The organism is Pseudomonas sp. NBRC 111119, from assembly GCF_001320125.1.
GTDB classification, from domain to species: domain Bacteria; phylum Pseudomonadota; class Gammaproteobacteria; order Pseudomonadales; family Pseudomonadaceae; genus Aquipseudomonas; species Aquipseudomonas parafulva.
The window spans coordinates 1-53,700 of record NZ_BCAV01000058.1; the positions used below are offsets into that span (position 1 = coordinate 1).

Annotated in this window: 52 protein-coding genes; 17 read left to right on the top strand and 35 right to left on the bottom strand. The window is 63.1% G+C overall.

Annotated features, from left to right (window positions below; all coding sequences use genetic code 11):
* Window positions 1–221 (bottom strand): hypothetical protein (locus APH25_RS25810; RefSeq protein WP_218186312.1); only part of this gene is annotated, 221 nt, incomplete at its 3' end.
* Window positions 222–248: 27 nt separating this feature from the next.
* Between APH25_RS25810 and APH25_RS20095 the strand changes: the two genes are divergently transcribed.
* Together APH25_RS20095 and APH25_RS20100 are read left to right on the top strand one after the other, a co-directional pair.
* Window positions 249–1,463 carry an aldose 1-epimerase family protein gene (locus APH25_RS20095; RefSeq protein ID WP_060483121.1) on the top strand — a complete coding sequence of 405 codons (1,215 nt, stop codon included), beginning with the start codon at window positions 249–251 and terminating at the stop codon, window positions 1,461–1,463.
* 91 nt (window positions 1,464–1,554) lie between these two features.
* Complete coding sequence (locus APH25_RS20100) at window positions 1,555–2,064, top strand: ProQ/FinO family protein (protein ID WP_060483122.1); 510 nt, start codon at window positions 1,555–1,557, stop codon at window positions 2,062–2,064.
* 122 nt (window positions 2,065–2,186) lie between these two features.
* Here the strand turns inward: APH25_RS20100 and APH25_RS20105 are convergent, their stop codons facing one another.
* From APH25_RS20105 to APH25_RS20120, 4 genes are read right to left on the bottom strand one after another with little or no spacing between them, the layout of a single operon-like run.
* Entirely contained in the window at window positions 2,187–3,866 is a 1,680-nt protein-coding gene (locus APH25_RS20105) for an FAD-dependent oxidoreductase (protein ID WP_060483123.1), read from the bottom strand.
* A 36-nt stretch (window positions 3,867–3,902) separates the two neighbouring features.
* Entirely contained in the window at window positions 3,903–4,223 is a 321-nt protein-coding gene (locus APH25_RS20110) for an NIPSNAP family protein (RefSeq protein ID WP_060483124.1), read from the bottom strand.
* Window positions 4,208–5,941, bottom strand: coding sequence for an FAD-dependent oxidoreductase (locus APH25_RS20115; protein WP_060483125.1), 1,734 nt, complete (start codon window positions 5,939–5,941; stop codon window positions 4,208–4,210). The genes APH25_RS20110 and APH25_RS20115 overlap by 16 nt, the downstream gene beginning before the upstream one ends.
* A 4-nt stretch (window positions 5,942–5,945) precedes the next feature.
* The gene (locus APH25_RS20120) at window positions 5,946–6,755 is read right to left on the bottom strand and encodes a shikimate dehydrogenase (protein ID WP_060483126.1); all 810 of its coding nucleotides are present in this window, start codon (window positions 6,753–6,755) and stop codon (window positions 5,946–5,948) included.
* Window positions 6,756–6,907: 152 nt separating this feature from the next.
* Here APH25_RS20120 and APH25_RS20125 point away from each other — a divergent pair, with 152 nt between their 5' ends.
* Window positions 6,908–7,678, top strand: coding sequence for an IclR family transcriptional regulator C-terminal domain-containing protein (locus tag APH25_RS20125; RefSeq protein WP_060483127.1), 771 nt, complete (start codon window positions 6,908–6,910; stop codon window positions 7,676–7,678).
* A 17-nt stretch (window positions 7,679–7,695) separates the two neighbouring features.
* On the opposite strand, the gene APH25_RS20130 is transcribed toward APH25_RS20125, so the two are convergent.
* Window positions 7,696–9,549 (bottom strand): ABC transporter ATP-binding protein, encoded by a 1,854-nt coding sequence (locus APH25_RS20130; protein WP_060483128.1) that lies wholly within the window; start codon window positions 9,547–9,549, stop codon window positions 7,696–7,698.
* A gap of 120 nt (window positions 9,550–9,669) precedes the next feature.
* A complete protein-coding gene (locus APH25_RS20135; RefSeq protein ID WP_060483129.1) occupies window positions 9,670–10,119 on the bottom strand; it encodes a GNAT family N-acetyltransferase in 450 nt (149 codons plus the stop codon).
* Between the two features lie 404 nt (window positions 10,120–10,523).
* On the opposite strand from APH25_RS20135, the gene APH25_RS20140 reads away from it, so the two are divergent.
* From APH25_RS20140 to APH25_RS20150, 3 genes are all read left to right on the top strand, one after another.
* Window positions 10,524–11,429 carry a LysR substrate-binding domain-containing protein gene (locus APH25_RS20140; RefSeq protein WP_060483130.1) on the top strand — a complete coding sequence of 302 codons (906 nt, stop codon included), beginning with the start codon at window positions 10,524–10,526 and terminating at the stop codon, window positions 11,427–11,429.
* 80 nt (window positions 11,430–11,509) lie between these two features.
* Complete coding sequence (locus APH25_RS20145; RefSeq protein WP_060483131.1) at window positions 11,510–12,214, top strand: SDR family oxidoreductase; 705 nt, start codon at window positions 11,510–11,512, stop codon at window positions 12,212–12,214.
* A gap of 141 nt (window positions 12,215–12,355) precedes the next feature.
* On the top strand, window positions 12,356–12,577 hold the full coding sequence (locus APH25_RS20150; RefSeq protein ID WP_060483132.1) for a hypothetical protein: 222 nt from the start codon (window positions 12,356–12,358) through the stop codon (window positions 12,575–12,577).
* Between the two features lie 20 nt (window positions 12,578–12,597).
* Here the strand turns inward: APH25_RS20150 and uvsE are convergent, their stop codons facing one another.
* The 6 genes from uvsE to APH25_RS20180 all read right to left on the bottom strand — a co-directional run bounded on the left by uvsE (window position 12,598) and on the right by APH25_RS20180 (window position 20,025).
* Window positions 12,598–13,611, bottom strand: coding sequence for a UV DNA damage repair endonuclease UvsE (gene uvsE / locus APH25_RS20155; protein ID WP_060483133.1), 1,014 nt, complete (start codon window positions 13,609–13,611; stop codon window positions 12,598–12,600).
* 27 nt (window positions 13,612–13,638) lie between these two features.
* A complete protein-coding gene (locus APH25_RS20160) occupies window positions 13,639–15,831 on the bottom strand; it encodes a xanthine dehydrogenase family protein molybdopterin-binding subunit (protein WP_060483134.1) in 2,193 nt (730 codons plus the stop codon).
* Complete coding sequence (locus APH25_RS20165; protein ID WP_060483135.1) at window positions 15,828–16,829, bottom strand: xanthine dehydrogenase family protein subunit M; 1,002 nt, start codon at window positions 16,827–16,829, stop codon at window positions 15,828–15,830. Before APH25_RS20165 ends, APH25_RS20160 begins: the two co-directional genes overlap by 4 nt.
* Window positions 16,826–17,332, bottom strand: a complete 507-nt coding sequence (locus tag APH25_RS20170; protein WP_028633764.1) for a (2Fe-2S)-binding protein — start codon at window positions 17,330–17,332, stop codon at window positions 16,826–16,828. The genes APH25_RS20165 and APH25_RS20170 overlap by 4 nt, the downstream gene beginning before the upstream one ends.
* Before the next feature lie 154 nt (window positions 17,333–17,486).
* A complete protein-coding gene (gene ppnN / locus APH25_RS20175) occupies window positions 17,487–18,860 on the bottom strand; it encodes a nucleotide 5'-monophosphate nucleosidase PpnN (RefSeq protein WP_028633765.1) in 1,374 nt (457 codons plus the stop codon).
* A gap of 103 nt (window positions 18,861–18,963) precedes the next feature.
* Window positions 18,964–20,025, bottom strand: a complete 1,062-nt coding sequence (locus tag APH25_RS20180) for a YeiH family protein (RefSeq protein ID WP_060483136.1) — start codon at window positions 20,023–20,025, stop codon at window positions 18,964–18,966.
* A gap of 109 nt (window positions 20,026–20,134) precedes the next feature.
* Here APH25_RS20180 and APH25_RS20185 point away from each other — a divergent pair, with 109 nt between their 5' ends.
* Entirely contained in the window at window positions 20,135–21,028 is an 894-nt protein-coding gene (locus APH25_RS20185; RefSeq protein WP_060483137.1) for a LysR family transcriptional regulator, read from the top strand.
* Window positions 21,029–21,065: 37 nt separating this feature from the next.
* Here the strand turns inward: APH25_RS20185 and APH25_RS25160 are convergent, their stop codons facing one another.
* From APH25_RS25160 to APH25_RS20205, 5 genes are all read right to left on the bottom strand, one after another.
* A complete protein-coding gene (locus tag APH25_RS25160) occupies window positions 21,066–21,464 on the bottom strand; it encodes a GFA family protein (RefSeq protein ID WP_080667859.1) in 399 nt (132 codons plus the stop codon).
* A gap of 83 nt (window positions 21,465–21,547) precedes the next feature.
* Window positions 21,548–22,834: an FAD-binding oxidoreductase gene (locus tag APH25_RS20190; protein WP_060483138.1), complete on the bottom strand. Its 1,287-nt coding sequence runs from the start codon at window positions 22,832–22,834 to the stop codon at window positions 21,548–21,550.
* Entirely contained in the window at window positions 22,831–23,574 is a 744-nt protein-coding gene (locus APH25_RS20195) for an amino acid ABC transporter ATP-binding protein (RefSeq protein ID WP_060483139.1), read from the bottom strand. Before APH25_RS20195 ends, APH25_RS20190 begins: the two co-directional genes overlap by 4 nt.
* The gene (gene ehuD, locus APH25_RS20200; protein WP_028633770.1) at window positions 23,571–24,227 is read right to left on the bottom strand and encodes an ectoine/hydroxyectoine ABC transporter permease subunit EhuD; all 657 of its coding nucleotides are present in this window, start codon (window positions 24,225–24,227) and stop codon (window positions 23,571–23,573) included. Before ehuD ends, APH25_RS20195 begins: the two co-directional genes overlap by 4 nt.
* A 45-nt stretch (window positions 24,228–24,272) precedes the next feature.
* On the bottom strand, window positions 24,273–25,031 hold the full coding sequence (locus APH25_RS20205; protein WP_028633771.1) for an ABC transporter substrate-binding protein: 759 nt from the start codon (window positions 25,029–25,031) through the stop codon (window positions 24,273–24,275).
* Between the two features lie 151 nt (window positions 25,032–25,182).
* Between APH25_RS20205 and APH25_RS20210 the strand changes: the two genes are divergently transcribed.
* Window positions 25,183–25,965, top strand: coding sequence for an IclR family transcriptional regulator (locus tag APH25_RS20210; RefSeq protein ID WP_028633772.1), 783 nt, complete (start codon window positions 25,183–25,185; stop codon window positions 25,963–25,965).
* Window positions 25,966–25,992: 27 nt separating this feature from the next.
* On the opposite strand, the gene APH25_RS20215 is transcribed toward APH25_RS20210, so the two are convergent.
* From APH25_RS20215 to APH25_RS20225, 3 genes are all read right to left on the bottom strand, one after another.
* Window positions 25,993–26,802: a bifunctional 2-polyprenyl-6-hydroxyphenol methylase/3-demethylubiquinol 3-O-methyltransferase UbiG gene (locus APH25_RS20215; protein ID WP_060483140.1), complete on the bottom strand. Its 810-nt coding sequence runs from the start codon at window positions 26,800–26,802 to the stop codon at window positions 25,993–25,995.
* A 114-nt stretch (window positions 26,803–26,916) separates the two neighbouring features.
* Window positions 26,917–28,116, bottom strand: coding sequence for a nicotinate phosphoribosyltransferase (gene pncB, locus APH25_RS20220; protein ID WP_028633774.1), 1,200 nt, complete (start codon window positions 28,114–28,116; stop codon window positions 26,917–26,919).
* Window positions 28,113–28,763: an isochorismatase family protein gene (locus tag APH25_RS20225; protein WP_060483141.1), complete on the bottom strand. Its 651-nt coding sequence runs from the start codon at window positions 28,761–28,763 to the stop codon at window positions 28,113–28,115. Before APH25_RS20225 ends, pncB begins: the two co-directional genes overlap by 4 nt.
* 138 nt (window positions 28,764–28,901) lie before the next feature.
* On the opposite strand from APH25_RS20225, the gene APH25_RS20230 reads away from it, so the two are divergent.
* Window positions 28,902–29,606: an NUDIX hydrolase gene (locus APH25_RS20230; protein WP_060483142.1), complete on the top strand. Its 705-nt coding sequence runs from the start codon at window positions 28,902–28,904 to the stop codon at window positions 29,604–29,606.
* Between the two features lie 9 nt (window positions 29,607–29,615).
* Here APH25_RS20230 and APH25_RS20235 read toward each other — a convergent pair whose 3' ends face one another.
* Entirely contained in the window at window positions 29,616–31,028 is a 1,413-nt protein-coding gene (locus tag APH25_RS20235; protein WP_060483143.1) for a cytosine permease, read from the bottom strand.
* A 379-nt stretch (window positions 31,029–31,407) separates the two neighbouring features.
* On the opposite strand from APH25_RS20235, the gene APH25_RS20240 reads away from it, so the two are divergent.
* Both APH25_RS20240 and APH25_RS20245 read left to right on the top strand, forming a co-directional pair.
* Entirely contained in the window at window positions 31,408–32,040 is a 633-nt protein-coding gene (locus APH25_RS20240; RefSeq protein ID WP_028633778.1) for a LysE family translocator, read from the top strand.
* 85 nt (window positions 32,041–32,125) lie between these two features.
* Window positions 32,126–34,297, top strand: a complete 2,172-nt coding sequence (locus APH25_RS20245; protein ID WP_060483144.1) for a response regulator — start codon at window positions 32,126–32,128, stop codon at window positions 34,295–34,297.
* Here APH25_RS20245 and APH25_RS20250 read toward each other — a convergent pair.
* The 10 genes from APH25_RS20250 to APH25_RS20295 all read right to left on the bottom strand — a co-directional run bounded on the left by APH25_RS20250 (window position 34,294) and on the right by APH25_RS20295 (window position 43,418).
* Window positions 34,294–36,090 (bottom strand): ATP-binding protein, encoded by a 1,797-nt coding sequence (locus tag APH25_RS20250; RefSeq protein WP_028633780.1) that lies wholly within the window; start codon window positions 36,088–36,090, stop codon window positions 34,294–34,296. The genes APH25_RS20245 and APH25_RS20250 overlap by 4 nt on opposite strands.
* 73 nt (window positions 36,091–36,163) lie before the next feature.
* Window positions 36,164–36,727 carry an NUDIX hydrolase gene (locus APH25_RS20255; protein ID WP_060483145.1) on the bottom strand — a complete coding sequence of 188 codons (564 nt, stop codon included), beginning with the start codon at window positions 36,725–36,727 and terminating at the stop codon, window positions 36,164–36,166.
* A gap of 2 nt (window positions 36,728–36,729) precedes the next feature.
* Window positions 36,730–37,482 (bottom strand): GntR family transcriptional regulator, encoded by a 753-nt coding sequence (locus tag APH25_RS20260; protein ID WP_060483146.1) that lies wholly within the window; start codon window positions 37,480–37,482, stop codon window positions 36,730–36,732.
* 89 nt (window positions 37,483–37,571) lie between these two features.
* On the bottom strand, window positions 37,572–37,961 hold the full coding sequence (locus APH25_RS20265; protein ID WP_060483147.1) for a carboxymuconolactone decarboxylase family protein: 390 nt from the start codon (window positions 37,959–37,961) through the stop codon (window positions 37,572–37,574).
* A gap of 62 nt (window positions 37,962–38,023) precedes the next feature.
* Entirely contained in the window at window positions 38,024–38,509 is a 486-nt protein-coding gene (locus tag APH25_RS20270; RefSeq protein ID WP_060483148.1) for a flavin reductase family protein, read from the bottom strand.
* A gap of 13 nt (window positions 38,510–38,522) precedes the next feature.
* Window positions 38,523–40,004, bottom strand: coding sequence for an aldehyde dehydrogenase (locus tag APH25_RS20275; protein ID WP_028633785.1), 1,482 nt, complete (start codon window positions 40,002–40,004; stop codon window positions 38,523–38,525).
* On the bottom strand, window positions 40,001–40,834 hold the full coding sequence (locus APH25_RS20280) for an alpha/beta fold hydrolase (protein WP_028633786.1): 834 nt from the start codon (window positions 40,832–40,834) through the stop codon (window positions 40,001–40,003). Before APH25_RS20280 ends, APH25_RS20275 begins: the two co-directional genes overlap by 4 nt.
* A 68-nt stretch (window positions 40,835–40,902) precedes the next feature.
* The gene (locus APH25_RS20285) at window positions 40,903–41,499 is read right to left on the bottom strand and encodes an amino acid synthesis family protein (RefSeq protein WP_003256068.1); all 597 of its coding nucleotides are present in this window, start codon (window positions 41,497–41,499) and stop codon (window positions 40,903–40,905) included.
* 317 nt (window positions 41,500–41,816) lie between these two features.
* On the bottom strand, window positions 41,817–42,857 hold the full coding sequence (locus APH25_RS20290; RefSeq protein ID WP_060483149.1) for an LLM class flavin-dependent oxidoreductase: 1,041 nt from the start codon (window positions 42,855–42,857) through the stop codon (window positions 41,817–41,819).
* A gap of 75 nt (window positions 42,858–42,932) precedes the next feature.
* Window positions 42,933–43,418, bottom strand: coding sequence for a flavin reductase family protein (locus APH25_RS20295; protein ID WP_028633788.1), 486 nt, complete (start codon window positions 43,416–43,418; stop codon window positions 42,933–42,935).
* 314 nt (window positions 43,419–43,732) lie between these two features.
* Here APH25_RS20295 and APH25_RS20300 point away from each other — a divergent pair, with 314 nt between their 5' ends.
* Window positions 43,733–45,133, top strand: a complete 1,401-nt coding sequence (locus APH25_RS20300; RefSeq protein ID WP_060483150.1) for a cytosine permease — start codon at window positions 43,733–43,735, stop codon at window positions 45,131–45,133.
* Between the two features lie 55 nt (window positions 45,134–45,188).
* Here the strand turns inward: APH25_RS20300 and APH25_RS20305 are convergent, their stop codons facing one another.
* Window positions 45,189–46,814, bottom strand: a complete 1,626-nt coding sequence (locus tag APH25_RS20305) for a methyl-accepting chemotaxis protein (RefSeq protein WP_060483151.1) — start codon at window positions 46,812–46,814, stop codon at window positions 45,189–45,191.
* Between the two features lie 202 nt (window positions 46,815–47,016).
* Window positions 47,017–47,928 carry an AraC family transcriptional regulator gene (locus tag APH25_RS20310; RefSeq protein WP_060483152.1) on the bottom strand — a complete coding sequence of 304 codons (912 nt, stop codon included), beginning with the start codon at window positions 47,926–47,928 and terminating at the stop codon, window positions 47,017–47,019.
* Window positions 47,929–48,030: 102 nt separating this feature from the next.
* Between APH25_RS20310 and APH25_RS20315 the strand changes: the two genes are divergently transcribed.
* The 5 genes from APH25_RS20315 (at window position 48,031) to APH25_RS20335 (ending at window position 52,523) form a co-directional block, all read left to right on the top strand.
* Window positions 48,031–48,594, top strand: coding sequence for a carboxymuconolactone decarboxylase family protein (locus APH25_RS20315; protein ID WP_028633792.1), 564 nt, complete (start codon window positions 48,031–48,033; stop codon window positions 48,592–48,594).
* Between the two features lie 99 nt (window positions 48,595–48,693).
* Window positions 48,694–49,758 (top strand): acyl-CoA dehydrogenase family protein, encoded by a 1,065-nt coding sequence (locus tag APH25_RS20320; protein WP_060483153.1) that lies wholly within the window; start codon window positions 48,694–48,696, stop codon window positions 49,756–49,758.
* Complete coding sequence (locus APH25_RS20325) at window positions 49,755–50,576, top strand: ABC transporter ATP-binding protein (protein WP_060483154.1); 822 nt, start codon at window positions 49,755–49,757, stop codon at window positions 50,574–50,576. The genes APH25_RS20320 and APH25_RS20325 overlap by 4 nt, the downstream gene beginning before the upstream one ends.
* On the top strand, window positions 50,563–51,768 hold the full coding sequence (locus tag APH25_RS20330) for an ABC transporter substrate-binding protein (RefSeq protein ID WP_060483155.1): 1,206 nt from the start codon (window positions 50,563–50,565) through the stop codon (window positions 51,766–51,768). Before APH25_RS20325 ends, APH25_RS20330 begins: the two co-directional genes overlap by 14 nt.
* A complete protein-coding gene (locus tag APH25_RS20335; RefSeq protein ID WP_060483156.1) occupies window positions 51,768–52,523 on the top strand; it encodes an ABC transporter permease in 756 nt (251 codons plus the stop codon). Before APH25_RS20330 ends, APH25_RS20335 begins: the two co-directional genes overlap by 1 nt.
* A 33-nt stretch (window positions 52,524–52,556) precedes the next feature.
* On the opposite strand, the gene APH25_RS20340 is transcribed toward APH25_RS20335, so the two are convergent.
* Window positions 52,557–53,243 (bottom strand): GNAT family N-acetyltransferase, encoded by a 687-nt coding sequence (locus tag APH25_RS20340; protein WP_060483157.1) that lies wholly within the window; start codon window positions 53,241–53,243, stop codon window positions 52,557–52,559.
* Window positions 53,244–53,700 lie beyond the last annotated feature (457 nt).

Genomic DNA, 53,700 nt, shown 5'->3' on the forward strand with positions numbered 1-53,700 from the left:
TGTGAGATCGAGCGCCGCCCGCGCGGCGCATCGCGAGCTGCGCTCGCTCCTACGGTTGTTTCGGGCCAGTCACGCTTGTGGCGGGCGCGCGCGACCGCCTTGTTGGTACGGCACGATATTGCGTCATACGCCAAGGCGTTCGCGCGCAGATGGCGCAGGTTTAACTGGCCCGGAACGGCCAATGCAAACTTGCTGAATCGTTTCTTTCGCTCTATAAGCAATCCACAACACCAAGAAAGGCCACCACTATGTCCCCTTTGAAACTGATCGTCGCGCTCACCACCTTGTCTGCCACTTCCCATGCCTTGGCCTGGGACTACGTATTGCTCGACACCGACAAAGCTGCCCAGAACTGGCAGGTCACCAGCCAATCGCTCGGTGTGAAAACCGACAAGCCCTTCAGCGTTACGCTGCGCACCCTGCACGGAGGCCGGCAGGAGGGCGTGAGTATCGTGGATATCGACAATGGCACCCTGAAACTCTCGGTAGTCCCCACCCGTGGCATGAACATCCTCAAGGCCTCGGTCGGCTCGGTGCGCATGGGCTGGGACTCGCCGGTTACCGAGGTGGTGAACCCGTCCTTCATCGAACTCAATGGCCGCAAAGGCCTGGGCTGGCTGGAAGGCTTCAACGAACTGGTCACTCGCTGCGGCTATGAATGGGTGGGCCACCCTGGCGTCGACAACGGTGAGTTGCTAACCCTGCATGGCCGTGCTGCCAACATCCCGGCCAGCAAGGTCACCCTGCACATCGACGAAAAACCGCCGTACGCCATCACCTTGCGGGGCGAACTGAAGGAGCAGGCGTTCAAGAAGGTGGACTTTGCCGTGGCGACCGAGGTAGTCACCGAACCGGGCAGCGTGGCGTTTGCCATCAACGACACCCTCACCAACCAGGGCGATTACCCCAAGGAATACCAGGCGCTGTACCACAGCAACTTCAGCACCCCGTTTCTGGAGCAGGGGGCGCGTTTCGCCGCCCCGGTTAAGCAGGTGTCACCGTTCAACGACAAGGCCAAGGGCGATCTGCCTGACTGGCAAACCTACCGCGCCCCCACCAAGGACTACGATGAAACGGTCTACAACGTGGTGCCGTATGCCGATGCCAAGGGCGATACCCTGACCGTGTTGCACAACAAGGCAGGCAGCCTGGGCGTTGCGGTGGGCTTCAACACCCGCACGCTGCCGGTGTTCTCGCTGTGGAAGAACACTGACACCCAGGGTCAGGGCTATGTCACCGGCCTCGAGCCTGGGACGAGTTTTTCCTATAACCGTCGTTACCAGCGGCCTCTGAATCTGGTCCCGACGATTGGCCCAAAAGAGCAGCGCCAGTTCCACATCCGTTACAGCCTGTTGGCGGACAAAACGGCCGTGGACAAGGCTTTGCAGCAGGTGAGCGAGATCCAGGGCGGGCGCGAAACCGAGGTGCGTCAGGTGCCATTGGTCGACCTGAGCAAAGAGTAGGGCGGGTAAAAGCAACGGTTTGGGGTGCCCCGGAGCCGCGTATGGCATATCCTTGCACACCGAAATCAATTTCTAAGCAGTGAACTGAACTATGGGTTTTGAACAACTAGCGGAGCTCCGTGACCGCCTGCGGGCAGAAAAGGAACAGGCCAAGGCCGAGCGGCCCAAGCCGGCGCCGCGCAAATCGCCCTCCCAGGCGACCCCGCGCCGCCAGGATCCCGCAGTGGAAGCCATATGGCCTTTGCAAAAGCATTTTCCATTGGCTTTCCCGGTCAACCCTGCACCCAAGGTGCCGCTCAAAGAGGGCATCTTCAAGGATGCCGAGCAACACCTGGAGCTGCTCGGCCTGACCCGTGAACAGCTCAAACTGGGTATTGCCACCTGGTGCAAAGGCACGCGCTACTGGGCCTGCATGGTGGAAAACGCCCCGCGTCTGGACTTGAACGGGCAGGCCGCGGGCAGTGTGACCGCCGCCCAGGCGCTGCACGCCAAGCAGCAAGCTGCGCGGCACTTCAACCAGGCTCGCCGCAACCGTGCAAAACCCAAAGCCGCTGCGCCTGAGCCAGCGGCTGCGGTCAGTGCAGAGCAGACGCCGGGCTGAGCAGCCGATGAGCCCGCCAAACCGGGCTCATGGAAAGCGGTCGAAGCAATACCGGCCCAGGCGAAAGCCATTACAGGTCAATGTATTGATGAGCGCGTGCTGGCGTACTCGCCGGCACGCGCTCAGCCATCCCGACCACTTAAAACATTTCCAGCGATGTACCCAAACGTCATCCCGGGCCCCAACGTAATACCCCCGCTGGGGTAATAGCCCCCCATCACACTGCTCATATCATTGCCCACCGCAAACAGCCCCTTAATCGGCTGCCCCTGCAAGTCCAGCACCCGCGCACAATCATCCGTAGCCAGACCAGCGAAAGTCCCAAGGCTACCCGCCACCAATTTCACCGCATAAAACGGTCCCTGCTTCAGCGGCCCCAGTGACGGATTAGGCACTTGCAACGGCTCACCTTGCACACGGTTGTACCTTGACACCCCCCGACCAAACTCAGGGTCCTCACCTTCCACAGCATGCCGGTTGAACGCCGCCACCGTTTGCTGCAATTGCGCCCCATCGATCCCGCATTGGCGGCCTAGTTCCGCCAGCGTTCTCGCACAGTGCAAATACCCCCGCCTGCGATAAAAACCTGTCGAAAACGGAAACGGCTTCGCCCAGCCGATCCCGTAACGCCGTTGCGCGCGGTGATCACAGATCAGCCACGCCTGCGCCGGCTCGCCCACCGGCGTAGCCGCGAACAGTGCGTTCATGAAGTCGTGGTAGCAATCCGCTTCATTGACGAACCGGCGCCCGTCACGGCGTACCGCAATGAACCCCGGTTTGGCACGGTCGACCAGGTGCGGGAAGTGACTGAAGCGCCCGTCGGCCTCCGGCACCCGCGACACCGGCGCCCAAGCGCCGGCATGGGCCAGCCCGGCATCGACTACGCCACCTGCCCGTTCACCCAGGCGCAAACCATCGCCGGTGTTGGTGCTGGGCGCCGCTGAATAGTGCTCGCGACCATCAGGAGCATGGGGCATCAGCTGGGCGATGCGCTCGCTATCGTGAGGGAAACCACCGCAGGCCAGCACCACGCCCCTCCCGGCACGGATCACCTGGCCATCGGCGAACCGAGCACCATCCACACGGCCTTCCCCCAATAGCTTAATAGCCGCCTTGTCCGTCAGTAGCGTCACGCCCAGGTCCAGGGCACTGCGCAGCAGCCGCGCCACCAAGGCATTACCATTGACCAACTGCGTACCCCGGCGATGAATCACCAGGTCGTGTGCGTGGCGCAGCAGGCGTTTGCCCACGTACCAGGCTGCCTTGGGGGAGCGGGTGGCGTTGAAGAACGCAGCCATGTCGGCACCCCCGGCGATGCCCATGCCGGCGAGGCTGACAATGCCCAACGGGGGGCGCAGCTTGGCCAGCCATGGGCCCAGCAGGCGCCCGTCGTAAGGTAGCGCACACAGCGAGCGCCCCCCGGCGGCACTGCCAGGCCCCTCGTGCATATCCGGCACGTGGTTGCCGGACTGGAAGCGCACCGCTGTATGCTGCTGGAAAAACGCCACCATTTGCGGCCCGTGCTGCAGAAAGGCCTGCTGGCGCGGGTCCAGTGTTGCACGGTGGGTCTGTGCGCACAGGTAGCGCTGCGGGTCAGCTTCCGGCTCGACCAGGCCTGCCGCGATGGCCAGCGGGTTGCGCGGTACCCACAGCCAGCCACCCGACCAGGCGCTGGTACCGCCCAGTTGGCTGGCTTTATCCGCCACGATCACCCGCAGGCCGTGATGGGCCGCCGTTACCGCAGCAGCCAGGCCGGCAGCCCCGGAGCCGATCACCAGAACGTCACACTCAAGCGCTTGCATGTCGAATCAGCCCCAAGGTCAAAGAACGTGCGTGTGTTACTGCAAGGGCGAAAAGCCAGTAGGGCGCAGCAGCCGTGACTGCAGGTTCAACACCGCCCCCAGCTCGCGATTGCGCTTGGAAAACGCCGCCCAGCGTGGGTCGGCTACCATGGCCGCACGCCGGGCCATGCGATCGTCCAGGCTGGCGTAACCCCACAGGTGCACAACCTGGTTCACTTCACCGAATTCGCTGGTGAAGAACCCCACCAGGTTGCCCAGGTGCTCACGTTGCACGGCTAGCGCATGGCTTTGATACAGCGCCAGCCAGTCGGCCATTTTCAGGGGGTCGAGGGTGTAGGTTCTCATTTCGTAGTACATGCGGTGTGCTCCTTGGGGATTGACGGCGCTTGCAGGCGCGCTGTGATGTGGTTGGCCGCAAGCCAGCCAAACGTGAGGGCAGGGCCCAGGGTGATACCGGGACCCGGATAGGTGCCCTTCATCATCGAATTCATGTCGTTGCCGACGGCGTAAAGACCGGTGATGGGTTGGCCGCTCTCGTCCAGTACATTGGCGTTGGCGTCCGTCACCAGGCCGCACGCCGAGCCCAGGTCACCGGTGTGCAGCTGTATGGCGTAATAGGGGGCAGTCTGCAGCGGCGCCAGGCAGGGGTTGGGCCGGTGCTGCGGGTCGCCCATGTAGCGGTTGTAGGCATTGGCGCCTTTGCCAAAGACGGGATCGAGGCCGGCCTGGGCGTCGGCATTGAAGGCCTGCAAGGTGTGCGCGAGGCCTTGCACATCGACGCCGATCGCCTGGGCCAGTGCCTCGGGGGTGTCGGCACGGTACAGGTAGCCTGCGTCGATCAGTGCTTGGTTGTTTACCGGTTTTGGCCGCGCCAGCCCCAGGCCATAGCGGTTCATGGCCTGGGCATCACAGATTAGCCAGCAACTGGCGATGCCCTTGGCGAACAGGGTTTCTACGAAGTGGTGGTAGGAGTCTGCTTCGTTGACGAAACGCCGCCCGCTGTTGTCGACGGCAATGACCCCCGGTTTGGCCCGGTCCGTGACCAGGTGCGGGAAGCGCTCGTAATGGCCCTCCCTGTGACGAACCTGAGAAACCGGTGCCCAGAAGAAGTTGGCTGCAAGGTCCCTGCCCACTGCAGCCTGTACCGCACGGCCCAAGCGCAGGGCCGCACCGTCGTTGCTGGCGGGTGACATCGTCAAGTGCGTCCCGGGCAAATCTGGCCGGTAGCTGGCTGCCAGCCGGCCTGCCGCAAAGCCTCCCATCGCGCAGACCACGCCGCCTTTTGCCAGCAACCGATGCCGGTGCCCGCCGCGTCTTACCACCACACCCGTGACTGCACCGTGTTCGACGATCAGTTCCTCTGCTTCGCTGCGCAGCCAAAGTTGCACGCCCTTGGCGAAAGCGCTGGTGGCCAGGCGGGCGATCATCGCATTGCCCGTGGTCAGCCGCGTGCCGCGGGGATGACGCAGGCGGTCTACGCCGTAGCGCGCCAAGAGCCGCAGGCAGTGCCACAGCGACCTGGGCGAGCGGCGCACACTCAGAAAATGCTGGATGTCTACGCGGTTCACCATCATGCCGCCGAACAGCAGCATGCCGGGCGGGGGCATTTGCAGGTCCTTGAGGCGAGCGCCCAGCCGCCTACCGTCATATTCGACCATTTCCAGCGCCCGACCGCACTCGGTGGCCCCAGGGGCGTCCGGGTAGTAGTCCGGGGAATGAGGGCGTAGCGCATAGCGCAGTTCGGTGTGGTGTTCCAGCCAGCGCAGCGCCTGGTGGCCCTGCTCGATAAAGGCATCGACCAATGTCGGGTCGTAACCGTCACCGATCACTTGCTTGAGGTAAGTGCGCATGGCCTCTTCAGAGTCCTTTACCTTGGCTGCTCGCGCCTGGTCAGTGCCATACAGCCACACCGCCCCACCGGAAATGGCCGAGGTGCCACCAAATTGCGCGGCTTTCTCCACCATCACCACGTTCAGGCCCTGGCTGGCAGCCGTTACGGCGCTGGCAAACGCGGCGGCGCCGCTGCCCAGTACGATCACATCAACGGGATGCTGATCGGGTTCGAGCGTGTTCATGGGCTTAGATCTCCAGCGGGGTGACGCCCATGAAGGCGCCCAGGTGGCCGAGTTGGGCGAACGCCATCTGCGCGCCGGTCTGGATACGGCAACCCGCCAACCGCGCACGTGCCAGCCAGGGTGTGATCTCGGGCGAGGTGACCACGTCGGCCACCAGCGTATGAGGTTGCAAGGTGGCCACTAGCGCAGCGGGCAGGGGCAGTTGGGCGTCGTCGCCCATGCCCACGGGTGAGGCATTGACGACCAGGTCAAATGCACCCAGGTCGTCCACCTGGGTGTCGATCTCGAGTTCTGCAAACGTGTGGCCGAGCAGCTCGCACAGTGCCGCGCAGCGTGCGCTGCTGGGGTCGGTAAGGCTGAGCCTGGCGATGCCGGCTTCACCCAAGGCGTAGGCGATGGCGCTGCCGACCCCACCGCAACCGACCACCAGGGCGCGCCGGCCGCTTGCTGTAAAGCCATGCTTGAGGGCAGCGCCAAGGAAGCCCGCGCCATCCACGTTGTCGCCCAGCAGCCGGCCATCAGGCTCACGGCGGATCACATTGACCGAGCCCAGCGCAGCGGCGCGCACGCTCAGGCTGTCCACACAGGTTGCCATGGCCTGCTTGTAAGGGACCGTGACCACGCAGCCACGCAGGTTTTGCCAGCCCCGCAGGGTGGTGGCGAAGCTATCCAGCGCCTGGGCGTGCAAGTCGATGGGCAGCATTGCCACAGCGCGGTTGTTGTTGACGAACCAGGTGTTGAAGTTTTCCGGTGATTTCACCTGGGCAATGGGTGAGCCGACGATGGCAACCAGTTCAAAAGCACCACGGATCATCGCGGCCTCCTTGTTGATGTTGTTGTGGAGGCAAGGGTGTGGCAGGCACCCTCGGCGATCAATGCCGCACGGCTTTTGATTCTGCGATTATCGCAATGTGAGCGCGTTTATCGCATGATTGGGACTATTTCGATCCGTTGAGCGTGATCCCTATGAGCACCCCTGACATCCACCCCCGTGACCTGATTGCCGGCCTGCAGAAGGGCCTGGCCTTGATGCAGTTGTTCAGCGCCGACCATCCTCGCCTCAGCGTCGCCCACGCAGCCCGCTTGTCGGGGCTGACGCCGAGTGCTACGCGACGGTTCCTGTTGACCTTGGTGCATGAAGGGTTCGCTGAAACCGACAACCGTGAGTACTGGCTGACGCCCAAAGCCCTACGCATCGGCCAGGCCTATGTGGACTCCGCCCAGTTACCGCGCATGCTGCGGCCCATCGTCGAGCAGGTCGCCCGGCAGACGCAGGAGCATGTGTCGGTAGGCACCCGCGATGGCGACGAAATCATCCATCTGGTGCGCAGCCGCTACAGCCACGTTGCATCGCTGTCTATTCGTCCCGGCTCGCGGGTGCCCATTCACTGCACGGCAGGCGGGCGTGTCTGGTTGGCCTGGCAGGACGATGCAGCGCGGGACGCCTACTTGCTGCGCAACCCGTTGCAGGCGCTGACGCCCTACACGCAGACCGACCCGGCGCAGTGGCTGGCGCAGTTGCAGCAGGTCAGGCACCAAGGCTTTTGCGTGGTCGATCAGGAATATGAAGTGGGCATGCGGGTAGTGGGCGTGCCGCTGCTGGACAGGGCCGGCCAGTTAAAGGCTACCCTTACCCTCACAACCCATGTGTCACGCTCCAGCGTTGACGAGATTCGCATGCGTTACCTGGCGCCCTTGTTCGAGGCCCAGGCGCTGCTGCGGCCGGTGCTGGGTTAGCGCACCGGCCGTTGCGGTCAGTCCAGTACCTGGGCCACGCCCTGGTCCTCGCCCAGAAACCCGCCACTCTGGTGCTGCCACAAGCGCGCGTAGGTGCCATTTTTGGCCAACAACTGCGCGTGGGTGCCTTGCTCGATGATGCGCCCGTCGTCCATCACGATCAGCCGGTCCATGGCCGCGATGGTCGACAGCCGGTGGGCGATGGCGATCACGGTCTTGCCTTCCATCATTTCGTCCAGGCTCTCCTGGATTGCCACCTCCACCTCCGAGTCCAGCGCGCTGGTGGCCTCGTCGAGCAGCAGAATAGGCGCGTTCTTCAACATGACCCGGGCAATGGCGATGCGTTGGCGCTGGCCACCGGACAGCTTGATGCCGCGTTCGCCCACCAGGGTGTCGTAGCCGCTGTGCCCCTGGCGGTCGCTGAGCTGGCTGATGAAACCGTCGGCCTGGGCGTTCGCGGCGGCAGCGCGGATCTGCGCATCAGTGGCGTCCGGGCGGCCATAGGCGATGTTGTCACGGATGGAGCGGTGCAGCAGCGAGGTGTCCTGGGTGACCATGCCGATGGCGCTGCGCAGGCTGTCCTGGGTGACCTTCGCCACATTCTGCCCATCGATGCGGATCTCACCGCTGTCCACATCGTAGAAGCGCAGCAGCAAGTTGATGAGCGTGGACTTGCCGGCCCCGGAACGGCCCACCAGGCCGACCTTTTCGCCAGGCTTGATCTGCAGGCTGAGGTCGGTGAGCACCTGGCGCTCGCCGTTGTAGTTGAAGCTGACCTTGTCGAACGTGACGGCGCCACCGCGGGTGACCAGTTCGCCTGCGCCGGGTGCGTCCTGCACCTTGGGGCCGCGGGTGAGGGTAGCCATGCCATCCTGCACCGTGCCGATGTTCTCGAACAGCGAGGTCATCTGCCACATGATCCAGTGAGACATGCCGTTGATTCGCAACGCCATGGCGGTAATGGCCGCGACGGCGCCAGTGCCTACCTGGCCCTGGTGCCACAGCCACAATGCGTAGCCGCCGGCGCCAAAAATCAGCCCCACCACCAGTGCCTGGTTGACGATCTCGAACTGGCTCACCAGGCGCATCTGGCGGAAACCGGTCTGTTTAAAATCCTCCATGGCAGCACGGGCGAAATGCGCCTCGCGCTTGGAGTGGGAGAACAGCTTGACGGTGGTGATGTTGGTGTAGGCGTCCGATACCCGCCCGGTCATGGACGAGCGGGCGTTTGCCTGTTCTTGGCCGACCTTGCCCAGGCGTGGCACGAAATACAGCATCGCCAGCCCGAACAAGGCCACCCAGGCGATGAAGGGCAGCATCAGCTTCAGATCAAAGCCCCCGGCCAGGGCGATGATGGCGATGAAGTACACGCCGATGCCAGGCAGAATCTCGATTACGGTAAACAGCACTTCGCGCACGGCCAGTGCGGTCTGCATCACCTTGGTGGTGACCCGCCCCGAGAACTCGTCAGAAAAGAACGACAGGCTCTGGCGCAGCATCAGCCGGTGGAAGTCCCAGCGCAGGCGTAGCGGCAGGTTGATAGCCAACACCTGGTGCTGGACCATGGTGCGCAGGGCCACCAGCACGATGCTGATCACCAGCACGCTGCCAATGCCCCACAGCACCTGGCTTTCCTGCGGGCCCGTGGTATCACCGGCCTTCCAGGCCGACAACAGGTCGACCACCTGGCCCAGGAACGAGAACAACCAGGCTTCGTAAATCGACACGCCAGCGCTCAATAGCGCCAGTGCCAGGATGTAGCCGCGGGCGCCGCGGGTGCAGGCCCACATGAAGCGCAACAAGCCCATCGGTGGTGGCGGTGCTTCGTCGGGAGGGAAAGGATCGAGCCGGCGCTCAAACATACGCAGCATGCAGTGTCTCCGGAAATCAGGGTTCGCTTGGCGGGCCACCATACAGCAGTTGGGCCGGTTCGCCTTCAGGTAGACAGGCGCGAGGGCGATCCGTTCCAATCTTCGTCTATCGGGCGTACTTCAGGCGTGCCGGCGCCGCTCCATCGGTTGGTAGACCAGGCCGGCAAACTCGCCAGTATTGCCTGCCAACGCAAAGCCGAACCGTTGGTACGCCGCTACGGCATTCAGCGAAGCCTTGACGGTGACCACATCAGTTCTGGCGTGGGTTAGCGCAGCGTTGATCAGGCGCGCGCCCACCCCCCGCCGTTGCCAAGCCGGGGCGACAAACAACATGGCAATGTGGCGGCCCTCCTTGAGTTCCACCAGGCCTACCAGTTCGTCCTCTGCCACGCAGGCCAGCATCACGTTGTCGCCCCGCAGGCGTTCCCTGAAAGCTTGGGCAGTAGCCAGCCCGCTGAACGTGGTCACACCCTCTGCCGATAGCGTGGGCGCAACAGCCTGGGTGAATGCTGACAGGCACAAGGCGCTGGCGTGGGGCAGGTCGTCTGGGCAGAGCGGGCGTATTTGCATGGGGGAGGTCCTTTTCGGCAAATGGTCAGCAGGGCGGTTCACGGTCACTAGGGGGGGCGAGTGTGGGGGCATTCTAGAAGTAGCCTTGTCGTCACGCCAAATACCCGTAGGCAATTGGTGCTAGTGCAGGCTGCGTTGCACACAGCCGTTACTGGCCCGAAACAAATGTAGGAGCGAGCGCAGCTCGCGATGCGCCGCGCGGGCGGCGCTCGATCTCACAGCCGAAAAAACCCTCAAGGCGGGCACCTGTAAGCCTACACACTCTTCTACCTGCAAACCGGTCGGCGTGGTGGCGCCGGCCATAGAAAATCCGAAACCCTGCGCTGCAATCCCAGGCTAAGATCGACTTCCCGCCGCATTGCCGCTAGCCTGCAAACCCTCATCCAGCCCCAGATACCCAACCCATGCCTGTCGGTTTCCTTGAACTGCCATCGCTCAACGCACTGCGGGTGTTTGAAGTGGTGGCCCGTCACCTCAACTTTCGCCTCGCGGCCGAAGAAATAGGCGTAACCCAGGCGGCCGTTGCCCAGCAGGTGCGTGGGCTGGAGGCCACCCTGCAGGTACGCCTGTTCGAGCGGTTGCCACGCGGGCTCGGGCTGACCGATGCAGGGCGTGCCTATAGCAACAGCGTGCGCAGCGCCCTGGCCATGATCGACGATGCAACACGGTCGCTGCGGCCGGCGGCCTTGCACCTTACGGTCAGCGTGACCCCTACGTTCGCCTCCAAATGGCTGATCCCACGGTTGGGCCAGCTTGCAGAGCTACACCCTGGGATTGACCTGCGGGTACTGGCCACCGACCGGCTTTCACATTTTCATACCGATGGCGTGGACCTGGCGGTGCGCTACGGTCGTCCGCCATTTGGCCCTGGGCTGGAAACCCTGCTGCTGATGGAGCAGCCCATCGTTGCCGTGGTGAGCCCAAGGTTGCTGAACGAAAACGGGCCGCCAGAGACGTTTGCCGCGTTGCAACGCTACGTGGCATTGCACGATGCGCATGACTTCTGGCCTTCGTTTTGCGCCACGGCATTCCCCGGCCACCCGCCGGCCGCTGCCCGATCAGTGCGTTTCAACCAGACCTCGCTGGCTATCGAGGCGGCGGTGGGCGGGCAGGGTATCGCATTGGCAAGTTACGCGTTTGTCTGCGACGACATTGTCGCCGGCAGGCTGGCGTTGGCGCTGCCCCAGCAACTGCAGCTGGACAAGGCGTTCTATCTGGTCTGGCCGCGCAAGGGCCGGCCTCACCCTACGTTGCAGGCGGTGATCGACTGGTTGCAAACCGAAGCCGTCGATAGAAAACCTACTGCCTAGCCCAGTGCCGGCTGCCTACCTGCACCTTGGTATCGCTGCTACCGTGAGTTCACGCATTTACCGCGAACACTGGAGGCAACATGGCAACTGAAAAGGTAGCGATCATTACGGCAGGTGGTAGCGGCATGGGCGCAGCGGCAGCCCGCCGGCTTGCCGAAGACGGTTTCAAGGTCGGCATCCTGTCGTCATCTGGCAAAGGCGAGGTATTGGCTGCGGAGCTGAATGGCTTCGGCATCACTGGCAGCAACCAGTCGGTAGATGACCTCCAGCGCCTTGTCGAGGGAGTGGTGCGCAAGTGGGGCCGTATCGATGTACTGGTCAACAGTGCCGGCCATGGCCCCCGCGGGCCGATATTGGACATCAGTGATGACGACTGGCACCTGGGCATGGATACCTACCTGCTCAATGTGATCCGCCCCACGCGGCTGGTGACACCGGTGATGCAGCGTCAGCAAAGCGGGGTCATCATCAATATCTCCAGCGCCTGGGCCTTCGAACCCAGTGACCTGTTCCCCACCTCGGCGGTGATGCGCGCGGGCCTGGCTGCCTTCAGCAAGATCTACGCCGACACCTACGCCGCCGATAACATTCGCATCAACAATGTGCTGCCAGGCTGGATCGACAGCTTGCCCGCCACCGATGAGCGCCGCGACAGCGTACCGCTCCAGCGTTACGGCAGCAGCGGTGAGATCGCCGCCACGGTCGGGTTCCTGGCCAGCGACGGCGCCGCCTATATAACAGGCCAGAACATCAAGGTGGATGGCGGGCTTACCCGCAGCGTCTGAAACTGCCGTTGAACGATGCGTCAGGGCCAGCCACTAACCGTAGGTCAGGGCAACCGGCAATCGGGCGCCTAATTGCATGAGTATGCTTGATGCTTTCTCATAGCAGGACTAATACTAAGGTACTGCCGGAGAGGGACGATCATGCAGACGCGCTTCGTTGTGGTTCCCGCTGTACCGTTGATACGAGAAATACACCCACGACGCATCGGCTTTCCATCCGCACTGGGGGAAGGGTATGACCTCTACGATACCCAGGACAAAATACGGCTGAGCCTGAACCTGCCCACCCGCGCGCAGGCGGAATACGAGTGCACGTGCCGCAATGGCTGTGTGGAGACCGAGGGCCGAACCGGCAGCGACTGAAGGCTGCCGGTGGCCATAGCTCAGGCCAGGTAACGGTGGTAGTAATCCAGGGTTGCCAGGTTCTTGTCCTTGGCTTCGAACATGATGTCGAACCACTGGGTGAACTGCAGCGCGTAGCGGTTGGTCCAGTCGTTCCACATCGTTGCGCTGTGGGCATACAGGTCCCGCTTGTTCGCCTGCGCCAGCAACTCATCCATCACCAGTTTGCGCTCGGCGGTGAAGCCCAATGCCTGCAGATGCTCAGGAGGTTGCGAGTAGTGCATCGTGGGGCGCACACCGCGCCAGCTGTCGATCACCCGCGCCACCCGTGGGTCGGCGGGGTCGATGTAATCGCCCTCGTGAATCCAGCAGTGGTGGATATCCAGCACCACCGGTGCCAGGTCGGCCAGTGCCAGGCAGTCATCCAGGCCATAGGTTTTTTCGTCGTTCTCAAACGTGATCACGTTGCGCGCCACCTGAGACAGCCGCGCCCACACATGCCGGATGCCTTCACCCCCCAGGCGGCCTGCAATGTGGATATTGCATTTGAAGTCCTGGAATACCTTGCCGTAGCCCATCATGCGGATCATGTCTGCGTGGTATTCGAACTCGGCCAGGCTGTTCTCCACCACCTCCGGGCGATCCGAGCCCAGTACGCAGTACTGGCCAGGATGGAACGACAGCCGAATATCCTGCTGGCGCGCCAGGGCACCGATCGCCGCAAACCGCTCAGCCATCAGCCCCTGAAAATCGGCTTCCTGGTACACATGCGCCACGCTGGGGTGGCTGTACAACGGCAACAGGTCACTGCTCAGCCGCAACATGCGCAAGGCAGGGGGCAGCTCGCTGACATAGGCCAGCAGCCGAAGCTGGGCGTCGAGGTTGTGCTGCACCAGTTCGAGCAGTTTAGCGCGGGCCGCCTCCTGGCTGGCCCCGCTGACCCAACGCAAGGTGGTGGTCCGCGGGTTGAACGTGCGTTCGATGGTTTCCAGCGCCTTCACCGCCAGGCTGCGGTGAGGGTGCCGGTACATACAGGCAAAGCCCAGGCGTGACATGGGGATGCTCCAGAGGGCCCAGCCCGTTCAGATCAGTTTGTCCAGCGTGATGGGGAACTCACGCACACGTTTGCCGGTGGCATGGTAGATGGCATTGGCCACCGCTGCCGCCACCCCCACCACGCCGATCTCACCTACTCCCTTGGAGCCCAGCGCGTTGACCACACGGTCGTCTTCCTCGACGAAGATGACGTCGATGTCGCCGATGTCGGCGTTCACCGGCACATGGTACTCAGCCAGGTTGTGGTTGAGGATGCGCCCCAGGGCATGGTCGGTCTGGCTTTCTTCATGCAGCGCCATGCCGACGCCCCAGACAACGCCACCGAGTATCTGGCTGCGTGCGGTCTTTGGGTTGACAACGCGCCCGGCCGCCACCGCGCTGACCACTCGGGTAACGCGGACCGTGCCCAGGTCGTCGTCCACCTGCACCTCCACGAACACGGCCGAGTGGGTAGCGGTGGAGTAGGGCTTGCGCTTGTCGTCCGGGTTGGCTTCGACCTGCACCTCCAGGCATTGCTGCGGGTCCACGGCCAGCAGTTCAGCCAACGGGACTGAATGCTTGCCGGCCTTCACCTGGCCGTTTTCAAGGGTGAAAGCGGTATCCGCTTCGCTTGCCAACTCAGGCCGCTGCTGGCGGGCACGTTCGATCAGCCGCTCGCGTAACGTCAGGCACGCCTGGCGTACCGCAGAGCCAACCGAAGACACGGTGAACGAGCCCCCTTGCAACGGCGCGGTAGGCAACGAGGAATCGCCCAGTTTGAAGGTCACGTTGCCTACGTCGATACCCGCGGCATCGGCCGCAATCTGGGTCATCACCGTGTACGTCCCTGTGCCGATGTCAGTGGTCGCACTGCTGACAGTCAGGTGCCCGGCGCTGTCCAAACTGGCCTTGGCACTGGCCTTCATCTGCATAGCCTCCCACACACCACCCGCCATGCCCCAACCGATGCGCTGGTTACCGTCGCGCATGGACCCGGGCGTGGCCTGCCGCCGGGCCCAGCCAAAGCGCTCGGCACCCTGCTCGTAGCAGGCAAGCAGCGCCTTGCTCGAGTAGGGCTTGCCCTCGTTGCCATTGTGGCTGGCGAAGTTGCGCTTGCGCAGTTCCACCGGGTCCAGCCCGGCGGCACTGGCCAGTTCGTCCATCGCGCACTCCAATGCCAGTACCCCGGAGCCTGCGCCTGGGGCGCGCATGTCCAGGGGTGTGTAGACATCCAGCGGCGCCAGGCGGTAGCTCAACGCCACGTTGTCACACTGGTACAACATGCCGCTCCACTCCACCAGGTGTTCGGTGAAGTCTTCGAAGCGCGATGTCTGGCCGATGGCGTCGTGCCCGATGGCGACCAGGGCTCCGCGTTTATCCACGCCCAGGCGCAGGCGTTGCTGGGTGCGTGGACGATAGCCGAAAGTGAACATTTGCTGGCGCGTGAGGGTGAGCCGCACCGAGCGCTTGAGGTGCAGCGCAGCCATCACCGCCAGGGGCAGCTGGTACTGCGGGCGCAGGCCGGAGCCGAACGCGCCGCCGACAAAAGCCGCTTTGACCCGCAGCTTGTCTTTGGGCAGCCCGAAGATATTGTGCAGGTATTCCTGGCAATTCTGCGTGCCCTGGGTTTTGTCGTGGATGACCAGGCTGCCGTCGGCCTGATAGCACACCGTCGAGGCGTGGGGCTCCATGGGGTTGTGATGCTCGTTGGCGGTCAGGTAGGTCACGTCCACCTTGGCATCGGCCCCCGCGAAATGCCCTGCAAAATCACCGCGAGGTTCTGGTGTTTCAGCGGGCGCTTCGTGGGTTTGCTGTAGCGCAGCGAGCAAGTCGGATTGATGCGCTTGCTGGCTGTACTCAATGGTCACGAGTGAGCCGGCGTAGCGGGCCAGCTCCAGGGTGTCTGCAATCACCAGCGCCAGCGGCTGGCCGCTGTACAGTACGCGATCATTGAACAATGGGCGGAAGGGCGAGCCTTCGGCGGCGTCGTCGTCGCTGTAATCATCATCGTAGCTGGACACGTGCGGGCGATTGGTATGGTCCAGTACGGCGATCACGCCCGGCACTTGCAGGGCCTTTTCGCTGTTCACCTTCACCACCCGGCCACGGGCGATGGTGCTGGACACCACGCTGGCATGCAGCAGGCCTTCTTGCGGGTAATCGGCGGCATAACGGGCCTGGCCGGTGACTTTGGCCGCACCGTCCACGCGGTCCATGGGTGTTCCCACAACACTGTTCATTGCATCTCCCCCTGGCTGTTGTCGGCTGCGCAGGCCTCGCTCAGTGCGCGGATAATGGCGTTGCGCGCAAGCGGCACTTTGAAGCCGTTCTGGGCAAGCGGTTTTGCCGCCTGCAGCAGGGCATCGGCAGCGTGAGTGAACAGCTCGGTGCTGGCGGGTTTACCCTGCAACAGGGCTTCCACTGCCGGGTCTCGCCATGGCTTGTGTGCGACACCACCCAACGCCAGGCGCGCCTGGCGAATAACCCCGTTCTCGATCTGCAACGCAGCCGCCACCGACACCAGGGCAAAGGCATAGGAAGCCCGGTCACGCACCTTGATATAGCGGCAGTGCGCTGCAAACGGTTCGGCAGGCAGCTCGATGCCGGTGATCAGCTCATCCTGGGCAAGCTGGTTGTCACGCTGCGGCGTGTCCCCAGGCAGGCGATGGAAATCGGCAAACGGTATTTGCCGCGCCCCTGCGGGCCCGTGAACGTGCACAACTGCCGCGAGTGCGGCCAGTGCCACGCACATGTCCGAAGGGTGTGTGGCTACGCAGTCGTCACTGGCGCCGAGGATGGCGTGCATACGATTGAGGCCTTGGCGCGCGGGGCACCCGCTGCCTGGCTCGCGTTTGTTGCAAGGGGTACCAGTGTCGTAGAAGTAATAGCAACGGGTGCGTTGCAGCAGGTTGCCGCCGGTGCTGGCCATGTTGCGCAGCTGCGGGGACGCGCCGGCCAGAATGGCCTGGGCCAGCAAGGGGTAGCGCGCTTCGACTAACGGGTGCCAGGCCAGGTCGGCATTGCTGACCAGCGCGCCGATCATTACGCCACCTTCGGGGGTTTCCTCGATCGCCTTCAGGGCCAGGCCCGTGATGTCGATCAGGTGTTCAGGGCGCTCGACGTTTTCCTTCATCAGGTCGACCAGGTTGGTGCCCCCGGCAATGAAGCGTGATGACGGGCCTGCAAGGCTCACGGCCTCATCGAGTGACGCCGGCTTGTGATAGCTGAAAGGGGTCATGGGCGTGCCCCTTTGATCAAGGGCAAGGCTTCTTCCACCGCAGCAACGATGTTGCTGTAGGCGCCGCAGCGGCACAGGTTGCCGCTCATCAGTTCACGGATGTCATCGCGGTTATGGGCTCGCCCTTCATTGGCAAGGCCCACCGCCGAGCAGATCTGCCCTGGTGTGCAATACCCGCACTGGAACGCATCCTGAGTGATGAAGGCTTGCTGCATGGGGTGCAAGCGGTCGCCGTCGGCCAGGCCTTCGATGGTGACCAGCTCGGCACCTTCACACATCACCGCCAAGGTCAGGCAGGCGTTGATGCGCTTGCCATCGCGCAGCACCGTGCAGGCGCCACACTGGCCGTGGTCGCAGCCTTTCTTGGTGCCGGCCAGGTCCAGCTGTTCGCGCAGCAGGTCGAGCAGGGTGGTCCAGGGGTGTACGGTCAGCGTTTTGTGCTCACCGTTGATGGTCATCTGCAAAGGGCGCTGTAGGGCGCCCTGGTCAGGGGTTGCGGTCATGGTGCAGGTCCTCACGGGTCGGGTGCGCACAGTGGTCTGTGTCTTAGTGCTGCGACTTGCGTGGGGCCAGGAACGTTCAGCCTGTGTGCCCAGGCGCAGTTATTTTTGCCCGTGAGTACTGTGGTTTGCCTTTATGCAGCGGCAGTTGGGTGGGTCAGGTCACCACTTGGTAGCAAGGCACGTACGCCGCCCCACCGGGTAACTTCATCCGGTGCTGGTCGACAAACGCCTGCAGCAAACGCCCCAGCGGGTCCAGCACAGCGCTGTCGCCGCGGATCTGGTAGGGCCCGTGCTCCTCGATCAGGCGGATCCCTTTGTCCTTCACGTTACCCGCCACGATGCCCGAAAACGCCCGGCGCAGGTTCGCCGCCAGTTCGTGCGGCGGCAGGTCGCGACGCAGCGCCAGGTCGGCCATGGCCTGGTGCGTGGGATCGAACGGCCGCTGGAAGCTTTCTTCGATCTTGAGCAGCCAGTTGAAGTGGAACGCATCGTTACGTTCACGGCGGAACTGCTTCACCTGCTTGAGCCCCTCCACCATGTGCCGGGCAACCTCTGCCGGGTCGTCGATGATGATCTGGTAGAACCGGTGCGCTGCCTCGCCCAGGGTCGCGCCGACAAACGCATGCAATTGCTGCAGGTAGGGCTCGGCGCTACGGGGGCCGGTCAGTACCACAGGGAACGGTACATCTTGGTTGTCTGGGTGCATGAGGATGCCCAGCAGGTAGAGGAATTCTTCCGCCGTGCCCGCACCGCCCGGGAAAATGATGATGCCGTGGCCCACACGCACAAACGCTTCAAGGCGTTTTTCGATATCCGGCAGGATGACCAGCTCGTTGACGATCGGGTTAGGCGCCTCGGCGGCGATGATGCCCGGCTCGGTCAGGCCCAGGTAACGGCTGCCCGGCATGCGCTGCTTGGCATGTGCGATGGTGGCGCCCTTCATCGGGCCCTTCATCACACCCGGGCCGCAGCCGGTGCAGATATCCAGCTTGCGCAGGCCCAGCTCGTGGCCGACCTTCTTGGTGTACTGGTATTCCTCGGTGCTGATCGAGTGGCCACCCCAGCACACCACCATCTTCGGTTCCACGCCCGGGCGCAGGGTGCGGGCGTTGCGCAGCAGGTGGAAGACGTAATCGGTAATGCCCTGGGAGCTTTCCAAGTCGATGCGCTGGCTGGCCAGTTCGCTCTCGGTGTAGACGATGTCGCGCAGGGCGCTGAACAACATTTCACGGGTGCTGGCGATCATCTCGCCATCGACGAACGCGTCGGCGGGCGCGTTCAGCAGCTCCAGGCGTACGCCACGGTCCTGCTGGTGGATACGCACTTCGAAGTCCTGGTAGGCCTCGAGGATGGTCTTGGCATTGTCGACATGGGCGCCGGTGTTGAGGATGGCCAGGGCGCACTGGCGGAACAAGGTGTAGAGGCTGCCGGAGCCGGCTTCGCTCAGTTGCTGCACTTCACGTTGTGACAGCGTCTCCAGGCTGCCTTTGGGGCTGACGGATGCATTGATGACATGGCGTTGAGGCATCTAAGTCTTTCCTGTGCGGGTAAAACATCCTTCTTTGACAACACCATACCGAGAAATGTGGGCGGCAACGAGGGGGGTAGAAAAAAAGCCTCCAAATGGCCCATTACCCCAGCAGCTTCAGCACGCCGAGTGTGATGCCCAGGCCGCCGACCAGCAGCCACAGGTTCAGGATCGCCCCGGTAATCAGTGCCCGCGGCCCTGCCTGGCGGATCTGATCGATACGCGTCTCCATGCCCAGGGCAGTCATGGCCATGGTCAACGCGAAGGTGTCCAACCCATTTACGGCCTGGGTAAAGCTTGCCGGCAGTACCTGCAGCGAGTTCACCACCACCAGTGCGAGGAAACCAAAGGCGAACCACGGCACGTTGATGCGGCCTTTGCCTTGGGCCAGCCCGGCCTGGCGTGTGCGGTTCACCCACACACCCACCAGCAGCAGCACCGGCACCAGCATCATGACCCGGGTCATCTTCACGATCGTGGCAATATGGGTAGCCTGCGGGCTGATGTTGCTGGCGGCCCCCACCACTTGCGCCACTTCGTGGAGTGTGCCGCCCACCCACAGCCCGGCGGCCAGGGTATCAAGGTGCAGCCAGCCGCTGTTGACCAGCACCGGGTACAGCAGCATTGACACGGTACCGAACAGCACCACGCTGCCCACCGCCATGGCACTTTTGTGTGGGGCACTGCGCAGCGCCGACTCGAATGCCAGTACTGCCGCAGCGCCGCAGATCGCGCTGCCTGCGGCCGTGAGCAAGGCCGTGTCGCGGTCCAGGCCCAGCAGCCGGGTGCCGCACCACAGGCCGATCAACAGTGTGCTACCCACCACCAGTACAGACACCAGCAGCCCTGGCCAACCCACCTGAGCGATCTCCTGCAGGCTTACCCGCAGCCCGAACAGGGCGACGGCGATACGCAGCAGGCCGCGTGCAGAAACGTTCACACCTGCAGCCCAGCTGGCCGGCAGCCCCTCGCGCAACGCATTGCCATACAGCCCACCCGCAACAATGCCGACGATCAGCGGGCTGATGCCAAGGCCGGCGATGAAGGGCATGGCGGCCAGTTGGGTGACAGCGAGGGCGAAAAGTGCCACGAACAGCACACCGTTGAGCCGACCGCGGGTGGTCAGTACCGGGGTTGCCGCCGAGGGGGTGGAAGACGTGATCATGGCATTCACCTGGCAGGGGATAAGACAGGGCCACGATAATCTGGTTATAAGCTTATAAAAAATCGTAATTTGAAATGGCAAATATCTCCACAGCTGATACTTTACTTTCATGACACCAGAACAGCTTATAACCTTCGCCACCGTCGCCCAGTACGGCAACATCAGCCACGCGGCGCAGGCACTGCATCTGTCCCAGCCCGCCGTGTCGGGGCAGTTGAAGGTGCTGCAGGAGACCTTTGGCGAGCCTCTGTATCAACGGGCGGGCCGCGGGGTAAAGCTCACCGACGCCGGCCTGCAGTTGCTGGCACACGCCACACGCCTGCGCGACACCTACCGCCAGGCCCAGGCGCTGCGGGAAGCCATGCGCGGGCTGGAGCGGGGCACCTTGCGCATCGGTGCCAGTACCACGCCAGCCAGCTACTTGCTGCCTTACCTGATTGCCGACTTCCAGGCGCGCTACCCTGACGTGCTCATCACCACCACCCAGGGCAACACTGCCGAGATTCTGGCAGCGCTGGACAACGTAGACATCGCCATGATCGAGGGCCCGGCTGGCCAGGCATTGCCCGTGGGCACCGAGGTCACAGCGTGGCGAGAAGACGAGATTGTCGCCATCGTGCCCAGCGGCCACCCGCTGGCCGGCACGGCTTCGCAAACCATGGCAGCACTGGGGGCTTACCCGCTGGTGCTGCGCGAGGGTGGCTCCGGGGTGCGGCAGATCGTAGAGCGGGCCTTTGCCCGCAGTGGGGTGGCGATGCGGGTGGCCCTGGAGATTGCGGGGGTAGAAGGGGTGAAGGAGGCGGTGCGTGCGGGCATGGGCATCGGCTTTGTATCGGCCATGTCGATCCGGCACGAGGATGGCGCCCTGTGCAGAATACCCATCGCGCCACAGGCGCTGGTCAGGCGGTTTTCAATCCTGATGCCCCATGCTGCCAGCCCATCGCGGGTGGCAGCGCGGTTTTACGAGCTCTGTATCGGGCAGGTGGGGCCTGAAGCGCGTTGAGCGGTGTACGGGACATCAGTGCTGTTTGTTCTGCAACCTATAGCAGCCCCGATCTCGTGCCGGCGTCACACCACCACCGGGGCTGCTTGTCTTCGAACGCATGAAACCTCGGTTGCAGCTCTGCCAGGTCATTGTCGTCAAAACCACCCACGAGCAATGCGACCGTCGAATCATCGTCAATGGCACCGACAGAACTGCCACACCGGCTGCAAAACGCCCGGCTGGAGAAATCTGATGACCTGAATAAGGAAGGCACGCCACCCGCACCCAACCATGAGACGCTCTGCTGTGCGAACTCTACCCATACCGCCGTCACGGCACCGGTATGACGCTGGCACGTTTTGCACGAACAGGTGTGTGGCTGTATCACGGGGGCCAGGGCTTTGTACCTGATCCAGCCGCACAGGCAGCCACCTTCGTAGGCAGTGCTTTGCATACCCAGTCCTCTTCAGCGTGTGCGAGAGATGCAAGCTTAGCCGCAGCGGCGCCACTGCGACGGCTATTTGTTCAGCTGACCGTTCAACCAAAGGTGTCCAGCAACCGATACCAGGCAATGCCCGCGCCAAGGTACAGGCGCTGCAAACCATGAAACGGGATCGGGTTGACGGGCGTGACCGGAAACACCAGGTCATTCGAGGCGCCCAGCAGGTGACCCGACAAATGCCGGGCCAGCGTTGTCGACATGGCGATGCCGCGGCCGTTGTAGCCCAGCAGAATGCTGAGCCCTGGCGCCGGTTCGTGCACGTGCGGCAGGAAGTCCCGGGTCAGTGCCACCCTGCCGCTCCAGTGATGCTCGAAGCCGATCCCTTCCAGCTGCGGGAACAAGGCCGTGACGGCGCGCTTGAGCTGGTTGAAGTCGTCTGGTGAGCGCGGCTCGGAAAACGGCCCGCGGCCGCCTAGCAGCAGCCGCCCTTGCGCGTCCTTTTTGTAGTACAGCAGCAAGCGGCGGGCATCCGAGCAGACTTCGCCCTGCGGCAGGATCTGCTGCGCCAGTGCTGTGGGTAGCACCGGTGTGGACACGATGAAGCTGTTGGCCGCGATGAGGGTTTGCCTCAGGCCGGGCCACAGGTCATCCGAATAGCCGTTGGTCGCCAGCACCACACGGTGCGCGGTGACCCGGGCGCCCTGTTCGGTGGTGAGCACCCATTGGCTGCCCTCGCGTTTAAGGCCGGTGACGCGGGTACGGCCATGTATTGCAGCGCCGTGATGGAGTGCGGCACGGGCCAGCCCCCGTGCCAGCTTCAGCGGGTGCACGCTGCCGGCGCGGGGGTCGACCCAGGCGCCCAGGTAGCCCTGGCTGCCGATGCGGTCAGCAGCGCCGCGTGCATCGAGCAGCTCAGCCGCAACGCCCCTGCGCTGCCACTGCTGGGCCCGCTGTTCGATGGCGCGCATGGCCGCTGGGGTGCAGGCAGGTTGTATCCAGCCCTGGCGTACCGCATCGCAGTCGATGCCGTAGCGGTCGATCAGCTTGAACACTTCATCCGCAGCACCCCCGGCAACGCGAATGATCGCCTCCGCTTTTTCATCACCGAACAGCTTCATCAGCTCGTCCGGGTCGTACTTCAGGCCCGGAATCACTTGCCCGCCGTTACGCCCCGAGGCACCCCAGCCTGGCTCACCTGCATCCAGTACGCAGGTGGCTGTGCCGGCGCTAGCCAAATGCAGCGCTGTGGTGAGGCCCGTATAACCGGCCCCGACAATGGCCACATCGACCTGTTTGTCCTCTGTCAGCGGCGGCGTTTGCGGCCCTGGCTGCGCCGTGGCAGCCCACAGGGACGGGGGCATGGAAAATGACTGTACGCTCATGCCTGTGGCTCGCTGCTGTTGAGAAGACGGCGCAGGAAATCCTGGGTGCGCGGGTGAGCAGGGCGGCCGAACACATCCTGGGGCACACCCGCTTCCACGATCTTGCCGCCGTACAGGAAGCACACCTTGTCGGAAACCTCCCTGGCGAAGGCCATCTCGTGGGTGACCACTACCATGGTCATGCCCTCTTTGGCCAAGGTGCGCATAACGCCCAGCACTTCGCCCACCAGTTCGGGGTCGAGCGCGGAGGTAGGTTCGTCGAACAGAATCGCCTTGGGCCGCATGGCCAAGGCCCGTGCAATCGCCACGCGTTGCTGCTGGCCACCCGACAGTTGATCCGGGTAGGCATCCAGGCGATGGCCAAGGCCCACCTTTTCCATCAGTTCCACCGCGTGCGCGCGGGCGGCGGCCGGGCTCTCTTTCTTTACGTACACCGGCCCTTCCATCACGTTCTGCAGGGCAGTGCGGTGCGGGAACAAGTTGAAGCGCTGGAACACCATGCCCACTTCGGTACGGATGGTGTGGATCGACCTGGCGTGCCGGTCTACCCGCTCGGACGACACCAGAATGTCGCCACCCTCGTAGGTTTCCAGGCCGTTGATGCAGCGCAGCAGGGTGGACTTGCCCGAGCCGGAGGGCCCGATCAGGCACACCACTTCGCCGCTGTTCACTTCCAGGTCAATACCCTCGAGCACGCGGGTGGACCCATAGCTTTTGTGCAGCGCCTTGATACTGATCATGCAGTGTTCCTCGTCCCAAGGCGGGCTTCCAGCCGCCGCAACCCATACGACAGTGGCAGGCTCAACGCCAGGTAGAGCAGGGCCACCAAGGTATAAACCGTCATGTTCTCGAAGGTGGACGATGCGATCAGCTGGCCGGCCCGGGTCATTTCCGCCACGGTGATGGTGGACACCAGCGAGGAATCCTTGAGCATCATCACCAGGGTATTGCCGTAGGGTGGCAGGGCGATCTTGAAGGCCTGTGGCAGCACTACCCGGCGCATGATCATCGCCCCGCGCATGCCGATCGATTCGGCGGCCTCGATCTGCCCTTGCTGCACTGCCTGGATACCCGCGCGGAAGTTCTCGGCCTGGTAAGCCGAATAGGCGATGCCCAGGCCGATCACACCCGCTTGAAACGCACTCAGCTGTATGCCGAAGTCGGGCAGAACGAAGTAGATGTAGAACAGCTGCACGATGATCGGCAGCCCGCGGATGATGTTGACGAGTGTGTAGCCGGTCCTGGCGATGAGCTTGCTGTTCGACACCATCATCAGGGCAAACACCAGCCCGATGACCGAGCTTAGAATGAACGACAGCGCAGTCACTTTAACCGTGACCACTGCCCCTTCCAGCAACACAGGGAGAAAGTCCAGAGCGTTCTGCAGAAACATAGAAGTACCCGCTTGTCCGGTAGGCGCCTGACGCGCGTGATGGCGTCAGTTGATGTGCCACTTGGCGATGATCGCATCCAGCGTGCCGTCCGCTTTCACCGCATCGATGCCGCGGTTGATCTGTTCCAGCAGCTGTTGGTCGCCTTTGCGCACGATCAGGCACACTTCGCCGTTGAGGCTGGGTTTGTAGCCGTCAACCAGGCGTACTTTTTTCAGCAGGCCTTGAGACGCCTGGTAAGTGAGGATCGGCTTGTCGGCAAAGCCCGCCTTGATTCGCCCCAGGGCCAGGTCGCGCAGCAGGTCGGAGATGGAGTCATACCCCCTGACTTCCTTGTAGATGCCACGGCGCTTGAGCTCGTCGATGAACACCGTGCCGACTTGCGCGCCTACCACTTCACCCTTGAAGTCGTCCATGCTGGTGTACGTGCCGTTGTCATCCTGGTTGACCACCAGCGCTTCGCCATACTCATACACCGGCTTGGAGTACTGCACCACTTTCTCCCGCTCTGGGGTTTTAAGCATGGCTGCAGAAATGATGTCGATCTTGTTGGCCGTGAGTGAGGGGATCAGTGCCGAGAAGTTGTTCTGCAAGATGGTCACGTCAAACCCGCCTGCCTTGGCGATGGCCTGCGCCGAGTCGATCATCATCCCTTGTATTTGGTTGCTCTTCACATCCAGGAACGTGAAAGGCACGCCGGTGGCGGTGGCACCGACCCGGTAGGTGTCTGCGCTGAAGGCAGTGCCGGTGATGAAGCTGGCTGCCAGGGCGGCAGCGCAAGTGAGTGCACGAAGTTGTGAACGCATGGGGTGGACTCCTGATTTCGTGATTTTTGTCGTTATCGAAAGAGTGAGGCCTTGGATCAGGGCAGGGGCCTTGGGTCGAATATAATTGATTTACAAAAATCGTAAAGAGATTTATAAATATCGCATACCGATACGCATGGGATGAAAAACCGTGAGTGACATTGAAAATGCCCTGTTTAATCAATCCCTTGAGAAGGGGTTGGCGGTTTTGAAGGCGTTCAATGCGCGGCGCAGAACAATGAACCTGGCTGAAGTTGCCCAGGCAGCCGGCATCAATAAGAGCTCCGCCCAGCGCATGGTCCACACCCTCGAAGCCCTGGGCTACGTGCGCAAGAACGCAATCACCAAGCGTTTTCAGCTAACGCCCGAAGTGATGGAGATTGGTTACAACTACCTGGCATCGAACACCCTGGTAGACGTGGCCAACCCGTTTTTGGCAGAGCTTGCCCAGGTGACCGGCGAAACCACCAACCTGACCGAGCCAGTGGCAGACGACATGATCTACGTGGCCCGGTTCGTGGGCCCCAAGTTCATCCCCATCCATATGCCCCTTGGGAGCCGTATCCCCATGTACTGCACAGCCTCCGGGCGTGCGTACCTGAGCGCATTGCCGCGCGAGCAGGCCCATGAACACCTGAGCGGCTGCACCTTCGTGCAGCACACGCGCCAGACACGGGTTGGCCTGGACGACATCATCGAGCAAGTCGACCTGGCGCGCAGGGACGGGTTTTCGACCAACTGCGAGGAATTGTTCCTCGGGGACATGGCCCTGGCGGCGCCCGTGCGCAACAGCGAGGGTTTGCCCGTGGCGGCAGTGCACGTGGTGGCGCCCACCAGCCGGTGGACGGTGGAGGAAGCGGAGCGGCGGCTAGGGCCCGCAGTGCTGGAGTGCGCGCGGGCGATTACAACTTCGATACGGGCGTTGCAGTTGTGAGCACTGTTGAGGCGTTCACCTGGCGCGTCAGACACCCGAGCGATTTTCTGCAATCAGGATGAAGCACATCGGTACCTGGGTGCGCGGGTCTTCATAAACAGCGTAAGCCTCTTCACGGTTGGAGTGGGGGAATTCAGTGAAACGGATGAGCCTGAAGTCAGCCTTGGCTATGCCGGTCAATACCTCACCCAGGGTGTGAATATGCCAATACGATGGATGTTCAATTTCCGCACCTTCCCCTTCGTACACGATCGCACTTGTCTCTATGAAGGGTTCTGTTTGGAAGTAGGAGTGCTCAACCCGCCAAGGATCGACCGATCCAGGGTTCAGAATCTCTAGAAACGGGTGGGTTTCATAAACCAGCAGGACGCCACCCGGTTTCAGCACCTTGGCAACATGGGTGAAAAATACCCTCATGTCTGGCATCCAGTTGAGGACGCCGATAGTTATCAGGGCTACGTCGAACCGGCCATCGAGATCGCTCGGAAGATTGTGAATATCCGCTTCGATGAACACTGGCGAGTGCGGCGACAGCGCTGCCAGCTCCCTGGCCTGCGCTAGAAACTCACTGGATTGATCCACACCGACCACCTGAGTGGCGCCGAGGGCAAAAAGTGAAAGCGCCTCCCGGCCATTATTGCACCCAAGTTGCACAACCGATTTCTGAGAGAGACCGACCTGCTCGAGCGCCGCCGTCAGCGTCGAGTCCAGGCAGGAAAAGTCATCACGGATTACGTTCTCGACGAGATGCTGCCAAGTTGCACTTTTTCGATGGAGGGCCGCAGACGCGTTCCAGGCATCGCGATTTCCGGTTATCACGTCCTTGAAAGAAATCATTGTCGAATGTCGTCCTGAGTCGGGCTAATCGGGGTCAGAGCATAACATGAGGGGGTGGCCCTACTTAAGCACGAACGTCACGCCTCAGTTACGCTCCGCCGTCCCTGCAACCGTTCACGCCACCTTGAACACATGCCGCAAATACCCCACAAAGTTCTCATCCCGGCACTGCGTCTTCCCCGGGCTGTCCGAGATCTTGGCCACTGGCGCGCCATTGCACGCGGTCATCTTGATCACCATGTTCATCGGCTCCACGCCCGGTATATCGCACGTCAGCTTGGTCCCGATACCAAAGCTCACTTGAATGCGCCCGTGCAGCGCCCGGTACAGTGCCAGGGCCTTGGTGAAGTCCAGCCCGTCGGAGAAGATCAGCGTCTTGCTCATGGGGTCTATACCCAGTTTCTCGTAGTGGGCGATGGCCTTTTCTGCCCAGGCGAGTGGGTCGCCGGAGTCGTGGCGCAGGCCGTCGAAGAGCTTGGCGAAGTAGAGGTCGAAGTCCCCAAGGAAGGCATCCATGGTGATGCAGTCGGTCAGCGCGATACCGAGCAGGCCGCGATACTCGCGCACCCAGCACTCCAAGGCTGCAGCTTGGCTGTCCACCAGGCGCGGGCCCAGCTGTTGGTGGGCCATGAACCATTCGTGGGCCATGGTGCCGATGGGGCGCAGCTCGTATTCGCGGGCCAGGTGCACATTGCTGGTGCCGACGAAGCGGCCGGGGAAGTCACGCTTGAGGATGTGCACCACCTCTTCCTGCACCCGGTACGAGAACCGCCGGCGGGTGCCGAAGTCGGCCAGCTGGAAGCCCGCCAGTTCGTCGGCGCTGGCCTCGGCCTTGAGCCAGTCGAGGTTCTGGTACAACCGCTCGCGCACCTGTTCGATCACCACTTCGCGGTAGCGATAGCGGTTGCGCACTTCGCTGATGATGGCCAGCAGCGGGATTTCGTAAAGGATCACGTGCAGCCACGGGCCGCGAACGCGAATGGCCAGTTGCCCGGCATCGTCCAGGCCAACCTGTACGTAGCGCAGGTTGAAACGGAACAGGCTTAGAAAACGGATGAAGTCGGGTTTGATGAACGGGATTTTTTCCAGATAGGCCAGTTGGTCCTGGGTGACGCTGACCTCGGCCAGTTGCTCTACCTGGTAGCGGATCTCGGCCAGGTATGGGGCCAGGTTCTCGCCGTTGCGGCAACGGAACTCCCACTCCACCTCGGCATTGGGGTAGTTGTGCAGCACCGCCTGCATCATGGTGATCTTGTAGAAGTCGGTGTCCAGCAAATTCTGGATGATGCGTGGGCCGAAAACACTGTCGCTCATGAGCGCTGCTCCTTGATCAAAGCCAATTGGTGGTCGAGGGCGGCTTCATCGCCGCACAGCACCACACCCTCTGCTGCCAGCGCGCCGCAGGTTTCGATGGCACCGGCCTGGGTGAGGGCGCGGCAGGCCGGCAGGTACAGCAGCACCTGGAAGCCCGCCTGGCGCAATTGCCGGGCGGTGGTCTTGACGCAGTAATCCAGGGCCAGGCCGCCGACGATCACTGCCCCTACCTGCTGCACCTTGAGGTATTCGATCACACCGGTGGAACGGCGCTCGGCCAGGTCGTGATAGCAGGCGCCGTAGGGGTGCAGGTCGGGTTCGACGCCTTTCCACACGAAGTAGTCGTAGTCGATAGGGGCGGGCAGCCCCGGCAGCAGTTCGAAACCGGGGGTGCCGGGTACACAGTGGCTGACCCAGGTAAGGTCGGCGTTGGCCATGCTCAGCGGTTGCAGCATGTGTGCAGGGTCTGCCACAACCCAGGTGGCGTTGGCCGGGTGGGCGTCCTTGCTGCCAAGGCGCACGTCAGCGCGCAATGCCATGGCGTTGAGGTCGGGTGCGATCTCGTTGCCGTCGGGCACCGGCAGCTCGTGAGGGGCGTTGGCGGTGAAGCCGTTTTGCGCATCGACATCGAAACTGGCGATCTTCATGGCGGATCTCCTCGCTGGAATGGCTACATAATCCACCTGGTGTATTATGTGTGTCAAGCCGCATCTTATAATCGCTTTAAGCTTGCATTACTTTGCTGCTCTGGTGAATTATCACGGCCATCAACCAGGAGCCACCCTTTGAGTACAGCCGAAGTACTGGCCAGCGTCGACATCGTCGCCTTGCGCCTGTCGCCCGATGGCCAGCAATTGCAGGTACTGCTGCACCGCCGCGAGCGTGAACCCCATGCAGGCCTGTGGGCATTGCCCGGGGTCATCATCAATGGCCGCATCCCTGACACCAGCCTGGATGGCGCTGCAGATCGCGCCTTGCGTGAAAAAGCCCGGGTAACCCCCTGCTACCTGGAACAGGTGGGCACCGAAGGCAATGCCTTCCGCGACCCGCGGGGCTGGTCGCTTAGCACCTGCTACCTGGCATTGCTGGGCCCGCAACAGGCGGTAGACGGTGAGCAACTGGGCTTCTTCGACCTGGGCAGCGTGGTTGACCGCAAGGTGCTGCTGCCGTTCGACCACAACCTGCTGGTGCAGGGTGCCCGTGATCGGCTGGCCGCCAAGACGGTGTACAGCAGCCTGCCGCTGTACCTGATGGGGGAGAGGTTCACCGTGCTGGATGCGCTGGGCGCCGTGCAGGCGTGCCTGGGGCAGCCGGTGAATGGCACCTCGCTGCGCAAGCGGCTGGAGCGCCTGCGCGAGCTGGGCTGGGTGAGGGACACCGGGCAGAAGAATCAGCCGCGGCTGGGGCGGCCGCAGCAGCTGTACCAGTACACGCCCCAGGGCGAGCGGCCGTTCATGTTCGACCGCAGCCTGTTGCCTGAGGGCGGCTGAGCGGTACGCTCAGTGGCCCAGTGCTACCTTGGCGCTGGTTTGGCGACGACGGTAGGCGCTGTCGCGGCTCGCCAGCCACCAGTACAGCGGCGAGGTGACCGCCAGGCCAACCAGCCAGGACAGGTCGGCGCCATTGATGTGCTCGGAGATCGGGCCCACGTACAGCGGGGTGTTCATGAACGGGATCTGCACGGCGATACCGATCGCATAGGCCAGCAGGGCTTGCGGGTTGTAGCGGCCGTAGATACCGCCGTCCACCTGGAAGATCGACTGAATGTCGTAGTCGCCTTTGTGAATGGCGTAGAAGTCGATGAGGTTGATAGCCGTCCACGGCACCAGCACCACCAGCAGCACCAGCACCATGTCCACGAAGTGGCCGATGAAATCGGCCGAGGCGAACACCGCCGCCACGCAGCAAGCGCCCAGCACGATCAATGAAAGCACCGCACGGCTCTTGGCTGTGGGGATCCAGCGGTAGGCGAAGGTTTGCACCAGGGTGATGATCGACAGCACTGCCCCATACAGGTTGAGGGCGTTGTGGCTGATGACGCTGAGCAGGAACAGCACCAGCATCAGCGGGCCGAGGCTGCCGGTGGCCAGCTTCACCGCCTCCATGGTGTCCATGCCAGCCGGGATCGCCAGCACAGCGACGGCGCCGAAGATGAAGGACAGGCTGGAGCCCAGGGCCGAACCGAGGTAGGTGGTCCAGAACGTCGAACTGACCTTCACATCAGCCGGCAGGTAGCGCGAATAGTCCGAAACATAAGGGGCGAACGCGATCTGCCACAGGGCTGCAAGTGAAACGGTGGCCAGCCAGCCGGCCAGGTTGAAGCCGCCGCGGGTGAGGAAGTCGTCACTCTGCACATGGCTGAAAATGTAGCCGAAGCCCACCACGATACCGATGCCCAGCACCCAGGTGCCGATACGGTTGAGCACGTGGATGAAGCGGTAGCCGATGATGCCGATGATGCCCGACCCCAGCGCACCGATGACGATGCCCACGGGCACCGGCACCGATTCGGCTACGCCATGCAGGGACTTGCCGGCAAGCACGATGTTGGATGCGAAGAAACCGATGTACATCACCCCGGCGATCACCACCACCAGCAGCGCGCCGAGCGAACCGAACTGGGCGCGGCTTTGAATCATCTGCGGGATGCCCATTTGCGGGCCTTGGGCAGAATGCAGCGCCATCAGCACACCACCAACCAGGTGGCCCACCAGGATGGCAACGATGCCCCACACCAGGTTCAGGTGAAACAGTTGCACGCCGAGGGCGCCGGTGACGATGGGGAGCGGCGCGATGTTGCCGCCGAACCACAGTGTGAACAGATCCCTTACCTTTCCATGGCGGTCTTGCGGGGGCACATAGCCGATCGTGTGTTTTTCGATGAGGGGGGCCGAGCTGGCTGCACTGGTCATGACTGACTCCAAGGCAAGGTAGGGCATCGGGAACTGCCCGGGAGCGTGCCGGCGAAGGGCAACGCGTTCTTGTTGGAGCGATGATGCGGGGCGCGGGGGTAACGAGAAATTAGTAAATATGTACCCATAAACCTTAAAAAACCTAAGGCTGACAAAAGCTTAAGCGGTGGACGGCAGCAAGAAGGGTGCCAGTGCCCTGAAGGCCCCGCTGCAGAGCCCCTCGCCCGATGACGCCTGCTTGCCCATGGGCCGAACTGGTGCGTGGCGGGCCAACACAGGGCATGAAAAAACAGCTGTACCGGCGATACGCCGGTGAATTCCCGTGCGCAACAGCTTCGGCTAAGCTGGCACCTCCCATTGCGCGACAAGGATGTGCCTGATGCCCGATACCACCCAACTGCTGGCCTTCGCCCTGATATCCCTGGGCATGGTGCTCACCCCCGGGCCTAACATGGTCTACCTGATCTCGCGGTCCATCTGCCAGGGCCGCATGGCCGGCCTGATCTCGTTGGGCGGTGTGGCCATGGGTTTTGTCTTCTACATGCTCTGTGCGGCCCTGGGGATCACTGCCCTGGTCATGGCTGTGCCTTACGCCTACGACGGCTTGCGCATTGGCGGCGCCCTGTACCTGCTGTACCTGGCCTGGCAGGCGGTCAAGCCCGGTGGGCGCTCACCGTTCCAGGTGCGTGATCTGCCTGCCGACAGCCCGCGCCGCTTGTTCGCCATGGGCTTCGTCACCAACCTGCTCAACCCGAAGATCGCCGTGATGTACCTGTCGCTGATGCCGCAGTTCATCAGCCCGGAGCACGGCAGTGTGCTGGCACAATCCTTGGTACTGGGTTCGCTGCAGATCGCCATCAGCGTAACGGTCAATGCGCTGATCGCGGTGATGGCCGGCTCCATCGCCGTATTCCTGGCGGGGCGCCCGCTGTTCCAGCAGGTTCAGCGGTGGTTGATGGGTACGGTGCTGGCGGCACTGGCTGTAAGGATGCTCGCCGAAGGTCGGCGTTGAACGAGCGTTCAATGAACGGGGAACGAACGCCGGTTGCGCCGCTCTTATCCGAAGACGGATGGCACAAGCCGCGGATTCCCCCGAAATGAAATCCCTTCAACAACTACCTGTGGATGCAGGGCAACCACCGCTGTGCTTCCTGCTGAACGGCGGCACCATCGGCGGTTTGATGCAGTCGATGCAGTGGGGCGATTCACCGCTCGGGCCGCCCCATGGCTGGTCACCGCACCTGCAAGCGGTGATGGCCACCCTGTTGCCCGCCCAGGCGCAGGTTGTGTTGTTCTGGGGCGAGTCCTATGTAGCGCTGTACAACGACGCTTACGCCCCCACCATCGGCAACAAACACCCCCACGCCCTGGGGCGGCCCGCCCAGGAGAACTGGTCTGAGCTGTGGGACGACCTTGAGCCGTTGCTGCGTGGGGTGCGCGAAACGGGCCAGACGTTCTCGGCCAAGGATCGCCCTTTCTATATAGAACGCAGTGGGCATGGCGAGACGGTGTATTTCGACGTGTCCTATTCCGCGGTTCGCGAGGCCGACGGCAGCGTGGGTGGCATCCTGTGCCTGGTATCGGAAACCACCGAGCGGGTGCGCTTCCAGCAGCGCCAGGCCTTCTTGCTGGAGCTGGGGCGTACGTTGCCCGGGCTGGGCGGTGCCGAGCGCATCGAAGCCTACGCTGTGCAACGCCTGGCCGAGCAACTTGGCGCTGCGCGGGTCTGTTTTGGGGAAGACCAGGGTGATGGCGAGTGCTTCACCGTCAGTCAGGACTGGGTCGACGGTGTGCCCTCAGTGGTCGGTACCCACCCGTACCAGGCCTTCGGTGCTGACTTCCATGAGCAGTTGGCAGCGGAGCAGACGGTGCTGCAGGTGTATGACAAGGTACCGCCGCACCTGGCAGGCCTGGGCGCTGCCCTGCATGTACCGGTGGTGCGTGCAGGCCGCCTGGAAGCCGTGCTGGGCGTGTATTTCCGCGACGCGCGCAAGTGCCTTGAGGAAGACTGCCAATTGGTGGAAGAAACCGCCAAGCAAACCTGGGCCGCCATCATTCATGCCCGCGCCGAACGTGCCTTGCACTTGCTCAACCAGAGCCTGGAAGAACGCGTGGCGGCCGCACTGGCGCAGCGTGAGTCGGCCATGGTGCAACTGCATGAAGCCCACAGGATGGAAATGATCGGGCAATTGACTGGCGGCATCGCCCACGACCTGAACAACATGCTCACGCCCATCATCGGCTCGTTCGAGCTGTTGCACCGCCAGCCGAACGCCGAGCGCGCCCCGCGGCTGATCGACGGCGGGCTGCAAGCTGCAGAGCGGGCCCGCAACCTGGTAGCGCGCCTGCTCAGCTTCGCCCGCCGCCAGACACTCAAGCCCCAGGCCGTGTGCCTGGCGACACTGCTGGACGACATGCGTGAGCTGATGGCACGTTCCATCGGGCCCACCCTGACCGTGCACGTGGATATCGACCCGGCACTGCCGTCTGTGGTGGTCGACCCTCACCAGCTGGAGCTGGCGTTGCTCAACCTGGTGGTCAATGCCCGTGATGCCACGGGGGACGGGGGCTACCTGCAGATCGTTGCCGGGCATGACCCGCATTGCCCTGTACCGCCAGAAGGCATGGCCGCAGAGCGCCTGGTGTGGATCGAGGTCAGGGACAATGGCTGCGGCATGGACGAAGAGCAGGTGCGCCGCTGCATGGAGCCGTTCTTCTCGACCAAGGGGATCGGCAAGGGCTCTGGGTTGGGGCTGCCGATGGTGCAGGGCCTGGCGGTACAGTCCGGCGGAGGGTTTGCCATCCGCTCAACGCCGGGGCAGGGCACCCAGGCTACCCTGTGGCTGCCGGCCAGCGACGCCTCGGCTGCCTGCCGCGGCAGTGAAAGCGCTGAAGCACCGACGGCCGCCCGTCCGAGCCGGGTGCTGCTGGTGGACGATGAGGAAATCGTGCGCCATGCCACAGCCCTGCAGCTGCGCGACCTGGGCTATGAAGTGACCGAGGCGGCGAGTGCGGCCGCCGCACTGCGCCTGGTAGACAAGGGCTGGTTGCCGGACCTGCTGGTAACCGACCACGTGATGCCGGACATGACTGGGGTGCGTTTTGCCCAGCAGATGCGCCAGCGGCATGCCGAGTTGCCGGTGCTGATCATCACCGGCTACGCCAACCTTACGCCGTCCCAGTTGAGCGGCTTTGAGGTATTGCGCAAACCTTACCGGCGCATGGAACTGGCGCAGAGTGTGGCGCAGTTGCTGGCGGCCAAGCGTTAACGTTCGCCCGGTAACGCAGCGTCTTGCGCCTGCTGGGGCAGGTACAGCGTGAACGTGGTGCCCTGGCCCTCAATGCTGTTGACCTTGACATCACCCCCGGACTGCTTGGCGAAGCCGAACACCTGCGAGAGGCCCAGGCCAGTGCCTTCACCCGGTGCCTTGGTGGTGAAGAAGGGGTCGAAGATACGCTCGAACAATTCCGTAGGGATACCAGCCCCGGTGTCGCTCACCGAAATGGCCGCGAAGGCACCTGCCTGTGGCGCCTGGCCTTGTGCTGCGGGCAGGTGCTGATCGGCCAGCAGGCGCAGCTGCAGTGTGCCTGCTCCGCCCATGGCATCGCGGCCGTTGAGCATCAGGTTGATGACGGCGGTTTCCAGCTGGCTGATGTCGGCACGGATGTGGCAGGGCGCCTCGGGCAGTTGCAGTTGCACGTGGATGCGCGCACCCGCCGCCGTATCGAACATGTCGGCCATTGCCTCAAGCCGCTCGCTGGCTTCGAACACCTGCGGGTTCAATGCCTGGCGCCGGCCAAAGGCCAGCAACTGGCCTGTGAGCTTGGCGCCGCGTTCCACGGTTTCGGATATGGTCTTGATGTACCGATCGCGCCGCTGATCATCCAGGTTGGGGCGCTGCAGAAAATGCAGCGACGCGCGGATGATGGTCAGCAGGTTGTTGATGTCATGTGCTACCCCGCCAGTCAGCTGGCCGATGGCTTCGAGTTTTTGCGCCTGGCGCAACTCAGCCTCGGTGTGCAGCAACTGGGCGGTGCGCTCCTGCACCCGCTGCTCGAGGTTGGCGTTGAGGGTTTCCAGCGCTGCGATTGCCTGCTGCACTTCACCGTGGGCCTGAGCCCGCTGGATATGCGCCCAACTGCGTTCGGTCACTTCACTGATCAGCGCCCGCTCGTAGGGGGTCCAGGCGCGCGGCGCGCCGTTGTTGATGGCCATCAGCGCGGTCAGCCTGCCGGCTTTTATCAGCGGCATGCAGCAGGTGGCCGCGATGCCGATGGCCGCAAAAGTGGCGGCCTCGTCGGGGGCCAGTTCGCGGTGGCTGTCGTGGATGATCAGGGGTTGGCCGTTGCGCAGGCGGTTCACCGCCAGGCGGCCGAAGTCATGCAACTGGTAATCGCCCAGCAGGTGAGGGGCCCCGGGGGCCACCGCTTCGCCGCAGATGGTGAAAGTGTCCTGGTCGGCCTGCATCACCGCATAGGCGCAGCTGGACAGCTCAAGGTGTTCCACCAGCATGCGCGTGGTAATCGCCAGAATGTCTTCGGGCGCTGAAGCTTCAGCGACTGCCCGTGCCAGGCTGTCGAGAAACTTCAGCCGCTGGTTGCTGACCACGTTGGCGGTGGTTTCGGTGACGGTGTCGAGCATGCCCAGCACTGTGCCGTCATGGCCGCGGATGGGGCTGTAGCAGAACGTGAAATAGGCCCGCTCCGGCGTGCCATTGCGGTTGATCACCAGTGGGAAGTTCTCGATGAACACCGCCTCGCCGGCCATGGCGCGGTCTGCCAGCACGCGAATGTCCGACCAGGCCTCGCGCCAAACTTCGCTGAAAGGCATGCCCAGCGCCAGCGGCTTCTCGCCGAGAATCGGCAAGAATGCGTCGTTGTGAAAGGTAGTCAGGTCGGGGCCCCACAGCACCGCCTGGGGGAACCGCGAGGCCAGGCACAGTGCCAATGTGGTCTTGAGCGCATCGGGCCAGCCATCGAGCGGGCCCAGATGGGTGGAAGCCCAGTCATGCTGACGGATACGCTCGCCCATGAGGCCACCGCCCTCTAGCCACTTCGCCATGTGTTCTGCCGGTCGTGAATACAAAGGCCCCTAGGGTGCACCGAGAACACGTGGTTGGCGAGCAGTTTGTGCACTAGCGAATGAAGTGCACTTTGCCGGTGTCGTCATTGCCCGTGTAGATGCCATATACCCCGGCTTGGCGTTCGAGAATATAGCGCTCGAGGATCTGCCGGATGGCGGGGTAGTAGATGTCGTCCCAGGGGATCTGGTCGGGCTCGAAGAACCGGTAGGCCAGGGTTTCCGGGCCGTACTGGCCGGTTTCCTCGGTGGCGATGGCGCGGAAGATGATGTACACCTCGCTGATCTTCGGCACGCTGAAAATCGAATAGGGGCAAACGATTTCGGCGTGTACGCCGCTTTCTTCCCACACCTCGCGCAGCGCTGCCTGCTCGGTGGTTTCGCCGGCCTCCATGAAACCGGCGGGCAGGGTCCAGGTGCCCGGGCGCGGTGGAATGGCGCGCTGGCAGAGCAGGTACTTGCCGTCGCGTTCGATGATGCAGCCGGCGATGATCTTGGGGTTAATGTAGTGAATGTAGCCACAGCCGCTGCAGTGCAAGCGTTCGTGGGTATCGCCGGTGGGAACGCCCCGTGCCAGTTCCATTGTGCAGTGTGGGCAGTAGCGCGGGGCATTGGGCATGATCAGCGACCTATGCGGGGTTCCTTGAGGGCCAGGGGCTCGACGATGTCGCGCACCTTGGTGGTGTCGTCCTGCTTCTGGCGCAGGTATTCCAGGGCGACCTTGGCCGCAGCGCGTACGTGCTCTACGCAGGCCTGGTGGGCCACCACAGGGTCACCGCCCTTGATCGCCTCGACCATCTTTTCCATTTCCAGGTTGCTGGCGCCGCGGCGGTTCACTTGCGACACCGAGGTTGCCCGCAGGTAGCTGATGCGCGCCTGCAACTGGCGCAACTGCTGGGCTGCCACCTGGTTGCCCGAGCCTTCGAGCAACACGTCGTAGAAGCCCTGCACCGAATCCAGTACTTGCTGCAGTTCGCCTTCTTCCAGGGCCTCGCGGTTTACCTCCAGCGCACGTTCCAGGGCGCGGATGTCCTTGGCCTTGGCGTTGAGGGTGAACAGTTGCACGATCAGGCCCTCGAGCACGCAGCGCAGCTCGTAGATATCGCGGGCATCCTCGAGGGTGATGATGGCCACGCGAGGGCCCTTGGCGTCTGCGAACTCCACCAGCCCTTCGGACTCCAGGTGGCGAAGGGCCTCACGCACCGAGGTACGGCTGACCCCGAGGCGGTCGCAGAGGTCGCGCTCGACCAGGCGATCGCCCGGCAGCAGGTGGAAATTCATGATCGCACCGCGCAGCTTGTCGAGCACGATTTCGCGCAGGGTGACGGGGTTGCGGTTGACCTTGAAGCTGTCGTCGAGTGGCTGGCGTTTCATCAAGTGCGCTCTGAAAGAGGCTGCCCGATCACGCTCGCAACAGCACCATGAACCGGGGTGCTCCTTGCGCGGGTTCGAACAGCCCGGTGTTAACGGGTGGGCTCCGCATCGGCCTCGGCGAACGCTTCCCGGGCCAGGCGGAAGCTGTCCACCGCGGCCGGTACGCCGCAGTAGATGCCGACCTGGAGCAGGATTTCGCGTACCTGCTCGCGGCTAAGGCCATTACGCAGTGCACCGCGAATGTGCAGCTTGAGCTCGTGGGGCCGGTTGAGTGCGGAAATCATGGCCAAGTTTATCATGCTGCGTTCTTTGAGCGACAAGCCTTCACGGCCCCACACGTGCCCCCAGCAGTATTCGGTGACCAGTTCCTGCAGCGGTTTGGTGAATTCGTCGGCGTTCTGGATAGAACGGTTGACGTAGTCCTCACCCAGTACCTGGGTGCGGATTTGCAGGCCTTTCTCGTATTTTTCGTTGCTCATGCGCGGTGTTCCTATGTGATTGGGTGGCCGGGGGCTGTACGGCGAACCCGGCTATGCCAACGTCAGCCCAGGGGCGGCAAGGCGCCCAGTTTGCCCTTGTGATAAACCATGGGCGTCACCGGCTCGGCCGGGAGCACCAGGTTTTTCACGGCGCCGACGATGATCGCATGATCACCTCCGTCATACTCGCGCCACAGCTCGCACTCGATGATCGCGGTAGCCTTGGCCAGCAGCGGGTTGCCCAGTTCGCTCAGGTGCCATTCCAGGTGCTTGGCTTTATCTTTGCCCTTGCCGGCGAAGGCATAGGCTTCTGCGGTCTGTTCGGCAGACAGCAGGTGAATGGCGAACTGCTTGCTGTCACGCAGCACAGGGTAGGTATCGGACGCGTAGTTGGGGCAGAACAGCACCAGCGCCGGGTCGATCGACAGCGCGCTGAAGGCACTGGCGGTGATGCCGACAATGCCGCCATCCGCGTCCAGGGTGGTGACCACGGTCACGCCGGACGGGAACGAGCCCATCACGTCTTTGTAGATGCCAGGTTCGATCATCGGGTGTTACCTCTTAGCGCATCACGAACGGGTCGGGCATGGGCGCGGTGGACAGGTTGATCCACACGGTCTTCAGCTCGGTATAGGCCAGCACCGAATCGATGCCGCTTTCACGGCCGTAGCCGCTGTTCTTGAACCCGCCGATCGGTGCCATGGCCGAGACGGCGCGGTAGGTGTTGACCCAGATGATGCCCGAGCGCACGTCGCGCGCCAGGCGGTGGGCGCGTCCCAGGTCGCGGGTCCAGATGCCGGCCGCCAGGCCGAACTGCGAGTCGTTGGCGATGGCCAGTGCTTCTTCTTCGGTCTTGAAGCGGATCACCGCAGCGACAGGCCCGAACACCTCTTCCTGCATGATGGTCATCGAGTTGCTGTCGCACTCGAACAGGGTGGGCTCGTAGAACCAGCCGTCGCCTTCAACCTCGGCACGCTTGCCCCCCATGTGCAGCTTGGCGCCTTCGGCCTTGGCTGCGGCCACCAGGGTTTCGACCACTGCCAGCTGTTGCGCCGTGGCCATGGGGCCCATTTCGCTGGCGTCATCCTGCGGGCTGCCGATGCGGATACGCTTGGCCCGGGCGATGAGGCGTTCGACGAACTCATCGAAGATCTCGTCCTGTACCAGCAGGCGCGAACCGGCCACGCAGCTTTGCCCGGAGGCGGCATAGATACCGGCTACTGCGCCGTTGATGGCGCTGTCCAGGTCAGCGTCGGCAAAGATGATGTTCGGCGACTTGCCACCCAGTTCCAGCGACAGCTTGGCGAAGTTTTCTGCACTGCTGCGCACCACGTGCCGTGCCGTGGCGGCGCCACCGGTGAACGCGATCTTGCGCACCAGCGGGTGGCGGGTGAGGGCAGCGCCGGTGCTGGGGCCGTAGCCGGTCACCACGTTGACCACGCCGGCAGGGAAGCCAGCCTCCAGCGCCAGGCGGGCGAGCTCGAGAATGGTGGCCGAAGCATGCTCGGACGGCTTGAGCACAATGGTGTTGCCCGCCGCCAGGGCCGGGGCCAGCTTGATGGCGGTGAGGTACAGCGGGCTGTTCCACGGGATGATCCCGGCCACCACGCCGATGGGCTCGTGCACGGTGTAGGCGAACAGGTCCGGCTTGTCCAGGGGCAGGGTGCCGCCCTCGAGCTTGTCGGCCAGGCCCGCGGTGTAGTGGAAGAACTCCGGCAGGTAACCGACCTGGCCGCGGGTTTCGCGGATCAGCTTGCCGTTGTCGCGGCTCTCCAGCTGCGCCAGGTGCTCTTTGTTCTCGGCAATCAGGTCCCCCAGGCGGCGCAGCAGCTTGCCACGCGCCGTGGCGGTAATGCTGCGCCACTGCGGGCTGTCAAAGGCGCGCTGGGCGGCCTGCACAGCCAGTTCCACGTCGGCCTCGTCGGCGTCGGGCAGTTGTGCCCAGGCCTGGGCCGTGGCCGGGTTGAGGCTGTCGAAGGTCTTGCCGCTCTGGGCATCGTGCCATTGGCCGTCGATGCACATCTGGAAACGAACGAGGGTCATGCAACAATCCCCTTGGCGGATTCGGTCAGGCTGCGGGCGTTTGCAAGAAAGTCCAGCAGCATCTTGTTGACTTCACGTGGTGCTTCCACTGCCATCATATGCCGTTGTTCAGCAAGCACCACGCTGTGGGCGCCTGGAATACTGGCGGCAAGCTGGCGGGTCATGGCGGGCGTGGAGCCGGCGTCGAGCTCGCCGGTGGCAATCAGCGTGGGCACCTGAATGCTGCCCAGGTCGCCTGCGCGGTACATGTCCTGGGTGGCGAACAGTGAATAGGTGGTGTGGTAGCCCTGCGGGTCGTTGCCGGCCAGCACCTGGCGGATGGCGGCCACCTGAGCGGGGTTGGCCGCTTTGTATTCACGGCTGAACCAGCGCTCAAGCGCAGCGTCGACGTTGGCGTCAGGGCCAAGCTCCGCGGCCTGTGCGGCACGGGCGATAACGCCGGCGCTCTGCTCGGGGCTGCGGTTGAACACGCTGTTGAGCACCACCAGCGCAGCCAGGCGCTGTGGGTAATGCAGGGCGAAGGCACGGGCCACCAGGCCACCCATGGAGAAACCGATCACGGTTGCCTGGGGGATCTGCAGGTGGTCCAGCAACTCGGCCAGCTGGGCGGCGTAACCCTCCAGGCCGGTGTCGGCAGCTGGCAGGGCGCTTTGGCCGTGGCCGAGCATGTCGTAGGCGATGACGCGGTAGTCGTTGGCCAGGCCAACGATCTGCCCGCCCCACATTTCCTTGTTCAGGCCCACGCCGTGGATCAGTACCACAGGTTGGCCCTGGCCCACGCTCAGGTAGCTGGTGCCGGCGGGGGTGCGTTCAGCGACAGGCTGAATCATGGAGGGCGCTCCTTGAAGGTCGGGCGCGGCGGGTACACACGCCACGCCCCGGCCCGTCTTGGTTATTGTTATTGAGCGTTGGCTTTTTCGGCAGCCAGTTCTTCGAGGTCGATATAGCGGTTGCCGATACGCGGGTGCAGGCGGCCACCGTCGGCAGCGCCCAGCACCACCACGATCTCGTCGGCACGCGGCGCGTCTTCGATCTGCATTTCCAGGGTGATGTAGTGCGAGCGCAGGCCTTCGTCGTCCTTCTGCATCATCGGGATCTGGATCGAGGTGCCAGGGCCACCGCGCTTGTTGGTAAAGCTCAGGTAGCTCTTGGCCTGGACCGCTTCGCGGTAATGGTTGCCGAAACGCAGGGTATGGATCACGGCCGAGGCGTGCTCGATTTCGCCGTCTGCACCGACCACGGCGGCCTTGCCATAGGCCTCGATCTTGTCGGCACCGCCGATGGCAGCGGTAAGGCGCTCTACCATCAGTGCACCCAGCTCCGAGCAGTTGGCACGAATCTCGGGCTTCAGATCTTCAACAAAACCGCGACCGGCCCAAGGGTTCTTGATGACCACTGCCAGCCCGACCATGGTCACGGGCTTGTCGGTGGCCTTGCCACCTTCGATGCGGGTCTCTTCGGAATAGGTGACGATCTTGCGAATTTCGAAACTCATGGAAGGCTCCTGGTGAGGTTGATCAGTTCTTGTTGTCTGATGGTATACCATAATATTTGTTGTGCAAGAGGTGCCTGGAAATTTCTCGTTCGCGGGGACGAAAGGTGGCGGGCTTGGGTGTGGTGGTGGTTGGGAGATCGAGCGCCGCCCGCGCGGCGCATCGCGACCTGCGCTCGCTCCTACGCTTGTTTCGGGCCAATTATTCCTGCGCCATTTGCGCGCGAACGCTTGGCCCTTGAATCTAAAAAGCCCGCTCGCGCGGGCCGCTAGGGCCCACGGGAGCGGGCGTATCCCGCAATCAATCAGGCAATGGAAATTCAGGCGAACGCCGGCACCACTTCCTTGATGAACAGTTCAAGCGACTTTTTCTTCTCGGCGTGGGGCAGGCTGTTGTCGCACCAGAAGCTGAACTCGTCGACGCCCAGCTCCTGGTAGTAGCGGATGCGCGCGATGATTTCTTCCGGCGTGCCGATCATGGTGTTCTTGCGGATATTCTCCAGCTGGAACGCCGGCACTTCGGCGAACTTCGATTCCGGGCTCGGCGCCAGGAAACCGTTCACAGGCACGGTCTTGTTGCCAAACCAGGCATCGAAGGTGCGGTAGAAGCGCGAAATGGCCTGCGCGCCCACCTTCCAGCCTTCCGGCTCGTCTGGGCTGTGCACGTGAGTGTGGCGCAGCACCATCAGTTGTGGGCGCGGCACGCCCGGGTTGTTGTCCAGGGCTGCCTGGAACTTGTTCTTCAGGTCCAGCACTTCCTCGTCGCCCTTCATCAGCGGGGTGACCATGACATTGCAGCCATTGGCCACGGCGAAGTTGTGCGAGTCTGGGTCGCGGGCGGCGATCCACATCGGCGGCGTGGCGTTGAACGGCTTGGGTACGCTGGTGGAGGTGGGGAACTTGTACACCTCGCCCTCATGGGCGTAGTCGCCTTCCCACAGTTTGCGCACCACAGGCACCATTTCGCGCAGGGCCTTGCCGCCGTCAGTTGCGGGCATGCCACCGGCCATGCGGTCGAATTCGAACTGGTAGGCACCCCGGGCCAGGCCCACTTCCATGCGGCCGTTGCTGATCACGTCGAGCAGGGCGCACTCGCCGGCCACGCGGATGGGGTTCCAGAACGGCGCGATGATGGTGCCGGCGCCCAGGCGAATCTTTTCGGTGCGTGCCGCCAGGTAGGCCAGCAGTGGCATGGGGCTTGGCGAGATGGTGTATTCCATGGCGTGGTGTTCGCCAATCCACACGGTGCTGAAACCGCCGTCTTCGGCCATCAGGGTCAGTTCGGTGAGGTCTTCGAACAACTGGCGGTGGCTGACCTGTTCATCCCAACGTTCCATGTGCACGAACAACGAAAATTTCATGGGGGGTTCCTCAACGCTTGAAAATGTCTGGCGCCGGGCAGGGCTGGCGCCATGGGCTTTGATAGGGGGAAGGGGTCAGGCGAACGCCGGCAGGGTGGCCATTTTGCCGCGGCAGTACACCATTGGTCGCGGCGCTTCATCCGGGACAATCAGGTTGTGCACTTTGCCGACCATGATGGCGTGGTCACCGCCTTCGTACTCGCGCCACAACTCGCACTCGATCACGGCGGTAGCCCCGGCCAGGATCGGGTTGCCCAAGGCGCTCAGCGACCATTCGATGCCGGCAGCCTTGTCCTTGCCTTTTTTGGCGAACGCATAAGCCTGCGCCTGCTGTTCACCGGAGAGCAGGTGAATGGCAAAGCGCTTTTGGCGAATGAGCACAGGGTAGGAATCAGACGTGTAGTTGGGGCAGAACAGGACCAGTGGCGGGTCCATCGACAGCGACGAGAACGCGCTGGCGGTCAGGCCGACGACCGCGCCGTCGTCGTCCAGGGTGGTGATGACGGTAACGCCGGACGGGAAGGAACCCAGGACGTTTTTGTAGACGGTTGCGTCGATCATCTTGTGTACCTCTAAAGCTGCGGTGGGCCGCGGTTTTTATCGTTGATGTGTCTGATGGTATACCGTAATACCTATTTTGCAAGCGGAATTTTTGTACGTGGAATATGCGCGATGAACGGCTGCAGGCCACGTATATAAAGGGGTTGAGCACCAAGTTGATTTTTGCCAGCGGCTGCGGAAACGGATCAGCTGGGTTTTTTTAATGCGTATCAGTGTTGTCAAAAGTTTGGAATACCATAATATGGTCCGCAGCTGAGAGGCCGCCTTGATGCGGTTTCCTACAAAGATAAAAACGACCTTTCGAGCTAAAAACCATGTCCCAACCGTCGTCGCAACACCAGTTTGTCGAGAATCACACGGTCGATTACGTTCCACCTGCCGAGCGCCATGGGAAGGCGCGCGACCTGTTCACCCTCTGGTTCAGCACCAACATCGCGCCACTGCCCATCGTCACCGGCGCCATGGTGGTTCAGGTGTTTCACCTGAACCTGCTGTGGGGGCTGGTCGCTATCGTGCTGGGCCATCTGGTCGGGGGCGTGGTCATCGCCCTTGCCTCTGCGCAGGGACCGCAGCTGGGCATTCCGCAGATGGTGCAGAGCCGCGGCCAGTTCGGCCGCTACGGTGCGCTGCTGATCGTCTTCTTTACCGCGCTGATCTACGTCGGCTTCTTCATCTCCAACATCGTGCTGGCAGGCAAGACCATTCATGGCATTGCCCCGAGCGTGCCGATGCCGGGGGCCATCGTCATCGGTGCCCTCAGCGCCACGGCCATCGGCGTCATCGGCTATCGCTTCATCCATACCCTCAACCGTATCGGTACCTGGGTGATGGGCTCGGCGCTGCTGGCCGGCTTCATCATGATGTTCGCCCAGACCCTGCCCGCCGACTTCCTTACCCGCGGGGCCTTCAACCTGTCCGGCTTCATCGCCACGGTCTCGCTGGGCATCATCTGGCAGATCAGCTTCTCGCCGTACACCTCGGACTATTCGCGTTACCTGCCCCGTGAGGTCGGTATCGCCAAGCCGTTCTGGGCCACCTATTTCGGCGCCACCCTGGGCACTATCCTGTGCTTCAGCTTCGGCACGGTGGCGGTGCTGTGCGTGCCGGAAGGCACTGATGCGATGGATGCAGTGAAACAGGCCACTGGCTGGCTGGGGCCGATCCTGATGGTGTTGTTCCTGCTCAACATCATCAGCCACAACGCCCTCAACCTGTATGGCGCCGTGTTGTCGATCGTGACCGCCATCCAGACCTTCGTGGCCCACTGGACGCCCAGCATCAAGGTACGTGTGGTACTGGCCAGCGTGATTCTGGCGGGTTGCGGCCTGGTTGCCCTGAATGCGTCGGCCGACTTCATCGGCCAGTTCATCGGCCTGATCCTGGCGCTGCTGCTGGTGCTGGTACCCTGGGCATCGATCAACCTGATCGACTTCTACCTGATCAAGAAGGGCCAGTACGACATCGCCTCGATTTTCAGCGCCGACGGCGGCATCTATGGCCGCTTCAACCACCACGCCATCATTGCCTACGCCTGCGGCATTCTGGTGCAGTTGCCGTTTGCCAATACATCGCTGTATGTGGGGCCGTACTCGAACATCGTCGAAGGGGCAGACCTGTCCTGGCTGTTCGGCCTGTTGGTGACGGTGCCGCTGTATTACTGCCTGGCAACCCGGGGCAAGGTGGAGAAGGTGGGGCGGGCAGTGACGGTTAAATGATCCCTGCACCACTGTGTTGACCCGGGGCCGCCATGCGGCCCCCGGTCTTTATGGGTCAGACCTTGAACTGCGCCACCATGGCATTGAGGTCCACTGCCAAGCGCGACAGGTCCTGGGCCGCTGCACTGGTCTGGTTGGCACCGGCCGAAGTCTGCATGGACAGGTCGCGGATGTTGACCAGGTTGCGGTCCACTTCCCGCGCCACCTGCGCCTGCTGCTCCGATGCGCTGGCAATCACCAGGTTCCGCTGGTTGATCGAGGCGATTGCCTCGGCGATCACTTCCAGCGCCTGGCCGGCACCCTGCGCCACTTCAAGCGTGCCAGACGCACGGTCCTGGCTGCTGCCCATGGCGGTGACCGCGCGCTCGGTACCGTTCTGGATACCGGTGATCATCTGCTCGATTTCTGCGGTGGACTGCTGGGTACGGTGGGCCAGCGCGCGTACCTCGTCGGCCACGACCGCAAAGCCCCGGCCCGCCTCGCCAGCGCGGGCCGCTTCGATGGCGGCGTTGAGCGCCAACAGGTTGGTTTGCCCGGCGATGGCGCCGATCACATCCAGCACCCGGCTGATCTCGTTGGCACTGCTGGCCAGTTGCTGGATCTCGCCGGAGGTGCCGGTCACTTCCGCCACCAACTGCTCAATGGACGCCAGCGCCTGGTTGACCCGGTCACGGCCGTCGCGTGTCGTCTGGTCGGCACCTTTGGACGCATCGGCGGTGCTCACGGCGTTGTTGGCGACTTCCTCGACAGCGGCGGTCATCTGGTTCACGGCGGTGGCTGCCTGATCGATTTCCGCGCTTTGCTGGTGGAGGCCGCGGCTGGTGTCCTCGGTCACGGTGTGCAGCTCTTCGGACGCCGACGCCAACTGGTCGGACGACGCGACGATCTTGCCGATGGTTTCGCGCAGGTTGCCCTGCATGCGGCTCAACGCCGCCAGCAGCAACGCTGGCTCGTCGCGGCCGACCACACGGATCTGCTGGGTGAGGTCACCGGTTGCGACACGTTCGGCCACGGCCACGGCGTCTGCCAGCGGCACCACGATACTGCGGGTGAGCAGGGTGGCGATGGCCAGCAGGGCCAGCATGATGATGACCAATGCGCCGATGATGGCCACATACGCTTCATCGGCCACGTCACTGCTCAACTGGGAAGCAGCTTCGGCACCTTTGCCATTGAAGGTGATCAGGGCGGTCATGGCCTGCATCATGGTGTCGGCGCGGTCAGTGAGCGGGCCAGTGATCGACTGCTTGGCGTTGTCCAGGCGGCCGGCCGAGATGTCCTGCAGCACCTCGGTCTGGACTTGCAGGTAATCCCGATAGGTACTTTTGAAGGTCTCGAACAGGGCGCTGTCTTCTTCGCTGACGATGGTACCGACGTAGTCTTCGATACCTTTTTGCAACTGCGCTTCTACTCCCCGGATCAGCTCCAGGTTGCGGCTGCGTTCAGCGGGGTCGTCGTCCAGTGCGCTGCGCAGGGTGAGTGCGCGGGCCCGGCCAAGGTTGCTGTTGATATCGCTGAGCGACATCACGGTGGGCATCCAGGTCAGGCGTATTTCATCCGTAGACTCGTCCATCTTCTGGGTTTCATACAGGGCGGTCATGCCCAGTATCAGTACCAGCAAACCCAGCACGGCAAACACGCTGGCTGCGCGAACGCCGATTTTCATATTCCTCAACTGCATCAGATGCTCCTACGGTGGCAGGCAGGCCTCGGGAGCTGGTGACGCAATGCCATGTCACCGGAAAGGCGCCAGGCTCTGGAAGCGCTGCGGATTAGGGAGTGGACCGTACCCTCACGAATACTGTTTTGCTTTGGATGATTACATATAGCCATTATTGTTGAACAGTCATACAACGTAACGGCATGAGTGGCAGCTCGCGCTGCTAACGGCTGTCGTGCTGGCGCCGGTACGCCCCAGGCTGCACGCCGATGGCCTTGTTGAAGGCCCGGGTGAACGCGGCCACCGACTGGTACCCGGCTTGCACGCCCACTTGCTCCACCGTATGTCCCGCCCGCAGCAACTGGCTGGCATGGCGCATGCGCAGTGCCAGCAGTACCTGGCCGGGCGACTGACCGGCCAGGTCGTTGAAGCGTTTGAAAAATGCCGACCGTGACAGGCCGGTGCACGCCGCCATGCGTTCCAGTGTCCAGGGCTGCCCGGGGTCACCGATCAGTTGCTCCAGCAGTTCGGCAAAGTTGGGCTGGCGGGCGAGGGCGATCAAGCCTCCATACTTCTGCCCGGCATGCACCTGTTGGCGCAGTGCATACAGGAACAGCAGATGAGTCAGGCGCTCCAACAATACCTGTGACGGCCCGGGCTGGCGCCGGCATTCCTCCATGATCAACCCGAACAGCGCCTGGGCTGCATTGCCCGCCGGGTCGTCGGCGCGGAGCACGATAAGGTCGGCCAGCCCTTCGGCAATCAGCGAAGACAACCCGCTGCTGAAGTGGAAAAAGCCGCACACCAGCCCCACGCCGTCCACCGCCTCGGCATTCAGCGTCTGCATGGCCTGGCGCGGTTGGGCGCAGGCGTCTGCGGTGTCCTGCTCACTGGCCAGCCGGTACTCGATGTCACGCAACAGAAACACCGCATCACCACGCTCGAGCCGCACCGGTTGCGCTTGCCCGGCTGCGTGCAGCCAGCAGTGCCCCTGCACCACCAGGTGAAAACTGGCGTGGCCCATGCCGTAGGTGCTGGCGTGCCAGCCGCCGCAATAGCGGCCCACGTGGAACAGGCTGGCATCGAGTTCCAGGCTTTCTAATAACCATTCAACGAGGTGGCTGGCGCAAATCATCTAATACAAACACTCTGGAGCAAGTAAAAGCGACTGATGAATATGGAGCGAACTTCTTATAACCAACAGACTGTGGGCACACCCAAGTATGGAGACTACCTCATGTCCTCGCGCATTACCCTACACACCCTGCAAAGCGCCCCCGAGGCGGCCCGGCCGTTTTTGGAAAACGCCCAGAAGAACGCCGGCTTCATCCCCAACCTGCTGGGGGTGCTGGCCAATGCACCGGCTGCGCTGGAGACCTACGTGACCGTTTCTGCGTTGAACGGCAAATCGGAACTCACCCTCGCCGAACGCGAGGTGGTGCAGTTGATTGCCGCCACCCAGCACGGTTGTGACTTCTGCGTGGCAGGCCACACGGCCGTGGCGCTGAACAAGGCCAAGCTGCCCCAGGAGGTGGTCGATGCCCTGCGTGCTCGCGGTGAATTGCCCGATGCACGCTATGAAACCCTGGCGGCCTTTGCCCGTGAAGTCATCGCCACCCGTGGCAATGTCAGTGACGCGACCTATCAGGCGTTCCGTGACGCCGGTTTCACAGAAGGCAACGCCCTGGAAGTGATTCTGGGGGTGAGCCTCGCAACCCTGTGCAACTTTGCTAATGTGTTCGCCCAGACGCCGCTCAATGACGAGCTGGGCAAATACCGCTGGCATCAGCCGTCTGCCTGATTCACCCAACGGGCTGCCAGGTGGGTGGTCGGTGTAGGAGCGGCCTGGTGCCGCAGAGGGGTCGCCTGGCGGCCGCGGCGTTTTACAAGGAGCAAGATCATGCAAGATTGTGCATTTCGGACGTGGCTGGATGCCAACGCCGAAGCCATCGACCGGGGTCAGTGCGAACCGCACCAGGTGCTGGCGCATATTGCCGACTCGCAGCTGTTGCAGGTTGGCGTTGACCCTGCGTTGGGCGGGGTCGGCGGCCAGGTCACCGATGCCGTCGAGGCAATTGCCGCCATCGCCAGCCGCTCGCTGGCCACGGCGTTCGTGTGCTGGGGGCAGCGTGCCTTCATCGAGTACCTGCTGCACAGCCCTAACCAGGGCCTGCGCGAGCGGCTGCTGCCGCAGCTGCTAAAGGGTGAACTGGCCGGCGCCACCGGCCTGTCCAATGCCATGAAGTTCCTGTCTGGCATCGAGGCGCTGCAGGTGCGTGGCCGCCCCACCTATGATGGCTGGAACCTCGAAGGCCGCTTGCACTGGGTGACCAACCTGCGCAAAAGCGGCTTCGTGGTGGCCGCAGCCATTGAGGACGATGCCGGGGGGGCTCCGTTCGTGCTGGCTATCCCGTCCGGGGCACAGGGCCTGGAACGGTCCGACGACCTGCAGTTGATGGGCCTGCAGTCCAGCAATACGGCGGCGCTGGCCTTCCACCAGGTGCAACTGGCCCGCGACTGGCTGCTGCACGAAAACGCCCGTGAATTCCTGCCTCAGGTCCGGCCTGCGTTTCTCGCACTGCAGTGTGGCATGGCCATCGGCCTTGCGCGCCGGGCGTTGCAGGAGGTGCAACTGCACCTGCATGGGCGGGCGTCGTTCCTTGAGGAGGCGCAGCAGGTGCTGGCCGCACGGCTGGAAAACACCGTTGCCGAGCTCAAGCAGGGGCTGTTGGACGAGCGCTTCCGCCAGCAGCCGGCAGCCCTGTTCAAACTGCGCATCACCCTGGCCGAGTGTGCGGCCGATGCTGTACAGCTGGAGCTTCAGGCCAGCGGTGGCAAGGCCTACCTGAGCGAGTATGGCGAAGGCTTTGCCCGGCGCTGGCGCGAGTCGGCCTTTGTGCCGATCGTGACGCCGAGCCTGGTGCAGCTTCGCGCCGAACTGCAGCGCCAGGCCGCCTCGGCATGACGCAGGTAGTGCTGGAAGCCCGGGATATCAGCCTGGGTTACCCTCGCGAGGGCGGCTGGCAGCAGGTACTCGCCCAGTTCGATCTCCAGCTTGCACCGGGGGAGGTGGTGAGCATCCTGGGGCCGAGCGGTGTGGGCAAGTCGAGCTTGTTGCGGGTGTTGGCGGGCCTGCAGCAGCCCCGCAGCGGTACCGTGAGCCTGCATGGGCAACCGTTGCAGGGCCCGCATCCGCGCCTGGCGGTGGCGTTCCAGGACCCGAGCCTGTTGCCATGGCTGAACCTTGAAAAGAACGTCGCCTTCGGCCTGGACTTTGCGCGCCAGCCCAACCTGGCCGCGCACGAGCGTCGCGCACGGGTCGACCATGCCATTGCCGCCGTGGGCCTGGGCCATGCGCGCAACCAGTACCCGGCGCAGCTGTCGGGCGGCATGGCTCAGCGCACGGCGCTGGCCCGCTGCCTGGCGCGCCAGCCACAGGTGCTGCTGTTGGACGAGCCGTTCGGGGCACTGGATGAAGTGACCCGGGCCGATATGCAGCAATTGCTGCTGCAACTGATCGCCACCCATAACACGGCGGCGGTGCTGATTACCCACGACATCGACGAAGCCCTGCTGTTGTCCGATCGGGTATTGCTACTGGGCGATCACCCAGCGCATGTCCTCGGCCAATGGCCCATCGACCTGCCGCAACCGCGGACGCAGCAGGTCGAGGCACTGGGCGCCTTGCGCATCGACATTCTGAAAACCTTTCGGCGGGCAAGCCGCACAGTCGAACCCCACCCAACCCTGTTGCCCTCGGAGGCTGTCCATGTGCATGGATGACTGCTGCTCCTCTTCTTCACGCCGTGATTTTCTAAAGCTCGGCGCCATGTTCACCGCTGCCGGTGCCTTGCCGCTGCTGTCCAGCCTGCAAGCGCGCGCTGCCGCCGAGCCGGATGCGCCTGTGCGCATTGGTTACCTGCCGATCACCGATGCCACGCCGTTGCTGGTGGCGCACAATAACGGCCTGTTCGAAGCCGAAGGCATCAAGGCCGAGCGGCCGGTGCTGCTGCGTAGTTGGGCGCAGGTGATCGAAGCGTTCATCTCTGGGCAGGTCAATGTCATCCACCTGCTGTCGCCCATGACCGTATGGGCGCGCTATGGCAGCAAGGTCCCGGCCAAGGTGGTCGCCTGGAATCACGTGGGCGGTTCGGGGCTGACGGTGGCACCAGACATAACCGATATCAAGCAGCTGGGCGGCAAGACCGTAGCGATCCCGTTCTGGTATTCCATCCATAACGTGGTGTTGCAGCAGATGCTGACCGACAATGGCCTTGAAGCCGTTTCCAAGCCCGCCAACGCGCCGTTGGCGGCCAACCAGGTCAACCTGCTGGTGCTGCCACCTTCGGACATGCCTCCGGCCCTGGCCAGCAAGCGCATCGCCGGTTACATCGTTGCCGAGCCATTCAACGCCCTGGCCGAGAACCTCAAGGTGGGCCGGGTGCAGCGCTTTACCGGCGATGTGTGGCGCAATCACGCGTGCTGCGTGGTGTTCATGCACGAGCACGACCTCAACAACCGCCCGGAATGGTCGCAGAAGGTGGTCAACGCCATCGTCAAGGCCCAGCAATGGACCCGCGACCATCGCGCCGAGGCCGCCGCACTGCTGTCCAAGGCCGGCCCCAACAAGTACACGCCCCATGAGCCCGCCGTGCTGGCCAAGGTGCTGGCGCCCGCTGCCGACGACCGTGCCGGGTACATCGCCAGTGGCGCCATCCGCCATCAGCAGTGGGATGAAAAGCGTATCGACTTCCAGCCTTACCCGTACCCGAGCTATACCGAAGAACTGGTGAAGCGCCTGAAGACGACGTTGATCGAGGGTGATAACCGCTTCCTGGCCAATCTGGACCCTGCCCACATAGCCCGCGACCTGGTAGATGACCGCTTTGTGCGCAACGCCATTGCGGCAGTGGGTGGGCCCTCGGTGTTCGGCATCGCCGACAACTTCGAGCGCAGTGAGGAGTTCGCGGTCTGATGCGCAAGCATGTCGTTCACGCCAGCCTCGGGCTGGCCGGGTTGCTGGCGCTGTTGGTGCTGTGGTGGGCCGGGGTGGAAGTGTTCGGCCAGGCCGATGGGCTGTCGGCGCGGTTTTCACCGGCGGCGACCCTTGCCAGCCTGGTCGAGCTGTTAGGGCAGGGCGAGGTATACGGGCACATCTGGGTGAGCCTGAAGCGTATTCTGGTGGGCCTGCTACTGGCGTTGTTGATCGGCGTACCCCTGGGTTTGCTGGTGGGCAGCTACCGTCACCTGGAAGCCGCAACCACACCGGCGTTCCAGTTTTTGCGCATGATCTCGCCCCTGTCCTGGATGCCCGTGGTGGTGATGCTGATGGGGGTAGGGGACCAGCCTATCTATTTTCTGCTGGCGTTCGCCGCGCTGTGGCCGATTTTGCTGAACACAGCAGCAGGTGTTCGCCAACTGGACCCGCGCTGGTTGCAATTAAGTCGCAGCCTGAGTGCCACCCGTTGGGAAACCCTGTGCAAGGTCATCGTGCCGGGGGTGATCGGGCATGTGCTGACAGGCGTTCGCCTGGCCATCGGTATCCTCTGGATCGTGCTGGTGCCCTGCGAAATGCTGGGCGTGAGTGCGGGCCTGGGGTACTTCATTCTTGATACCCGCGACCGCTTGGCGTACTCCGAGCTGATGGCTATGGTGCTGTTGATTGGTGTACTGGGGTTCGCGCTGGATGCCGTGGCGCGTGGGTTGCATCGCCACTGGGTGCACGCCTGAAACAAACGGGCTGCGCAGGCAGCCCGCGCCGCCTCAATGGACTGTCTGGCGCTGGCGCACACAGGCCTGGGCCTGCAGGCTCAACGCGTCCAGGCGTTCGTCGCGCTGCTGTTCGGCCTCGATCATGGCATCTTCACCTTGCTGGTTGAGCAGGTAGGTGTGAATCTGCATGACCTCGGTGGTTTCGTAGATGGGCGCGATGTCCAGGCGGCCGATCAGGGCGCCGCTTGGTTGACCGGTACTGCTCATCAGCACCTGTGGGCCGTTGGCGGCCACCACCTGCATGCCCATGGCTTCGAACCACGGTACCTGGCTGGCGAAGGCATTCAGCTCGACGCAGGCTTGTCGGCTTTGCAGGTCGCCCAACAAGGCGCGGGCGATCCCTTGGCGGCGGTGGTCGGGGTGCACTGCCAGGAAGGCCAGCTCGCACGCCTGGTCATCGTCCTGGGCGGGCAGGGTGAGGGCGAAGCCCAGCAGCTTGTCAGGTGCATCGGCGTCCAGTGCCAGTGTCAGGGCCACTGACAGGCCGCGTGTGCCATCCAGCGCTTGCAGGTATTGGTGCACTTCCATGCCGACGCCGTACTGGTACAGCGGGTAAAGGGGGTTGTCGGCAGTGATGGCGACGCTGCTCAGCGTGCCCACGGCATGAATCACCAGCTCGCGGATCTGGTTCTGGAAGGACTCGGGTGGCACGCTGTCGAGGCGGCTCAGGATGAACATCGGGTGACGGGCTCCGGCGGGTCGGGGTAGGGCCTGCCAATGTAGGTGGCAGGTGGCACAGTCTAACCGTTTGCTGCAGAGGGTGCGAAAGTGCCGTCGGTGGCCAGGGTTGAAGTTGATGGCTTTTTTCGGTGTGTTTATGTCATCTGTAAGAGACGATGAACCACTTTCATTCGGCGTTAATGAAGAAGCGTTATAGTGTGAAAACTGCAGCTGCAGCTGCAGCTGCAGCTGCAGCTGCAACTGCAACTGCAACTGCAACTGCAACTGCAACTGCAACTGCAACTGCAACTGCAACTGCAACTGCAACTGCAACTGCAACTGCAACTGCAACTGCAACTGCAACTGCAACTGCAACTGCAACTGCAACTGCAACCCTAAACATATCCACTTATTAACTAAATAAACTCGACCGCTCTTGCTTCTGAGCGCGCGGTAGTTCAGGCAACACCGGTTG

What these genes read in the sequence shown, in the direction of transcription:
- APH25_RS20245 (WP_060483144.1), top strand. Translation starts at nt 32,126, where the DNA reads ATGAAATCCCTTCAACAACTACCTGTGGATGCAGGGCAACCACCGCTG.
- APH25_RS20115 (WP_060483125.1), bottom strand. Translation starts at nt 5,941, where the DNA reads ATGAACACGCTCGAACCCGATCAGCATCCCGTTGATGTGATCGTACTG.
- APH25_RS20260 (WP_060483146.1), bottom strand. Translation starts at nt 37,482, where the DNA reads ATGAAACGCCAGCCACTCGACGACAGCTTCAAGGTCAACCGCAACCCC.
- APH25_RS20170 (WP_028633764.1), bottom strand. Translation starts at nt 17,332, where the DNA reads ATGACCGCAACCCCTGACCAGGGCGCCCTACAGCGCCCTTTGCAGATG.
- ppnN (WP_028633765.1), bottom strand. Translation starts at nt 18,860, where the DNA reads ATGCCTCAACGCCATGTCATCAATGCATCCGTCAGCCCCAAAGGCAGC.
- APH25_RS20190 (WP_060483138.1), bottom strand. Translation starts at nt 22,834, where the DNA reads ATGAGCGTACAGTCATTTTCCATGCCCCCGTCCCTGTGGGCTGCCACG.
- APH25_RS20235 (WP_060483143.1), bottom strand. Translation starts at nt 31,028, where the DNA reads ATGACCAGTGCAGCCAGCTCGGCCCCCCTCATCGAAAAACACACGATC.
- APH25_RS20165 (WP_060483135.1), bottom strand. Translation starts at nt 16,829, where the DNA reads ATGACCCCTTTCAGCTATCACAAGCCGGCGTCACTCGATGAGGCCGTG.
- APH25_RS20185 (WP_060483137.1), top strand. Translation starts at nt 20,135, where the DNA reads ATGACACCAGAACAGCTTATAACCTTCGCCACCGTCGCCCAGTACGGC.
- APH25_RS20125 (WP_060483127.1), top strand. Translation starts at nt 6,908, where the DNA reads ATGAGCACCCCTGACATCCACCCCCGTGACCTGATTGCCGGCCTGCAG.
- APH25_RS20275 (WP_028633785.1), bottom strand. Translation starts at nt 40,004, where the DNA reads ATGACCCTCGTTCGTTTCCAGATGTGCATCGACGGCCAATGGCACGAT.
- APH25_RS20320 (WP_060483153.1), top strand. Translation starts at nt 48,694, where the DNA reads ATGCAAGATTGTGCATTTCGGACGTGGCTGGATGCCAACGCCGAAGCC.
- APH25_RS20300 (WP_060483150.1), top strand. Translation starts at nt 43,733, where the DNA reads ATGTCCCAACCGTCGTCGCAACACCAGTTTGTCGAGAATCACACGGTC.
- APH25_RS20330 (WP_060483155.1), top strand. Translation starts at nt 50,563, where the DNA reads ATGTGCATGGATGACTGCTGCTCCTCTTCTTCACGCCGTGATTTTCTA.
- APH25_RS20140 (WP_060483130.1), top strand. Translation starts at nt 10,524, where the DNA reads ATGCCTGTCGGTTTCCTTGAACTGCCATCGCTCAACGCACTGCGGGTG.
- APH25_RS20310 (WP_060483152.1), bottom strand. Translation starts at nt 47,928, where the DNA reads ATGATTTGCGCCAGCCACCTCGTTGAATGGTTATTAGAAAGCCTGGAA.
- APH25_RS20265 (WP_060483147.1), bottom strand. Translation starts at nt 37,961, where the DNA reads ATGAGCAACGAAAAATACGAGAAAGGCCTGCAAATCCGCACCCAGGTA.
- APH25_RS20130 (WP_060483128.1), bottom strand. Translation starts at nt 9,549, where the DNA reads ATGCTGCGTATGTTTGAGCGCCGGCTCGATCCTTTCCCTCCCGACGAA.
- APH25_RS25160 (WP_080667859.1), bottom strand. Translation starts at nt 21,464, where the DNA reads ATGCAAAGCACTGCCTACGAAGGTGGCTGCCTGTGCGGCTGGATCAGG.
- ehuD (WP_028633770.1), bottom strand. Translation starts at nt 24,227, where the DNA reads ATGTTTCTGCAGAACGCTCTGGACTTTCTCCCTGTGTTGCTGGAAGGG.
- APH25_RS20110 (WP_060483124.1), bottom strand. Translation starts at nt 4,223, where the DNA reads ATGTACTACGAAATGAGAACCTACACCCTCGACCCCCTGAAAATGGCC.
- APH25_RS20145 (WP_060483131.1), top strand. Translation starts at nt 11,510, where the DNA reads ATGGCAACTGAAAAGGTAGCGATCATTACGGCAGGTGGTAGCGGCATG.
- APH25_RS20305 (WP_060483151.1), bottom strand. Translation starts at nt 46,814, where the DNA reads ATGCAGTTGAGGAATATGAAAATCGGCGTTCGCGCAGCCAGCGTGTTT.
- APH25_RS20250 (WP_028633780.1), bottom strand. Translation starts at nt 36,090, where the DNA reads ATGGCGAAGTGGCTAGAGGGCGGTGGCCTCATGGGCGAGCGTATCCGT.
- APH25_RS20105 (WP_060483123.1), bottom strand. Translation starts at nt 3,866, where the DNA reads ATGCAAGCGCTTGAGTGTGACGTTCTGGTGATCGGCTCCGGGGCTGCC.
- pncB (WP_028633774.1), bottom strand. Translation starts at nt 28,116, where the DNA reads ATGAGCGACAGTGTTTTCGGCCCACGCATCATCCAGAATTTGCTGGAC.
- APH25_RS20205 (WP_028633771.1), bottom strand. Translation starts at nt 25,031, where the DNA reads ATGCGTTCACAACTTCGTGCACTCACTTGCGCTGCCGCCCTGGCAGCC.
- APH25_RS20180 (WP_060483136.1), bottom strand. Translation starts at nt 20,025, where the DNA reads ATGATCACGTCTTCCACCCCCTCGGCGGCAACCCCGGTACTGACCACC.
- APH25_RS20315 (WP_028633792.1), top strand. Translation starts at nt 48,031, where the DNA reads ATGTCCTCGCGCATTACCCTACACACCCTGCAAAGCGCCCCCGAGGCG.
- APH25_RS20295 (WP_028633788.1), bottom strand. Translation starts at nt 43,418, where the DNA reads ATGATCGACGCAACCGTCTACAAAAACGTCCTGGGTTCCTTCCCGTCC.
- APH25_RS20280 (WP_028633786.1), bottom strand. Translation starts at nt 40,834, where the DNA reads ATGATTCAGCCTGTCGCTGAACGCACCCCCGCCGGCACCAGCTACCTG.
- APH25_RS20285 (WP_003256068.1), bottom strand. Translation starts at nt 41,499, where the DNA reads ATGAGTTTCGAAATTCGCAAGATCGTCACCTATTCCGAAGAGACCCGC.
- APH25_RS20135 (WP_060483129.1), bottom strand. Translation starts at nt 10,119, where the DNA reads ATGCAAATACGCCCGCTCTGCCCAGACGACCTGCCCCACGCCAGCGCC.
- APH25_RS20335 (WP_060483156.1), top strand. Translation starts at nt 51,768, where the DNA reads ATGCGCAAGCATGTCGTTCACGCCAGCCTCGGGCTGGCCGGGTTGCTG.
- uvsE (WP_060483133.1), bottom strand. Translation starts at nt 13,611, where the DNA reads ATGTCACGCCTGGGCTTTGCCTGTATGTACCGGCACCCTCACCGCAGC.
- APH25_RS20340 (WP_060483157.1), bottom strand. Translation starts at nt 53,243, where the DNA reads ATGTTCATCCTGAGCCGCCTCGACAGCGTGCCACCCGAGTCCTTCCAG.
- APH25_RS20100 (WP_060483122.1), top strand. Translation starts at nt 1,555, where the DNA reads ATGGGTTTTGAACAACTAGCGGAGCTCCGTGACCGCCTGCGGGCAGAA.
- APH25_RS20225 (WP_060483141.1), bottom strand. Translation starts at nt 28,763, where the DNA reads ATGAAGATCGCCAGTTTCGATGTCGATGCGCAAAACGGCTTCACCGCC.
- APH25_RS20160 (WP_060483134.1), bottom strand. Translation starts at nt 15,831, where the DNA reads ATGAACAGTGTTGTGGGAACACCCATGGACCGCGTGGACGGTGCGGCC.
- APH25_RS20120 (WP_060483126.1), bottom strand. Translation starts at nt 6,755, where the DNA reads ATGATCCGTGGTGCTTTTGAACTGGTTGCCATCGTCGGCTCACCCATT.
- APH25_RS20150 (WP_060483132.1), top strand. Translation starts at nt 12,356, where the DNA reads ATGCAGACGCGCTTCGTTGTGGTTCCCGCTGTACCGTTGATACGAGAA.
- APH25_RS20240 (WP_028633778.1), top strand. Translation starts at nt 31,408, where the DNA reads ATGCCCGATACCACCCAACTGCTGGCCTTCGCCCTGATATCCCTGGGC.
- APH25_RS20255 (WP_060483145.1), bottom strand. Translation starts at nt 36,727, where the DNA reads ATGCCCAATGCCCCGCGCTACTGCCCACACTGCACAATGGAACTGGCA.
- APH25_RS20270 (WP_060483148.1), bottom strand. Translation starts at nt 38,509, where the DNA reads ATGATCGAACCTGGCATCTACAAAGACGTGATGGGCTCGTTCCCGTCC.
- APH25_RS20095 (WP_060483121.1), top strand. Translation starts at nt 249, where the DNA reads ATGTCCCCTTTGAAACTGATCGTCGCGCTCACCACCTTGTCTGCCACT.
- APH25_RS20195 (WP_060483139.1), bottom strand. Translation starts at nt 23,574, where the DNA reads ATGATCAGTATCAAGGCGCTGCACAAAAGCTATGGGTCCACCCGCGTG.
- APH25_RS20290 (WP_060483149.1), bottom strand. Translation starts at nt 42,857, where the DNA reads ATGAAATTTTCGTTGTTCGTGCACATGGAACGTTGGGATGAACAGGTC.
- APH25_RS20215 (WP_060483140.1), bottom strand. Translation starts at nt 26,802, where the DNA reads ATGATTTCTTTCAAGGACGTGATAACCGGAAATCGCGATGCCTGGAAC.
- APH25_RS20325 (WP_060483154.1), top strand. Translation starts at nt 49,755, where the DNA reads ATGACGCAGGTAGTGCTGGAAGCCCGGGATATCAGCCTGGGTTACCCT.